37 protein-coding genes (1 of these 37 only partly in view) are annotated in these 40,441 nt (G+C 63.0%); 16 read left to right on the top strand and 21 right to left on the bottom strand.

Going from position 1 to position 40,441, the window contains the following annotated elements:
• The first annotated feature begins 472 nt into the window (after window positions 1-472).
• The 5 genes from ACE3P0_RS06245 to ACE3P0_RS06225 all read left to right on the top strand — a co-directional run bounded on the left by ACE3P0_RS06245 (window position 473) and on the right by ACE3P0_RS06225 (window position 5,539).
• Window positions 473-676: a helix-turn-helix domain-containing protein gene (locus tag ACE3P0_RS06245; protein ID WP_374400957.1), complete on the top strand. Its 204-nt coding sequence runs from the start codon at window positions 473-475 to the stop codon at window positions 674-676.
• Between the two features lie 393 nt (window positions 677-1,069).
• Complete coding sequence (locus ACE3P0_RS06240) at window positions 1,070-2,749, top strand: ABC-F family ATP-binding cassette domain-containing protein (protein ID WP_374400955.1); 1,680 nt, start codon at window positions 1,070-1,072, stop codon at window positions 2,747-2,749.
• Window positions 2,750-2,965: 216 nt separating this feature from the next.
• Window positions 2,966-3,424 (top strand): ProQ/FINO family protein, encoded by a 459-nt coding sequence (locus ACE3P0_RS06235; RefSeq protein ID WP_374400953.1) that lies wholly within the window; start codon window positions 2,966-2,968, stop codon window positions 3,422-3,424.
• 407 nt (window positions 3,425-3,831) lie between these two features.
• The gene (locus ACE3P0_RS06230) at window positions 3,832-5,085 is read left to right on the top strand and encodes a nitronate monooxygenase (protein WP_374400951.1); all 1,254 of its coding nucleotides are present in this window, start codon (window positions 3,832-3,834) and stop codon (window positions 5,083-5,085) included.
• Window positions 5,086-5,146: 61 nt separating this feature from the next.
• Window positions 5,147-5,539, top strand: coding sequence for a hypothetical protein (locus ACE3P0_RS06225; protein WP_374400949.1), 393 nt, complete (start codon window positions 5,147-5,149; stop codon window positions 5,537-5,539).
• A 65-nt stretch (window positions 5,540-5,604) separates the two neighbouring features.
• Here ACE3P0_RS06225 and ACE3P0_RS06220 read toward each other — a convergent pair whose 3' ends face one another.
• The 4 genes from ACE3P0_RS06220 to ACE3P0_RS06205 are packed head-to-tail and all read right to left on the bottom strand — an operon-like array spanning window position 5,605 to window position 9,832.
• Complete coding sequence (locus tag ACE3P0_RS06220; protein ID WP_374400947.1) at window positions 5,605-7,413, bottom strand: acyl-CoA dehydrogenase; 1,809 nt, start codon at window positions 7,411-7,413, stop codon at window positions 5,605-5,607.
• Window positions 7,414-7,457: 44 nt separating this feature from the next.
• Window positions 7,458-8,120 (bottom strand): energy-coupling factor ABC transporter permease, encoded by a 663-nt coding sequence (locus tag ACE3P0_RS06215; RefSeq protein WP_374400945.1) that lies wholly within the window; start codon window positions 8,118-8,120, stop codon window positions 7,458-7,460.
• Between the two features lie 18 nt (window positions 8,121-8,138).
• The gene (locus ACE3P0_RS06210) at window positions 8,139-9,071 is read right to left on the bottom strand and encodes an electron transfer flavoprotein subunit alpha/FixB family protein (RefSeq protein WP_374400943.1); all 933 of its coding nucleotides are present in this window, start codon (window positions 9,069-9,071) and stop codon (window positions 8,139-8,141) included.
• Window positions 9,072-9,082: 11 nt separating this feature from the next.
• Window positions 9,083-9,832, bottom strand: coding sequence for an electron transfer flavoprotein subunit beta/FixA family protein (locus tag ACE3P0_RS06205; protein ID WP_374400941.1), 750 nt, complete (start codon window positions 9,830-9,832; stop codon window positions 9,083-9,085).
• A 177-nt stretch (window positions 9,833-10,009) separates the two neighbouring features.
• Here ACE3P0_RS06205 and ACE3P0_RS06200 point away from each other — a divergent pair, with 177 nt between their 5' ends.
• Window positions 10,010-10,615, top strand: coding sequence for a TetR/AcrR family transcriptional regulator (locus tag ACE3P0_RS06200; protein ID WP_374400939.1), 606 nt, complete (start codon window positions 10,010-10,012; stop codon window positions 10,613-10,615).
• On the opposite strand, the gene ACE3P0_RS06195 is transcribed toward ACE3P0_RS06200, so the two are convergent.
• From ACE3P0_RS06195 to ppx, 8 genes are read right to left on the bottom strand one after another with little or no spacing between them, the layout of a single operon-like run.
• Complete coding sequence (locus ACE3P0_RS06195; RefSeq protein ID WP_374400937.1) at window positions 10,602-11,384, bottom strand: TatD family hydrolase; 783 nt, start codon at window positions 11,382-11,384, stop codon at window positions 10,602-10,604. The genes ACE3P0_RS06200 and ACE3P0_RS06195 overlap by 14 nt on opposite strands.
• A 7-nt stretch (window positions 11,385-11,391) precedes the next feature.
• On the bottom strand, window positions 11,392-12,180 hold the full coding sequence (locus ACE3P0_RS06190; RefSeq protein ID WP_374400935.1) for an enoyl-CoA hydratase: 789 nt from the start codon (window positions 12,178-12,180) through the stop codon (window positions 11,392-11,394).
• Window positions 12,181-12,231: 51 nt separating this feature from the next.
• Entirely contained in the window at window positions 12,232-13,881 is a 1,650-nt protein-coding gene (locus tag ACE3P0_RS06185; RefSeq protein WP_374400933.1) for an acyl-CoA synthetase, read from the bottom strand.
• 51 nt (window positions 13,882-13,932) lie between these two features.
• The gene (locus tag ACE3P0_RS06180) at window positions 13,933-14,535 is read right to left on the bottom strand and encodes a hypothetical protein (protein WP_374400931.1); all 603 of its coding nucleotides are present in this window, start codon (window positions 14,533-14,535) and stop codon (window positions 13,933-13,935) included.
• On the bottom strand, window positions 14,532-15,476 hold the full coding sequence (locus ACE3P0_RS06175) for an MlaD family protein (protein WP_374400929.1): 945 nt from the start codon (window positions 15,474-15,476) through the stop codon (window positions 14,532-14,534). The genes ACE3P0_RS06180 and ACE3P0_RS06175 overlap by 4 nt, the downstream gene beginning before the upstream one ends.
• A complete protein-coding gene (locus ACE3P0_RS06170) occupies window positions 15,476-16,255 on the bottom strand; it encodes an ABC transporter ATP-binding protein (protein ID WP_374400927.1) in 780 nt (259 codons plus the stop codon). The genes ACE3P0_RS06175 and ACE3P0_RS06170 overlap by 1 nt, the downstream gene beginning before the upstream one ends.
• Window positions 16,252-17,367: an MlaE family ABC transporter permease gene (locus ACE3P0_RS06165; protein WP_374400925.1), complete on the bottom strand. Its 1,116-nt coding sequence runs from the start codon at window positions 17,365-17,367 to the stop codon at window positions 16,252-16,254. The genes ACE3P0_RS06170 and ACE3P0_RS06165 overlap by 4 nt, the downstream gene beginning before the upstream one ends.
• Window positions 17,360-18,868 carry an exopolyphosphatase gene (ppx, locus tag ACE3P0_RS06160; RefSeq protein WP_374400923.1) on the bottom strand — a complete coding sequence of 503 codons (1,509 nt, stop codon included), beginning with the start codon at window positions 18,866-18,868 and terminating at the stop codon, window positions 17,360-17,362. The genes ACE3P0_RS06165 and ppx overlap by 8 nt, the downstream gene beginning before the upstream one ends.
• A gap of 158 nt (window positions 18,869-19,026) precedes the next feature.
• On the opposite strand from ppx, the gene ppk1 reads away from it, so the two are divergent.
• Entirely contained in the window at window positions 19,027-21,141 is a 2,115-nt protein-coding gene (gene ppk1, locus ACE3P0_RS06155; RefSeq protein ID WP_374400921.1) for a polyphosphate kinase 1, read from the top strand.
• Between the two features lie 15 nt (window positions 21,142-21,156).
• Here the strand turns inward: ppk1 and ACE3P0_RS06150 are convergent, their stop codons facing one another.
• Window positions 21,157-23,358, bottom strand: a complete 2,202-nt coding sequence (locus ACE3P0_RS06150) for a bifunctional (p)ppGpp synthetase/guanosine-3',5'-bis(diphosphate) 3'-pyrophosphohydrolase (RefSeq protein WP_374400919.1) — start codon at window positions 23,356-23,358, stop codon at window positions 21,157-21,159.
• Window positions 23,359-23,457: 99 nt separating this feature from the next.
• On the opposite strand from ACE3P0_RS06150, the gene ACE3P0_RS06145 reads away from it, so the two are divergent.
• Window positions 23,458-24,177 (top strand): zinc-dependent peptidase, encoded by a 720-nt coding sequence (locus ACE3P0_RS06145; RefSeq protein WP_374400917.1) that lies wholly within the window; start codon window positions 23,458-23,460, stop codon window positions 24,175-24,177.
• Window positions 24,178-24,218: 41 nt separating this feature from the next.
• On the opposite strand, the gene malQ is transcribed toward ACE3P0_RS06145, so the two are convergent.
• The 5 genes from malQ to ACE3P0_RS06120 form a co-directional block, all read right to left on the bottom strand.
• A complete protein-coding gene (gene malQ, locus ACE3P0_RS06140) occupies window positions 24,219-25,763 on the bottom strand; it encodes a 4-alpha-glucanotransferase (protein WP_374400915.1) in 1,545 nt (514 codons plus the stop codon).
• Window positions 25,764-25,814: 51 nt separating this feature from the next.
• Window positions 25,815-27,899, bottom strand: a complete 2,085-nt coding sequence (gene glgX / locus ACE3P0_RS06135) for a glycogen debranching protein GlgX (protein WP_374400913.1) — start codon at window positions 27,897-27,899, stop codon at window positions 25,815-25,817.
• On the bottom strand, window positions 27,899-28,381 hold the full coding sequence (locus ACE3P0_RS06130; protein ID WP_374400911.1) for an alpha amylase C-terminal domain-containing protein: 483 nt from the start codon (window positions 28,379-28,381) through the stop codon (window positions 27,899-27,901). The genes glgX and ACE3P0_RS06130 overlap by 1 nt, the downstream gene beginning before the upstream one ends.
• A 66-nt stretch (window positions 28,382-28,447) precedes the next feature.
• Window positions 28,448-30,082, bottom strand: a complete 1,635-nt coding sequence (gene glgB / locus ACE3P0_RS06125; protein ID WP_374400909.1) for a 1,4-alpha-glucan branching enzyme — start codon at window positions 30,080-30,082, stop codon at window positions 28,448-28,450.
• Window position 30,083: 1 nt separating this feature from the next.
• Window positions 30,084-32,525, bottom strand: coding sequence for a glycogen/starch/alpha-glucan phosphorylase (locus ACE3P0_RS06120; protein WP_374400907.1), 2,442 nt, complete (start codon window positions 32,523-32,525; stop codon window positions 30,084-30,086).
• Between the two features lie 401 nt (window positions 32,526-32,926).
• Between ACE3P0_RS06120 and ACE3P0_RS06115 the strand changes: the two genes are divergently transcribed.
• Window positions 32,927-33,340, top strand: a complete 414-nt coding sequence (locus tag ACE3P0_RS06115) for a host attachment protein (RefSeq protein ID WP_374400905.1) — start codon at window positions 32,927-32,929, stop codon at window positions 33,338-33,340.
• Between the two features lie 319 nt (window positions 33,341-33,659).
• Here the strand turns inward: ACE3P0_RS06115 and ACE3P0_RS06110 are convergent, their stop codons facing one another.
• Genes ACE3P0_RS06110 through ispD form a run of 3 tightly spaced genes read right to left on the bottom strand, consistent with a single transcriptional unit; the run spans window position 33,660 to window position 35,084 of the window.
• Entirely contained in the window at window positions 33,660-33,896 is a 237-nt protein-coding gene (locus ACE3P0_RS06110; RefSeq protein WP_374400903.1) for a 2'-5' RNA ligase family protein, read from the bottom strand.
• On the bottom strand, window positions 33,886-34,374 hold the full coding sequence (gene ispF / locus ACE3P0_RS06105; RefSeq protein ID WP_374400901.1) for a 2-C-methyl-D-erythritol 2,4-cyclodiphosphate synthase: 489 nt from the start codon (window positions 34,372-34,374) through the stop codon (window positions 33,886-33,888). The genes ACE3P0_RS06110 and ispF overlap by 11 nt, the downstream gene beginning before the upstream one ends.
• The gene (gene ispD, locus ACE3P0_RS06100; protein ID WP_374400900.1) at window positions 34,371-35,084 is read right to left on the bottom strand and encodes a 2-C-methyl-D-erythritol 4-phosphate cytidylyltransferase; all 714 of its coding nucleotides are present in this window, start codon (window positions 35,082-35,084) and stop codon (window positions 34,371-34,373) included. Before ispD ends, ispF begins: the two co-directional genes overlap by 4 nt.
• Before the next feature lie 72 nt (window positions 35,085-35,156).
• On the opposite strand from ispD, the gene ACE3P0_RS06095 reads away from it, so the two are divergent.
• The 7 genes from ACE3P0_RS06095 to mfd form a co-directional block, all read left to right on the top strand.
• Window positions 35,157-36,422: an MgtC/SapB family protein gene (locus ACE3P0_RS06095; RefSeq protein ID WP_374400899.1), complete on the top strand. Its 1,266-nt coding sequence runs from the start codon at window positions 35,157-35,159 to the stop codon at window positions 36,420-36,422.
• A 63-nt stretch (window positions 36,423-36,485) separates the two neighbouring features.
• Window positions 36,486-37,301, top strand: a complete 816-nt coding sequence (gene amrB / locus ACE3P0_RS06090; RefSeq protein ID WP_374400897.1) for an AmmeMemoRadiSam system protein B — start codon at window positions 36,486-36,488, stop codon at window positions 37,299-37,301.
• On the top strand, window positions 37,291-37,836 hold the full coding sequence (gene amrA / locus ACE3P0_RS06085; protein WP_374400896.1) for an AmmeMemoRadiSam system protein A: 546 nt from the start codon (window positions 37,291-37,293) through the stop codon (window positions 37,834-37,836). Before amrB ends, amrA begins: the two co-directional genes overlap by 11 nt.
• Window positions 37,829-38,929 carry an AmmeMemoRadiSam system radical SAM enzyme gene (gene amrS, locus ACE3P0_RS06080; protein ID WP_374400965.1) on the top strand — a complete coding sequence of 367 codons (1,101 nt, stop codon included), beginning with the start codon at window positions 37,829-37,831 and terminating at the stop codon, window positions 38,927-38,929. Before amrA ends, amrS begins: the two co-directional genes overlap by 8 nt.
• Before the next feature lie 56 nt (window positions 38,930-38,985).
• A complete protein-coding gene (locus ACE3P0_RS06075; RefSeq protein WP_374400894.1) occupies window positions 38,986-39,666 on the top strand; it encodes a hypothetical protein in 681 nt (226 codons plus the stop codon).
• 78 nt (window positions 39,667-39,744) lie between these two features.
• A complete protein-coding gene (locus ACE3P0_RS06070) occupies window positions 39,745-40,311 on the top strand; it encodes a putative metalloprotease CJM1_0395 family protein (protein ID WP_374400892.1) in 567 nt (188 codons plus the stop codon).
• A gap of 82 nt (window positions 40,312-40,393) precedes the next feature.
• Window positions 40,394-40,441: the 5' end (the start) of a transcription-repair coupling factor gene (gene mfd / locus ACE3P0_RS06065; protein ID WP_374400890.1), read on the top strand. It continues 3,387 nt past the right edge of the window; only the first 48 of its 3,435 coding nucleotides appear in the window; it begins with the start codon at window positions 40,394-40,396; its stop codon lies beyond the right edge, outside the window.

Below are 40,441 nucleotides of genomic sequence, written 5' to 3'. Positions count from 1 at the left end.
TGAAAACGATCGGAATACGTTCGGAAAACCTTAAACTCAACCCCGGCTGATCGGTCCCCGATCAGCACCAGCCCCCGGCTCACTTTTCAGTCGGCACTGCGGCTCAGTCTAAAGTCGGCGCGGACAGCGCACCGTCAGCGGGTCAAGTGACGTAGCGCAGGCCGCAGCCGGGTCGCCAAGCGCAGCTGGCGGCCCGGACCGGGCGAGCAACGCCGCTTGACGCGCGCCAGGTGCGCGAACGCTCAGGGCTGCTGTTGGGGGTGGTTTCTCACCCCCAACGGCTGCCACACGGCGAGTGCGGGGCTTGGGGCGGAGCCCCAAGGTCTTCGAGTCCGGTCCTATGTAACACCCGGACTACGCGCAACGGGTTGCGCGTACTGCGGTTGAACTTCCGCCCTACTGCTGCTTGGGCTTGCTTTCCAATACTGTTTCGCTAAACTGTTTCCACAACTGTTTCGTCAGAAGAAACAATATGGCAGCGCTGATCATCGAAGGTTTTCGTACGATGTCGGTCGCAGAAGCGGCTGAGCAGTTGGGTATTTCGCCACAGGCAGTTCGTCGCCTTTTGCGGTCTGGATTGCTCCATGGTTTTCGTCTGAATCAGCGTGAGTGGCGCGTCATGAAACCGCTCACTCGGGTCGAAGGTCGTCGTGGTCCGAAGCCCGAAAAGCGTTGATTTTCGTGACGCGTCACGGAAATTCAGTTTTCTTTGCAGCTTAACGTCACCCGCAATACCCGACAAAAATAGTCGGGGATTATGCGGTTTTAGGGTATTGAATTTCGGGACGTCCTTAGCGTTGATATCCTTTTGACGTGTCTCGATGACCGAGGCGCGCTGCAACGCTTCCTCGACCGCGTCTGGGTCTGCCGCCGCGTCGACAACGCCTGCCGTTGGCATACGCATTTTCCACCGCCCGCCGCCTGACCGCTCGCCACACCGCCGCGGTGCTGGCGCTGCGGGCGGCCGAATCGGCAAGCTCATCAGCGCCCGAGCCACATCGCAACGAAAAAAGCGCGGCGCGTTAAGCGCGGACGGCTATCATGCCGGTCCTCTTCGAAGTAGTCCCTCATGATTTCCGTTCGTAATGTCACGCTGCGTCGCGGCGTCAAGGTCGTGCTCGACCGCGCATCCGTCACCTTCACCCCCGGCGAAAAAATCGGGCTTGTAGGCCGCAACGGTGCCGGAAAGTCCTCCTTCTTCGGCCTGCTGAACGGCACGCTGCACGAGGACAGTGGCGAGTTCTCGATTCCCACCGCCTGGCGCATGGCGCAGGTGGCGCAGGACATGCCGGAGACCGAGCAGAGCGCGACCGACTTCGTGATCGAAGGCGACACCGTGCTGCTGGCCGCGCAGGCCGAGGTGGCTGCCGCCGAGGCCAGCGACGACGGCATGCGCATGGCGCACGCCTACATGGACCTGCACGACGCCGGCGCGCACGACGCCGCCGCCCGCGCGCAGGCGCTAATCCTCGGTCTGGGCTTTTCCGCCGCGCAGCTCGCCGAGCCGGTGAACAGTTTCTCGGGCGGCTGGCGCATGCGGCTGCAGCTGGCGCGCGCGCTGATGTGCCCGTCTGACCTGCTGCTACTCGACGAACCGACCAACCACCTCGACCTCGATGCGCTGGTGTGGCTGGAAGCCTGGCTCAAGCGCTACCAGGGCACGATGGTGGTGATCAGCCACGACCGCGAATTCCTCGACGCGGTCACACAAGTGACGGTGCACGTCGATAACGCCAAGCTCGTGCGCTACGGCGGCAACTACAGCAAGTTCGAAGATATGCGCGCCGAGCAGATGGTGCTGCAGCAGGCCGCCATGGCCAAGCAGGCCGACAAGATCGCCCACCTGCAGAAGTTCATCGACCGCTTCAAGGCCAAGGCCAGTAAGGCCAAGCAGGCGCAGAGCCGGGTCAAGGCGCTCGAACGCATGGAGAAGATTGCGCCGGTGCTGGCCGACGCCGAGTTCAGCTTCGAGTTCAAGGAGCCGCTCAACGTCCCCAACCCGATGCTGTCGATGCTCGACGCGAGCTTCGGTTACCCGCCGCCGGACGACGCGCCCGCCGGCACACCGCCGACCGTGATCGTGCGCAACATCAACCGCTCGGTGCTCGCCGGGCAGCGCATCGGCATCCTCGGCGCCAACGGCCAGGGCAAATCCACGCTGGTGAAGACCGTGGCGCACGCGCTCGCGCCCATCGCGGGCGAGATCAGCGAAGGCAAGGGCCTGAACATCGGCTACTTCGCCCAGCAGGAGCTCGACGTGCTCGATCCTGCGGCGTCGCCGTTGCTGCACATGACCCGCCTCGCCAAGAACACCCCGGCGCACCTGCGCGGGCCGGGCCAGAGCGGCACCGAACAATCGCTGCGCACTTTCCTCGGCACCTTCAACTTCAGCGGCGACATGGTGCATCAGGCCGTCGGCACCATGAGCGGGGGCGAGAAGGCGCGGCTGGTGCTGTGCATGATCGTGTGGCAGCGCCCTAATCTGCTGCTGCTCGACGAGCCAACCAACCACCTCGACCTTGCCACGCGCGAGGCACTCGGCGTCGCACTCAACGAGTTCGAGGGCACAGTGATGCTGGTCAGCCACGACCGCGCGTTGCTGCGCGCCGTGTGCGACGAGTTCTGGCTGGTCACGCGCGGCGGTGTCGAACCGTTCGACGGCGATCTGGACGACTACCAGCAGTTCCTCTTGGACGAAGCGCGACGCATGCGCGAGCTCGCTGCCGCAGCGCTGAAGAAGAGCAGCTGACAGGCGCACGCGTGGGAGAGACCGAGGCCGCGCGCTATCCGAAGTTGGTGCTGAGCGGATCGGTCCGATTAACATCTCAGCTGGCGTACGGAGGTCACGCGTCTTGCGTGGCCTCTCATTCAATTCAGTGCGCCGCACATTTTCGGCGTAACTCCAACTACAAACCCCAATTTCATCAGGTCCGCCGCGTTGTTTAGGCGCAGACCAAGGTACCGAGTGATACTCTGCCGCAGTCTTAACGTACCTGGTTCTGGAATGACTTCTACGCTCCAAGCAATTTCACCGCGCGAGCTGCTAAAGATCCTCTCCGCGAAGTATTCCGTTTTTCGCGAATGGCAGCCGCTCGCGATCGGCATCGACAAGCAGCTCATCGCGCAGCATCCGGAGTTCGCAGCAAAGCACATCCGCACCGCGCTGTTGATTCACACTCGGGCCTTGCCTTACTTTCGCAACATGGCCAAGGCGACAGCCCGCTTTGGGCTTGACGGTGCTGAGGCTGGCGAAGTGACCGAGCAGCAGCGTGCTCATGCCACCGAGCAGATCAAGGAAATCCAGCGCAAGCGCAATGAAGCACGCCGTGCCGCTGAAGAAGCTGAAAAGGCACGCAAGGCCGAAGAGCTCCGCCAGCAGAAGCTTCAGATGCTGGTGTCAAAGTTCAAGGGCAATCCGGACTGACTGCGTCGCATCCTGTTGCCGCAGGCCAATGCGGACCGACCACGTAAACCGGTCGAACGCCAGGCGGTTCTCGCCCCGGATTCAGCATGTGCGGCGGCAATTCGGCCCGTTTCGGCGGCACACCAGCTTCCGCAGTGTACGTTTGGCGACCTCGAAACCCTGCTTCAGCAGCTTGGTGCGGGTATGTCGCTGCTCCGATAACATTGCGGCTTGGCGCTGCGCGTGACACTGCGCCCGTATGGTGCCGAAATCACTCACCGCAAAGGTCCAGGCGCACTGTTTCAGAGTGCTGTCGCGGCCGTGTCGCAGCTGATCGGTACAATCTCGTCGGTTTCCCACAGAGAGTTGCTCGATACGGGCAAAAATGCGAGTGCGATGCCGCACCTGGAATTGAATAAAGGATGGTCATGAAGTGCGTGGATGATTTTCGTCTGAAGTTTGGTCAGCGCGAGGTCGTGCCGATCATTATCGGTGGCATGGGTGTCGACATTTCGTCGGCGGAACTTGCGCTCGAGGCTGCGCGTTTGGGGGGCATCGGCCACATCTCAGACGCGATGGTCCAGACTGTTTCGGATCGCCGCTTCAAGACGAAATTCACGCGCGACAAGCTGCAGCAGTACAAGTACAACGTCGCCAACTCGGATAAATCCGATGTCCAGTTCAACCTCGCGCAGCTCGCGGAAGCCACGCGCCTGCATGTTGGATCGACGATGGAGGCCAAGCGCGGCGACGGCATGATCTTCATCAACTGCATGGAGAAGCTGACGATGAACGCGGCGCGCGACACCTTGCGCGTGCGCCTGGCGTCAGCGCTGGATGCTGGGATCGACGGCATCACGCTCTCCGCAGGGCTGCACCTCGGGTCATTTGCGTTGATCGAGGATCACCCGCGTTTCCGCGATGCCAAGCTCGGCATCATCGTGTCGTCGCTGCGCGCGCTGCAGCTTTTCCTGCGCAAGAATGCGCGCCTGAACCGGGCACCCGACTACATCGTGGTCGAAGGCCCGCTCGCAGGCGGCCATCTGGGCTTCGGCCTGACTGATTGGCAGAACTACGATCTGGCAACCATCGTTGCGGAGATCATCGCCTGGCTGCACAAGGAACAACTCGATATTCCGGTAATCCCGGCGGGCGGCATCTTCACTGGATCGGATGCAGTCGGATTCCTTGAGAACGGCGCCGCCGCGGTACAAGTGGCGACGCGCTTTACAGTAACCGATGAGTGTGGGCTGCCCGACAAGGTCCGTCAGGAGTACTTCCGCGCGAGCGAGTCGGACGTTGAGGTCAACGGCGTATCGCCAACCGGCTACCCGATGCGTATGCTGAAGAACAGCCCAGCCATCGGCGACGGCATTCGCCCGAACTGCGAAGCCTACGGCTATCTGCTGGACGGGGCCGGCTCCTGCGCCTACATCACCTCGTACAACCGTGAGGTGGCTGCCAATCCGGGCGCCCGCCAGATCAAGGTGATGGACAAGACCTGTCTGTGCACCCAGATGCACAACTTCGACTGCTGGACCTGCGGCCACTATGTGTACCGCCTGAAGGACACGACCAACCGCCTCGCCGATGGCAGTTACCAGTCCTTGTCCGCCGAGCATGTGTTCAAGGACTATCAGTTCAGCAAGGACAACAAGGTCGCCCTGCCCGCTCTGGCCTGATTCTCCGCGGGCGACTTGCGGGGCGATCGCCCCGCTGAGTAAATTTCCGCCTTGAACTTCCGTGCGCGTCGTGCCGTTATTGGATATCCGGTTCGACGTGCGCACGGAGGCGAACATGACACCTGGTGATGCGGTTCGGCATTCCTTCTGCCAGTTGCTGTACCGTTACTTCTGGCCCTTCCAGTATTTTCGCGACGTCACGCGCGGCTCCCACCTCGAACAAGCGCAGAACTATCGTTTCAATCGCGCGATGCGTCGCTATCTGCCCGGCTTTGCGGTGAAGTGGTGCTGCCTGTCGGTGCTATGGTTCGGCGCCGGCGCAGTTTGCGAAACCGCGCTGTCATTCGTCGTGCCCGCAGCGTGCTGCTACCTCACTGCGACGGGTTCGTTCATGGTCGTCGTGCAGGTTGCCGTCGCATGGGTCTGGTTATCGCATTTTCCAGAACGATTCTGAACCGGCACCTGAAACAAAAAGGGCGCCGGGATCGCCGGCGCCCTTGCTGACTACGTCGCTCCGGATCAGAACAACGCTTCGTCGAGGGCCAGCGCTCCGACTGCACCGCAGCAGACGGTATGCGACAGCCCGTTGCACTGGGGCATCACGTGGTCCGCAAAGAATCGTGCGGTGACGATCTTCGCGCCGTAGAAGGCGGCGTCGCCCTCGCCCGCAGCTAGCTTGCGCTGCGCGATCAGCGCTGCCCGCGCCATCTGCCAGCCGCCGCAAACGATGCCCATCAGCTTGAGCATCGGCACCGCCGCCACATGCGCTGCCTTGATGTCGCTGCCGAAGGTGGCGAGCACATATTCAACCGCCCGTTCGGCCGCGGCAACGCTGTCGGCCAGCGCTTTGCGGATCACGGCAACATGTTCCCCTTGCACGCCGGCTTCGGCCTCTGCCAACTGGCTATCCAGCCTGTGCATCATGCCGAGCACCGCCTTGACGGTGAGGCCGCCTTCCCGCGCCATCTTGCGGCCGATCAGGTCGTTGGCCTGGATGCCGGTCGTGCCTTCGTAGATCGCCGAGATTCGTGCGTCACGCAGATACTGCGCTGCACCGGTTTCCTCGATGTAGCCCATGCCGCCGTGCACCTGCACGCCGAGTGACGCCATCTCGATACCGGTTTCAGTGCACCACCCCTTGACGATCGGGATCATGAAATCGGCGAACGCCTGCGCCTTGGCGCGCTCGGCGGCGTCGGCGTGGCAGTGCGCGGTATCGAGCGCGGCCGCCGTCACGTAGGCGATGGCGCGCATTGCTTCCACGTGAGATCTCATCGTCATCAGCATGCGGCGGATGTCCGGATGCTTGATGATTGCGACCTTGCTGCCGCCCTTTACGCCCAGTTCGGTGCCCTGGGTCCGCTCACGGGCGTACTGCACCGCCTTCTGATAGGCGCGTTCGCTGATCGCGAGACCTTCCAGGCCGACAGAGAAACGGGCCTCGTTCATCATGATGAACATGTACTCGAGGCCGCGGTTCGCTTCGCCGACGAGGTAACCGACCGCACCACCCTTGTCGCCGTAGGACATCACGCAGGTCGGACTACCGTGGATGCCCAGCTTGTGTTCGATCGACACGCAATGCACGTCGTTGCGGGCGCCCAGCGAGCCGTCGTCGTTCACCATGAACTTCGGCACCACGAACAGCGAAATGCCTTTCACCCCTTCTGGCGCGTCCGGCAAGCGGGCGAGCACCAGGTGGATGATGTTCTCGGTCATGTCGTGTTCACCGTAGGTGATGAAGATCTTCTGACCGGAAATCAGGTAGCTGCCATCGGCTTGCGGCACGGCCTTGGAGCGCACCGCCGCGAGGTCGGAACCCGCTTGCGGCTCGGTGAGGTTCATCGTGCCGGTCCACACGCCGGCAACCATCTTTTCGAGGAACTTCGCCTTCAGCTCATCCGAGCCCCGCAGCACAAGCGCTTCAATAGCGCCTTGCGTCAGCATCGGGCCGAGCGAGAACGCGAGGTTCGCCGACTTGAACATTTCGGATACCGGCGTCGAAGCGAGCTTGGGCAGACCCTGGCCACCAAATTCAACCGGGCAGCCAATTGCGGTCCAGCCGCCCTCGGCGAACTGCTGGTAGGCATCTTTCCAGCCCGGCGCAGTGGCAACGGTGCCGGCATCCCACTTGGCACCATTACGGTCGCCTACGACGTTGAGCGGTGCAAGCACCCCTGCGGCAAACTTGCCGCCCTCTTCCATGATGGCGTCGACCAGATCCGGCGTTGCCTCTTCGCAACCCGGCATGCTGGAGAGTTCCCCCAAGCCGGCAAGCTCGTTGAGAACAAACTGCATATCGCGGATCGGTGCAGTGTACTGGCTCATAAATCACTCCCCCCAAAAGACACCGCGGCGAACTGCCGCGCAGATCACTTATTCAACAGATAGCGGCGATCATCGAAGCTCGCGACCCAGCCGGGGCAGAACACCACCAGCAGGGTTGCCGCCATGCCGCTCAGCCACGCCTCGGCGAAGCCCAGCAGCAGGAAGTACGGCAGATAGTCTTCGAGGATCGGCTGGATCTCAGCGCCCCCCAGCGCCTGGATCAGACTTGCACCCGCCCCTACAGCCACCATGCAGGCGGCAGACACCGCGCACGCGTTGGCGAAGATGAAAACAAACAGATGATTCGGTAGCCGGGACTGCAGCACGCGATCAGCCCAATGGCTCAACCACGCCGGCAACACCCCTAGCAGCACGAAATTGAACGGCCACGCGGCAAGTTCGGTCGAGGTACCCAAGGCCGCCGCAAAGCTGCCGATCGCAATCGCAAACATTGCGCGCGCGCGACCGAAGGTCAGCACCGCGACCGTCACACCGAGCAAATGCAGCCGGAAGCCAGGCGCCAGGTTGGCCTTGAGGCTCCACAGCAGCATCAACATGACCGAAGCACCAAGCAGGCGGCCAAGTACGGGCCCCTCGATCAGGACCCGCCAACCAACAAGGGGCGCTTCGTAGAGCAGAGCGGCGATGGCAAGCAGCGCGCCGCCCCACGCAAAACCGCCAGGGAGGGTGTCGAGGCTGAAGTCCACCGCCCCTCCCCGCCCTGCTTAATTGATGGCCGCCGTGAGCTGGGGTACCAGCTCGAAGAGGTCACCCACCAGACCGTAGTCCGCCACTTGGAAAATCGGCGCATCCGGGTCCTTGTTGATTGCAACGATCACCTTGGAATCCTTCATGCCCGCCAGATGCTGGATCGCGCCCGAGATACCGATGGCGAGGTAGAGCTGCGGCGCGACAACCTTGCCGGTCTGGCCGACCTGGTAGTCGTTCGGCACATAGCCGGCATCCACCGCTGCGCGAGACGCACCCATGGCCGCACCAAGCTTGTCGGCCAGCGGTTCCAGCACAGCATGGTAGTTCTCGCCGCTACCCAGGCCACGGCCACCGGAAACGATGATCTTTGCGGCGCCGAGCTCAGGCCGCGCGCTAACGGTCAGCTCGCGCCCGACAAGCTTCGCGACACCAAGGTCCGCACCCGCTGCGATGGCTTCAACCGGCGCTGAAGCGCCGGCCGCGGCCGCGTCAAACGCCGCAGTACGCACCGTGATCACCTTGGTCGCATCGCTGCTTTGCACCGTCGCCAAGGCATTACCGGCGTAAATCGGGCGTACGAAGGTGTCGGCCGATTCCACTGCGATGATGTCGGAGATCTGCGCTACATCGAGCAGTGCTGCGACGCGCGGCATGAAGTTTTTGCCGAATGTCGTAGCCGGGGCCAACACATGGCTGCGACCGGCTGCCTGTGCCACGACCAGCGCGGCGAGGTTCTCGGCGAGCTGATCCGCATAGTGCGGCGCATCGGCCAGCAGCACCTTCGTCACACCCGCGACTTGGGAAGCGGCTTGCGCAGCGGCGCCGGCATTGTGCCCGGCCACCAGCACATGAATATCGCCACCGATGGCCGCCGCCGCGGTGATCGTGTTGAGCGTGGAAGCCTTGAGCGTGGCGTTGTCGTGCTCTGCAATTACCAGGATCGTCATGCTCGGACTCCTTACAGTACCTTGGCTTCGTTCTTCAGCTTGGCGACCAGTTCCTGCACATCGGCCACCTTCACACCACTCGCGCGCTTCGGCGGCTCGACCACCTTCAGCGTTTTCAGGCGGGGCGCTGCATCGACGCCCAGATCAGCCGGCTTCAGCGTATCGAGCGGCTTCTTCTTTGCCTTCATGATGTTCGGCAGCGTGGCGTAGCGCGGCTCGTTCAAGCGCAGGTCCGTCGTCACGATTGCCGGCAGCACAATTTCAACGGTCTCCAGACCGCCGTCGATTTCCCGCATCACCACTGCGCGGCCATCGGTGATCTGCACTTTCGATGCGAAGGTGGCTTGCGGCCAGCCAAGCAGCGCGGCGAGCATCTGCCCGACCTGGTTCGCATCGTCATCGATCGCCTGTTTGCCCAGGATGACCAGCTGCGGCTGTTCGCGCTCAACAACGGCCTTGAGGAGTTTGGCAACCGCGAGGGGTTGGAGTTCGACGTCACTTTCGACGAGAATCGCGCGGTCGACACCAATCGCCATCGCCGTGCGCAGGGTTTCCTGGCTCGCGGTGGTACCGCACGACACGGCCACGGTTTCGGTTGCGATGCCACCTTCGCGCAAGCGAACGGCTTCCTCGACTGCAATCTCGTCGAACGGGTTCATCGACATCTTGACGTTGGCGAGTTCAACGCCGGTACCGTCGGACTTGACGCGGACCTTGACGTTGTAATCAACGACTCGCTTCACCGGAACAAGGATCTTCAACTCAATCTCCTTCAATCGGATGCGGGATTGGCGCCAGCGGCGCAAAGCACGTCATTATCGCGCCTCCCGGCCAGAACATTGACAGTGTCGGTCTTGGGCCGGACAATCACCCATACGTTCGCGTATGGTTAGCCATACGGTAACGTATGGACTTTCCCCCTGTCAATCGCGAAAGCAATGGAAAAGACACCCCCGAAATCGCGCGCTTCGGCCGCCACCCGCCCGCCCCTCGACCGCAAGGCGTGGATCCAAGCCGCCACCGACGCGCTCGCAGAAGAAGGCCTTGCCGGCTTGCGTGTTGAAGTGCTCGCAAAACGCTGCGGCGTAACGAAGGGCAGCTTTTATTGGCACTTCCGCGACCGTCAGGAACTGCTCGACGAGGTGCTGAACCTCTGGAAGGACGGCCGTATCCGCGACGTCAGCAAACAGGCACGCGGAGAACCGGGCAAGCCTTTGGAGCAGCTTGTACGCGTGATCGACGTTTATTCCTCGTCACGCAACCGCCGCGGTATCCAGATCGAGCTGGCTGTGCGCGACTGGGCGCGGCGTGATCCGAAGGCCGCAAAGGTGGTTGAAGAAGTCGATCAGTGGCGCCTGAAGAGCGCCAAGGATCTGTTCATCGCGTCAGGCATGGGCGCACAGGAAGCGGCGAGCCGTTCGCTGTTGCTGTACGCCTACTCGTTCGGCCTCAGCCTGATGATCTACGAGCATTTCGATGGCGATGTCGGCGCGCTGCGCGCCCAGATCGCCGACTTCATCGCGCGCGGCGCTACGCCTGCCTGAGGTAGCGCTCAAGGCCGGGCAATGCTTCACATGCGTTACGCCCGGTCTGATTGATGATCTTTTCGATCGGTTCATTGCGCAGTTCCGCCAGAACTGCGGCGTAGCGCGCCAACTCTGCAGGCAGCGAAGGCCCTTGGGGGCACCACGCCGGCGGAATGTCCGGTCCATCCGTTTCCAGCACGATAGCTTCCAGCGGCAGTGACGCAGCCAAGGCGCGGATGCGGCTGGAACCGCTGTAGGTCATCGCCCCGCCAAAGCCGAGCTTGAAGCCGAGCTTGATGAAGGTGTCGGCCTGCTGGCGGCTGCCGTTGAAGGCGTGCGCAATCCCGCCTCGAACGCGGGTTCGGCGCAGATGCTTGAGCACGTCGTCCTGCGCGCGGCGAACATGCAACAACACCGGCAAGTTGAACTCGGCGGCCAGGGCGAGCTGCCGCGCCAGAACGATTTGCTGGCGCTCTCGATCCAGCCCTTCGACGAAGTAGTCGAGCCCGATTTCACCGACGGCAATCGGCCGCCGCTCTTCGAGCTGAACGCGCAACTGATCAAAGGCACCGTCGCCAACGCGATCGATGTAGAGCGGGTGAAAGCCGTAGGCTGGTGCGACATCCGCGCACGACGCTGCGAGTTCCGCCACTGCAGCGAAATTGTGGGGTTCAACCGCCGGCATTACGAAGGCTGCGACGCCGGCGACGCGGGCCGACTGCATCACCTCGCGCCGCGTCGAAGTGTATTCCGCGGCGTCGAGGTGAATATGGGTGTCGATCAGCACCGCGCGATCAACGCCCCCGCCAAACGGGAGGCCGTTTGGCGATGAAGGCGTCGATGCCCTCGGCGGCGTCCTCGGCCATCATGTTGCAGGCCATTGTTTCGGCCGCGATCTGATAGGCCGCCTCGATGCCCATTTCGAGCTGGCGGTAGAAGAAGCGCTTGCCGACGGCGATTGCATGAGGACTCTTCGCGCAGATCGATTCCGCGATGCGCGCAATCTCGCGATCCAGCGCGTCGGCGGGCACTGCGCGGTTGATCAGCCCGGCCTGGGTTGCCGCCGCAGCATCGATGAAGTCTCCCGTAACCAGCATCTCGAAGGCGCGTTTGCGGCCAACGTTGCGTGCAAGCCCCACGGCTGGGGTACTGCAGAACAGACCGACGTTGATACCGGACACCGCAAAACGCGCGCTGTCCGCAGCAACCGCCAGATCGCACATCGACACAAGTTGGCAGCCAGCGGCGGTCGCAATGCCGTGAACCCGCGCGATGACAGGCTGCGGCAGCGCCAGCAGGCTGGTCATCAGCTTGCCGCAGCGGGAGAACAGCGCCTGCTGAAAGCCCATCGCGGGGTTGGCGCGCATCTCTTTCAGATCGTGTCCGGCGCAGAACGCCTTGCCCGCGGCGGCGAGCACGACCACGCGGATCGTCGGGTCGCCGGCAAGGGCTTTCAACGCGTCCGACAATGCGTCGATCATCGCCAACGAGAGCGCGTTGTATTGCGCCGGGCGGTTCAGCGTCAGCGTTGCAACGCCGGCGGCGTCACTGCGCAGCACATAGGGTTCGGCTTCAGCGCTCATTGAGAGGCCCCCCACATCTTGCGGCGCCACGGGTTGATGGGGTCAGTTTCATCATTCGATCGCGTCCGTAGATTTGGCCCGCTGGCGTAACAGGTACTTCTGGATCTTGCCGGTCGAGGTCTTCGGCAGCGTGCCGAAGATGATTCGCTTGGGCGCCTTGAAGCGCGCCATCCGCTCGCGACAGAACTCGATCAGCGTCGCTTCGTCCACCCGTTCGTCCTCGCGCAGTTCCACGAAGGCGCACGGCACCTCGCCCCACTTCTCGTCAGGCACCGCCACAACGGCAGCGGCCATCACCGCCGGGTGCTTGTAGAGCACATCTTCGACTTCGATCGACGAGATGTTCTCGCCGCCGGAGATGATGATGTCCTTCGAGCGATCCTTGATCTTCACGTAGCCATCAGGCTGCATCACGGCGAGGTCGCCGGTGTGGTACCAGCCGCCGTGGAAAGCCTCTTCGGTGGCGTGCGGGTTGCGCAGGTAGCCTTTCATGACGAGGTTGCCGCGGAACATGATTTCGCCCATCGTTTCGCCGTCGCGCGGCACCGGCTGCATCGTCAAGGGATCGATCACCTCGATCGCCTCCTGCGCGTGGTAGCGCACGCCCTGGCGGCCGTTGAGCCGCACCTGATCCTCCAGCGGGAGCGCAGCCCACTCGGCGTGCTTGGCGCATACCGACGCAGGCCCGTAGGTCTCGGTCAGGCCATAGACGTGAGTGATGTCGAAGCCGATCCGCGCCATACCTTCGATGACGGCAGCAGGCGGCGGCGCCGCGGCGACCAGACCGGCCACCGGGTGATCGATTCCGTCGCGCCAGCTGGCCGGCGCGTTCGCGAGCATCGAATGAACGATCGGCGCGCCGCAGTAGTGCGTAACGCCTTCGTCGCGAATCGCATCAAAGATCAGGCGTGCATCTACACGCCGCAGGCAGACATTGGTGCCGCAATTGGCTGCCATCGTCCACGCGAAACACCATCCGTTGCAATGGAACATCGGCAACGTCCAGAGGTACACCGATTGCGGCGGCATGCCCCAGGAGACAATATTCGACATGGCGTTCAGGTAGGCGCCACGGTGGTGGTACACGACCCCCTTCGGATTACCGGTCGTGCCCGAGGTGTAGTTCAGCGAAATCGCGTCCCACTCGTCGTCCGGATAGATCAGCGGCTCACTCGCCGCGCCTTCGCCGAGCAGGGTTTCGTAGTCGATGCTGCCGATCGCTTCACCGATGCCTTGATATTCGCTGTCGAGCACATCGATCACGAGCATGTCAGGGCGATTCGCGAGCTTAACGGCTTCACGCACCGTGGCGGAGTACTCGCGGTCCGTCAGCAACACCCGCGCCTCGGCGTGGTTCAGGATGAACGCGATCGCCTCGGCGTCGAGGCGGGTGTTGATGGTGTTGAGTACCGCGCCAGCACCCGGCACGCCGAAGTGGCATTCATACATCTCTGGCGTGTTGTTCAACACCACAGCCACTGTGTCGCTCTTGCCGACCCCCCTGCGCCGCAGCGCCGATGCCAGCTTGCGTGCGCGCAACTGGGTTTGTGCCCAGGTGTAGCGACGCTTGCCGTGCACCACCGCTGCGCGATCCGGATAGATCGATGCGGCGCGTTCAAGAAAGGTCAGCGGCGTGAGCGCAACGTAGTTCGCCGCGCATTGGTCGAGCCCATTGGCGTATGGGCTGCCTGGTCGTTCCATGATTTCCCCCCGGATCTGATCGCTCCTCCCCCGAGACGCGATCGTGATTGACTATCCTGCCGTGCAGCGCCTCGCATCCTGTGTTGCAAGCCAGCGAGCCGCTTGCTTGCCGACCATCTCGCTCGCGCCCCGCAGGGCTTGAGCCCCCCCGCTGGCATCGGCAGTCGGCGCAGTCTGGCGCGCTTCAAACGCAGTTTGCGCAAGCACTTCGTCGGCGCGCTCTCCGATCAGCAGGAAGCTGCCTGCCACATAGGCCGCACTGCTGCCATCGCGCGCAAAGACCTGCACGAATTCGTCCAAACGTACCGTCAGCTTGCAGCGTGACGGCTGCGTCGGGCCGCTCAACATGCGCGACACAACCCCTTCGAGCAACTGCGCCGGGGTTGCCGACCAGCGACTATCTGCATAGTTGAGACGCCGCGTCGTTTGATCCTCGGCATAGCGATACTGCATCGCGAGGCTGCCCAGCGCAGCGTTGCCCAGCACTTCAATGCGACGCAGCGGCAACGGGCTTGGTGCAATCCCCGCAGCGACCGGCAAACCGAGGTCATGAACCGTCGCGGGCCCCGTCTCGGCCGGGAGCGACGAGCACGCGGCCAGGAAGAACGCAGCAAATAGGAAGCCGAGGAAGGTACGCATGGTCTGGATCTTCATGGTCTTGCAGGTGGGCTGTAGCCGCGTTCGCCGGGGCCCGGTGTCGGATGCGGACGGCCGAACACGATGGACTGAGGATTGCGCTCCAGTGTGTTGATCAGGGCGGACAACTCGCCACTGGTACGGCGCAGGTCGTCCAGTGTCTGACCCAACTGGCCGCCACCATCGGCAATCAGCCGGGTCTGCACGTCGCTGCCAAGCGCCTCCCAGCGCGAGGTCAGGTTCTGCAGCCCGCTCAACGTGGTTCGCAAGGTTGCCATCGTCTGTGGCAACTCGCCTGTCGTACGTTCAAGGTTGCCGAGCGTGCGGTCGAGTTTGTCGGAATCGAAACGTGCCACGACGTTGTCGGCGTGCTCCACGAGCTGCGGCACCTTGGCGAGCGCCTCGTCGAGGTGCTTCGTCGTCGCCGCGATGTTGGCGAGGCTCTGCTTGAGGTTGCCGCGGTTGGTATCGTCCAGCACCAGGGTCAGGCGGTCTGCGACGTCGCGGATACGGTTGAGCGCGTTGATGGCCGCTTCCACCGTGTTCGTGTTCGAGGGATCGAGCGCGATCCGTGGCAACTCACCGGGCGCCGCTTCGAGGGGGCGGGGGTCGCTGCCATCATCTTCAAGCTGCACATAGATGAAGCCGGTAAGCCCCTGCGTGGCAAGGCGCGCGCGAGTCGCGTGCGAGAGCTGCAGGTTTGCATCGAGCCGTAGACGAATCAGGATGCGGCGCGGCGTGGATGGGTCGAGATCAATATCGGTGACACGCCCAGCGCGAATGCCACGAAAGCGGACTGCCGCCTGTTCGTTGAGGCTGCCGACGCTGCCGTCGGTATAGAGATAGACGTCGTAGGTGCGTTCGGTGCGGCCAGCAAACCACCAGAAGGCCGTCGCCGTAGCGAGCCCCAGGATGATCGTGAATACCCCCACCGCCAGCGCGTAGGCGCGGTTTTCCATCAGTAAGTACCCTTGCCGCGGCGCAAGGCATGCATGCTGCGCTCGCTGAGGAAGAAGCGTTGGATGAACGGGTGATCGACCTGCACCACCTCGTCCAGCGATCCGGTGGCGAGTATACGTCCCTCAGCGAGTACGGCCAGCCGGTTGGCCAGCGCGGCGAGCGTATCCAGATCGTGCGTGACGAAAACCACCGTCAGGTTGAGCGCCTGATGCAGGGTGCGAATCAGGGTCACGAAGGCAGCTGAGCGATCCGGGTCGAGACCGGCGGTGGGCTCGTCGAGCAGCAGCAGTTCGGGGTCCAGCGCCAAGGCACGCGCCAGCGCGATCCGCTTGATCATGCCGCCTGAGAGCTCGGCAGGCATGCGCCATGCGGCGTCGCGGTCGATCTCGACCATTCCGAGCTTGGTAAAGACGAGATCGCGAATTTCGGCTTCCGGCAGGCAGCGCATCTCGCGCAGCGGGAAGGCAATGTTGTCGAACACGTTGAGCGCCGAGAACAGTGCGCCGTGCTGGAACAGCATGCCAAAACGGCGCCGCCGCGCAGCCAGTTCGTCGCGATTGCCGTCGTGCAAGGATTCGCCGAACAGCTTGATCTCGCCTTCGGTGGGTGGCAGCAGGCCGACGATCTGCCGAAGCATTGTGGTCTTGCCGCTGCCCGATCCACCCACCAGCGCCAGCAGTTCGCCACGCTGGACGGTGAGATCGACACCGCGCAGCACCCAGTGGCGGCCGAATCGCGTGCCGATCCCGCAGAGTTCAACAGGTGGTGCGCCGTTCATCCGCGCCCCAGCCCTACGTTGCGCGTCGCGAGGGCAAATACTGCATCAAGCAGGATCACCAGCGTAATCGCTGCAACCACCGAGCGGGTGGTATTGCCCGAGAGGCTTTCGGTGTTCGGCTCCACCCTGAGGCCGAAATGGCAAGCGACGAGTGCGATGGTCACGCCGAAAGCCACCCCTTTGCAGATCGCGATCCACAGGTTGGGCAGCGGCACTGCGCGCGGCAGGTTTGCAATGAAGAACTGGAAATCCAGGCCGAGCTCGAAATAGGCCGCAATCATGCCGCCGGCCAGCGCGATGGCGCATGTCCAGGCAACCAGCAGCGGCATCGCGATACCCAACGCCACAACCTTCGGGAATACCAGACGCAAATGACGCGGCACGCCCATCGTTGCCAGCGCGTCAATTTCCTCTGTGACGCGCATCGTGCCGAGCTGGGCCGTCATCGCCGACCCGGAGCGCCCCGCCACCAACACTGCCACGAGCACCGGCCCGAGTTCGCGGATCACGCCGATGCCCAGCACATCGACGATGAACGCCTCTGCGCCGAAGCGCTTGAGTTGCAGCGCGAACAGGTAGCTGAGCACTACGCCGATGAGGAAGGCCACCAGCGCGGTCACCGGCATCGCGCGTACCCCGGCCTTGTGCAGATTCGCCGAGATTTCAAGCCACGGAATGCGCCGCGGCGTGCGCAAGACATAGAGACATTCGATGACCAGCTGACCCAGCAGCGCAACGAAGCACGCGATGTGCGAGGCGAGGGTCAGCGTCAGTACGCCGGAGGCCGTCACCCACGCAAGCGGATCGCGTTTGGGTCGTGCGGCCGGCGCTTCGGCGACGTGCTTTTGGAGGCGCTGGAACAGCGCCTGGTACTCGGGTGGAATCGTTGACTTATCGGGAATGGAGCGCCCCCACGCGCGCCACAACAGCAACGCACCATAGGTATCCAGCGCGACCACCTCATGCAGATTCCACAGCGCATCGCGCGGCACTTTTGCGATGGCCGCGCGAAGCCCCTGCGGCGCCCGCGCAAGTGTTGCGAGCGTCCAGCACCCAGCGAGCCGAACGCTTTGGTCGGTTTGGGTGAGTGTCGGTTTGGCGCGCTCAGGCATCGCGCTTCCCGCTTTGCGTTCGCCCTACCCGCAGCCGAACCGGCATGCCGCAGGCCTCCCATTGCACCCCCTCTTCCTCCAGCAGGGCTGCGGTCAGCGGGCGGTCTTGCAGGTCGGCAGCAGACGCGGACAATTGGAATCCCTTGCGTGACGCGGTGACGACGAGCTCGGGGGCCGGCACCAAATCGCGCGTGCGATGCAGGATGAAGGCCACCCGCAAACACAGCATCAGCATCCAGTCGGTCTCGGTCGGCCCGAGCGGCAGCACACGCTCCAGCTTGCCACGGTGTCCCAGCGCAAGGCAGGCAAGCCGTGCCTGATCCTTGCGCGAGAAACCCGGCATGTCGGCATTGGCGAGAATGTAGGCGCTATGCTTGTGGTAGCTAGAATGGGCGACTGAAAGACCGACTTCGTGCAGGCGGGCGGCCCAGTTCAGGAAACGGCGGTCGATGTGATCCGGATCCGCGGCCGCGGGCATGGCCTGAACGAGCAGTTTGCAGGCTGTGTCGGCAACGCGTAGCGCCTGGGCAGCATCGACCTCGTGGCGCCGCATGAAGGTTTCGACCGTGGCGTCGCGTAGGTCGTGATGGGTATAGCGCCCGATCAGATCATGCAAAACCCCCTGCCGCAGCGCGCCATCGCAGAAGGTGATCCGGTCGAGATCCAGAGCCTCGATCGCGGCAGACATGATCGCGAACCCGCCCGGCAGCACCGGCAGGCGGTCGGCCCGAACACCCGCCAGCGACAGGCGATTCACGTTGCCGGCCTTGATCAGCTCGGCACGCAGCTTCGCGATGCCGTCGCGGGTAATGCCACCCTCGGAGAAGTGATTCAGTTCGAGGATCTCCGCGATCGCCTTCGCGCTACCGCTGGAGGCGATTGCGAACTCCCAGCCCACTTCGCGATAGGTACGGGTAATCGTTTCCAGCTCTCGCATCGCGGCGATCTCCGCAGCGCGCAGGCCGGCCTTGTCAATACGGCCCTCCGGGAAGAAGCGCAGGCTGTAACTGACACAGCCCATGTAGAGCGATTCCAGAACGATGGGCTGCAAGCCACGGCCGATGATGAACTCGGTAGAACCGCCGCCGATGTCGAACACCAGTTGCTTGCGCCCCGGATCGGGCAAGGTGTGCACCACCCCAAGGTAGATCAGGCGTGCTTCTTCACGACCAGAGATCACCTCGATCGGAAAGCCCAAGGCCTTCTCGGCCTGTTCCAGAAAGCTTGTGGCGTTCTTGGCAACGCGCAGCGTATTGGTTGCGACCGCACGCACCTCCTCGGGCTGAAAGCCACGAAGGCGCTCGCCAAATTTGCGCAGAGCCGTCAGGCCGCGCGCCTGCGAGGCGATATCGAGCTGCTTGTCGGCAGACAAGCCGGCAGCGAGGCGCACTGGTTCCTTGAGGTTATCGAGCGCAAAGATCTGGTCGCCGACCACGCGGCCAACAATCAGGCGAAAGCTGTTTGAGCCCAGGTCGACTGCGGCGATAAGCTCGTGTTTCATGTTGTATGCCACCAAGGCGTGTGGAGCTGGCGGCCGATTCTAGCCCGGATGCCCGCCGCCCAGCGTGCGCGCTGCGGATTCGCTTACACATCGCCCCATGTCAACGAACCGTAACGGAAATGTCACACAATAGTGAATCGCTCAGAACGGACCGTGAAATGACTCGTACGCCCTGGCAACGCCAACACCCTGCCGAGCATTACCTGAATCGTGAGCTTTCTTTGCTGGCTTTCCAGCGCCGCGTACTGGCGCAGGCCGCAGACCCTACCGTGCCACTGCTGGAACGGCTGAAGTTCCTCTGCATCGTGTCGAGCAACCTCGACGAGTTCTTCGAGATCCGCGTGGCGGGTGTGCGTGCCCAGAACGCGTTGGGCGCGAACTCGAACGCACCAGACGCGATCCAGCCCAACGAGCTCTATCCGCGTATCTGCCGCGAGGTGCACGGCATCATTGCCGAGCAGTACTCGCAGTTGAACGACACGATCCTGCCGGCGCTTGCCACCGAGGGTATCCGCTTCCTGCGCCGCAGTGTCTGGACGCCCGAACAGCAGGCCTGGATTCGCGATTACTTCTACCGCGAAGTGATGCCGGTCCTGACGCCGATCGGCCTCGACCCCGCGCACCCCTTCCCCCGCGTCCTCAACAAGAGCCTGAACTTCGCAGTGGAGCTTGAAGGTCGCGATGCCTTCGGACGCGTTTCGAATGCCGCGATCGTGCAAGCACCACGTGCCCTGCCCCGCGTCATCCACCTTCCGCCCGAGCTGGGCGGCAGCCCGCACACCTTCGTTTTCCTCTCGTCGATTCTGCACGCCCACGTCGGTGCGCTGTTCGAGGGCATGACGGTGCTCGGTTGCTACCAGTTCCGGGTCACCCGCAACAGCGACCTGCTTTTCGACGAAGAGGACGTCAAGGATCTGCGTGCCGCACTGCAAGGCGAGTTGCAGCACCGTCATTTCGGTGACGAGGTACGCCTTGAGGTGGCAGACAACTGCTCCGACGCCATGGCGGACTTCCTGCTGCAACAGTTCGATCTGGGCCGCCAGGAGCTCTATCAGGTGCCAGGCATCGTCAACCTCGTCCGGTTGATGCAGGTGCCCGACTGGGTCGACCGGCCAGACCTGAAGTTCCGCCCGTTCAAGCCGGTAGTACCGAAAGATCTCGATTCGCGGTGCGACATTTTTGCCGCGATCCGCAAGCGCGACCATCTGCTGCATCACCCGTTCCAGAGCTTTGCGCCCGTCATCGATCTGCTGCGCAACGCGGCCGACGATCCCCAAGTGCTGGCGATCAAGATGACCGTGTATCGCACCGGCACCGACTCGGTTCTGATGGAACACCTGATCCGCGCGGCACGCAAAGGCAAGGAAGTGACGGTAGTCGTCGAACTGCTCGCGCGCTTCGACGAGGAAGCCAACATCAGCTGGGCCTCGCGGCTTGAGGAAGCCGGTGCCCACGTGGTGTATGGCGTGGTGGGCTACAAGACCCACGCCAAGATGTTGATGGTGGTCCGCCGCGAGGATACGGACAGCGGTGGCGGTGGCGTGCTGCGGCGCTACGTGCATCTCGGTACGGGTAACTACCACCCGCGCACCACGCGGTTCTATACCGACTTCGGGCTGTTCACCGCCAATGAAGACATCGGTGCCGACGTGAGCGATATCTTCAAGCAGCTCACCGGCCTTGGACACCCGCGGGCACTTCGGCATCTGTGGCAAGCACCGTTCACGCTACAACCGAGCGTCGTCGCGGCAATCCGCAACGAAGCCGAGATCGCGCGCGCGGGCGGCAAGGGGCGCATCATCGCGAAACTCAATGCCCTGCTGGAAGCCGAGACGATCGAAGCGCTCTACGACGCGAGCGCCGCGGGTGTCGAAATTGATCTGATCGTTCGTGGTCCCTGCGCGCTGCGCCCACAAGTGCCGGGCCTGTCCGACAACATTCGGGTGCGTTCGGTAGTCGGGCGCTTCCTGGAACACACGCGGGTGCTTTACTTCGCTGCCAATGGCGAGGATCGCGTCTATCTGTCGAGTGCTGACTGGATGGAGCGCAACTTCTTCCGCCGAATCGAAACAGCGTTCCCGATTCTCGACCCCAAGCTCAAGCGGCGCGTGATCAAGGAGGGGCTCAAGCCCTACCTTGGAGACAACTGTCAGGCTTGGGACCTGTCCGGCGATGACGGCAGCTATCGCCGCAAGCAGGGGCGTACGATCCGTCGCTCCGCGCAGGAGATCCTGCTATCGGAACTTGTCGGCGGTACCAGCGCCGGCAATTGAACACAAGGCGCGCCGCTATGCGCGGCGCGCACGCTCCACGCCTTCGACTTCCCCGATCAGGGTCAGCGCACGCTGACTCTGGCTTGCATTGCGCACTTCAATCGTGAAACGCATGAAGGCGCGCCCGCCCTTGGACATGGTGTTCACCGCGATCACGTTGAGCTTCTCGCGGGAGAGGATCTCCGATATGTCGCGCAGCAGGCCCTGGCGGTCATGTGCGTCCACGGCGATGTCGATCGGGTAAACGTCGCTGACCTGTGCCGCCGTATCCGATTCGCCCCAGGCCGCCTCGACCACGCGCTCGGGGTGTTTAAAGGCCACATGCCGGAAATCGCGACAATCCGAGCGATGAATCGATACACCCTTGCCGCGCGTGACGAAGCCGGAAATTGCGTCGGGCGGGGCCGGCTTGCAGCACCGGCTCAAGGTTGTCAGCAAACGCCCAACCCCCACGACCAGAATCTTGTCATCGCGACCACGCCCGCGACTCCGCCCGATCACCACATCCGGCGCAGGCTCGGCGGGGCTTACATCACCATGCAGTGCGATCTGGATCTGCCGAGTGCCGACGTCGCCGCGGCCAACCGCGATCAGGAAGGCATCGGTTGTCTTGAAGCCAAGCCGTGAGGCGAGATCGTCAAGGCTGGAATGCGCCTGCCCTTCGCGCTGCAATTCCTTCAGCGCGATGGTGCGGCCCTGCGAGAGGGTCTCGGCCTCTTCCTGCAAGGTGAACCAGCGGCGCACCTTGGAGCGGGCGTTCGATGTCGCCAGATAGCCCAGTTGAGGATTGAGCCAGTCACGCGACGGGCCGCCCTGCTTCGCCGCGATAATGTCGACGACCTGGCCGTTATCAAGCGCCGTATTCAGCGACACCATCTGACCGTTGATCTTGGCACCGCGGCAACGATGCCCCAGATCGGAATGCACCCGGTACGCAAAGTCGATGGGGGTGGCGCCGCTTGGCAAGTCGACCACCCGGCCCTGCGGTGTCATCACATAGATCGTGTCATCGAGCGATGCGTTCTTGTAGTGCGACTCCCATTGCGCGGAATCGCTGATTTCGTCGCGCCAGGACAAAAGCTGTCGCAACAGCGCGATCTTCTCGTCGTACTCGCCTGTCTCGCGAGCCCCCTCCTTGTAGCGCCAATGGGCGGCTACGCCGAGCTCGGCGTGACGGTGCATCTCCATCGTGCGAATCTGCACTTCAAGCGCACGCCCATCGGCGGCACGTACCGCAGTGTGCAGGCTCTGGTAGTTGTTGCCCTTGGGCTTCGAGATGTAATCGTCGTACTCGCCCGGTATCGGCTGCCAGATCGTATGGACGATACCCAGCGCGGTGTAACAGTCGCGCACATCTCGCACCAGCACACGCAATGCGCGCACGTCATAGACCTGGGAGAAATCCAGGTGCTTGGCGCGCATCTTGTTGTAGATCGAGTAGATGTGCTTCGGCCGCCCGTACACGTCAGCCTGTACGCCCGCCGCAGCAAGGTCATCCTTGAGCCGCTTGATTGAGGTTTCGATGAAGGCTTCGCGTTCGACGCGGCGCTCGTCGAGCATCTTCGCGATGCGTTTGTAGGTCTGCGGCTCAAGAAAGCGGAACGACAGATCCTCCAGCTCCCATTTGAGCTGCCAGACACCGAGCCGGTTCGCGAGCGGCGCGTAAAGATCCATGCTCTCGCGCGCGAGTTCTTCCTTCGAGTCCGATTCGTGCTCGGTCAGGTAGCGCAGCGTCTGCGTCCGGCTGGCCAGACGAAGCAGTACGACGCGGATGTCCTCGACCATGGCGAGCACCATCTTGCGCAACACTTCGGTCTGCGCGCGCACGTCGGTCGCGGCCGACTGCGCGGCCTTACGGGTGATCAGGCGCAAGCCGTTCAGGCGTGCCATGCCATCGGTGAGCCGCGCGACGTTGCGCCCGAAGCGCCGCTCCACTTCCTCGCTCGGCTCGTCGACATACTCGACCACGGCAAACAGCAGGGCTGCCAGTCGGGTATCCAGATCGAGTTTCAGAGCGACCGCAATCAGCGCCATGCCCAGCGCATGTCGCAAGGTCGGCTCGCCGGTCCGCAGCGTGTGTTCGCCATACAGCGGCACGATCCAGTCCAGCGCAGCCTGCAAGGGCGCCAGCGCTTCGCCGCCGAGCCCCTCCGCGAGCGCAGCGGCGCTCGGTACAGAGGAATCGGAGCTATCGAGAGAATGGGCAACTTGAACCATGCCAGCATTATTCCACAAGCCCCGGATCGCGCTCTCCAACGCCTGCCCAGCTAGACTTGCGCCATGAGATGGCTCAAACGTTTATGGTCGTCCTCGCCGATGGATCGCCCGCGCAGCGAGGACGTGCTTGCCGAGGCCGAGGCTGCCCTGCCCTTCCTCCGCTACCTGACGCCGGAAAACAGGGTACGCCTACGGCAGATGGCAACGACATTCCTTGCACGGAAAGAATTCGCCGGCGCAGCCGGGCTGGAGATCACAGCCTTCATGCAGGCCTCGATTGCGCTGCAGGCCTGCCTGCCGGTTCTGGAGCTCGGGCTTGAGGCTTACGACGGCTGGGTTGGTATCGTTGTTTACCCCGGCGAATTCGTGATTCCACGCAGCGAGATCGACGAGCACGGCGTCCTCCACGAATACACCGAGGATGCACTCGGCGAAGCCTGGGATGGTGGCCCGGTGGTGCTGGCGTGGCTCGACAACCCGGACGAATACGACGGCGCGAACGTCGTCGTGCATGAGTTCGCCCATAAGCTCGACATGCTCAACGGCGACGCGGATGGGCTTCCGCCGCTACATGCAGGCATGTCGGTTGAAGCCTGGGGCGCCGCATTGGGTGAAGCCTATGAGGACTTCTGCGAGCGAGTAGATGCCGGTGAGGACACTGAAATAGACCCCTACGCTTCCGAGCATCCGGCCGAATTCTTTGCCGTCATCAGCGAGGTGTTCTTCGTTGAACCGGCGCTCCTGAACGCAACTTACCCTGATGTTTACCTGCAACTCGCGCAGTTCTACCGACAGGATCCGCTTCGCCCCGCTGCATGAAAAAAGGGCCCGAAGGCCCCTTCTTAATCCACCCGTACCGATCAGGGCAAAGGCTTGTCAGCCGGCCACTCAGACATACGCGGAAGCTTGTCCGCACCGGTGCGGGACGACAACGCGCAGAGTTCGGCGAGACGACGCGCCGGCTCAGGGCCAACGTAGTCCCACTTGAAGCGCCAGGTCCAGCAACCAACCTGCCCCGGCGTGTTCATGCGGTGGTAGCCATCCAGACCCAGCACATCCTGGAACTGATACACCGCCATACGCGCTACGGACATCGCGGCGGCACGGATCATCGTCCAATGGATGTCATGGCCATCGGTCGAAAGGTAGTGGCGTGCAAAGTCGCGCTCACGCTCGGTACAGGTCGCCCACCAGCCGCGGATGGTGTCGTTGTCATGCGTGCCGGTGTACACAACGGTGTTCGGCACATAGTTGTGCGGCAGGAAGTTGTGATCCGGGCCTGCAGCGAACGCGAACTCCAGGATGCGCATGCCGGGCAGCGCGAAGCTGTCACGCAGATCTTCGACGTCCGGCGTAATCACGCCCAGGTCTTCGGCGATGATCGGCAGTTTGCCCAGCGCCTTCTCGATTGCCGCAAACAGTGCCTTGCCGGGGCCTGGCACCCAACGACCATGAATCGCCGTCGGTTCCGACGCCGGAATCTCCCAGTACCCAGCGAAGCCACGGAAGTGGTCGATTCGGACGACGTCTGCGAGCGCGAGTTGGCGCTTGATCCGCTCGATCCACCACGCATAGCCGTCCTTGTCCATCGCAGCCCAGTCGTACAACGGGTTGCCCCAGCGCTGACCGGTTGCGGAGAAGAAATCGGGCGGCACGCCGGCGATAACGGTCGGCCACTTGTTCTCGTCGAGGTAGTAGAGATCCGGGCGCGCCCAGCAGTCAGCGCTGTGGTGCGCCACGAAGATCGGCATATCGCCGATCAGCTGAACGCCACGCTCGTTGGCATAGGCTTTGACCGACTTCCATTGGCGATCGAAGCACCACTGCACGAACTGCCAGAAGGTGATCGACTCAGCCAGATCCTTGCGGGCCTTGGCGAGTGCCTTGGGCTCACGTTTTGCGACGCCTTTGTCCCAATCGGGCCACAGCTTGCCGGCAAAGCGCTCGTCGAGCGCCATGAACAGCGCGTAATCGTCGAGCCAGCTGGCTTCGGCCTTGCAGAACGCCTCGAAGCCCGCTTTATCCGCTTCAGATGCCTTGGCTGCAAAACCGGCCGCTGCCTGGCGCAGCTTCTCATTGCGGAACGGCACGACCTTCGCGTAGTTCACACGCTCATCGCTGAAACCTACGCGCTCTGCATCAGAAATCGGCGCAAGCCAACCCTTTGCGACGAGCTCTTCGAGGTCAACCATCAGCGGGTTGCCAGCGAACGCGGACACACTCATGTAGGGCGAATCGGCGGGGCCGATCGGCATCAGCGGCAGCACCTGCCACAGCGTCTGGCCGGCACCGACCAGCCAATCCACAAAGTGATAGGCCGCTTGACCGAGGTCGCCACAGCCGTTCGGGCCGGGAAGCGACGTCGGGTGCAGCAAAATGCCGCTGGTGCGTCTATCAAAGACCATCTGCGAGTCCTTTCTTTATTGTCGTGATGTATCTAGCGGGCCGTTCGGCGTTCAGGGGGCGCCAACCGGCAATGAGAAAAGCGCGGCCACGGCGCGATGCGCCAGCGTGTAACGCGTTGTGCAGCTTGCGGGCTGGAAGGGTTCGTCAAGATCCGTATCGAACACGCGCTGCCACGGCCCGGAGGGCAACTCGAACTGAACCGCCTGCACGTCACCATTCAGCAGCAACGCGAGGCGTGGTCCACGAGTGCCTGGCGACGGCGTGAAGATCGCGCTGAAGCTGTGCTCGTGACTCTGGTTCCAGTCCTCGGCGGTCATCACACCGCCGTGCGGGTTGTACCAGACGAGGTCGTAAGGCGCGTGCGCCGCGTCCATGCGGCCGCCCCACATTGCGTTGGGCATCGCCCCGTGCACGCCACGCAGGCGAATCAGCAAGGCAACAAATTCGCAGAGCTTCTCGTCGAACTGCGACCAGTCCAGCCACGAGATCTCGTTGTCCTGGCAGTACGCATTGTTGTTGCCGCCCTGCGAACGACCGAATTCGTCGCCCGCGAGCAGCATCGGCGTACCACGGGAAAGCAGCAAGGTCGCCAGCAGCGCGCGCTTGAGACGCCGCCGCTCCATCAAGACGGCCGGCTTGGTGGTCGGGCCCTCTTCGCCACAGTTGGTGCTGAGGTTGTGGGAATGCCCGTCGCGGTTGTCTTCGCCGTTCGCCTCGTTGTGCTTTTCCTTGTAGGAAACAAGGTCTTCGAGGCTGAAGCCGTCGTGCGCGGTGATGAAGTTGACGCTACACAGCGGCGCCCGATGGGAGCCCTGGAAGATGTCGCTCGAAGCCATGATGCGGCGCGCATACTCGCCGCGGCTGCGGTTGTGCTGCAACCAGAAACCGCGAGCGGTATCGCGAAACTTGTCGTTCCACTCCATCCACGCGGTCGGAAACTGACCCAACCGATAGCCGTCGTGCCCAAGATCCCAAGGCTCTGCGATGCGCTTGACCGTGGACAGCACCGGATCTTGCTCGAAGGCCACAAAGAACGCCGCATCTGGGTCGAAGCCATGCGCACGTCGGCCGACGGCTGGAGCCAGATCGAAACGGAACCCATCAACACCGAAGTTGTTCACCCAGTAGCGCAGCGAATCCAGAACCATCTGCGTCACGCGCGGGTGCGCAACGTTCACCGTGTTGCCGCAACCGGTGAGGTTCTCGCAGTGCGACGGATCGTTCGGTTGCAGCCGGTAGTAGCTTTGATGATCGATGCCGCGGTAGCAAAGCGTCGGACCAGTCTCACCCGCTTCGGCGGTGTGGTTGTAGACCACGTCGATCACGACCTCCAGCCCGGCGGCGTGCAGCGTGTCGACCATCTCCCGGAACTCCGCCTCGGGCGACGAAGTGGTGCGCGACCAGTAACGCGGCTCCACCGCGAAATACGCCAGTGGGTTGTAGTTCCAGTAGTTCGTCATCCCTCGCGCAACAACGTGTTGCTCCGGGATGCCGAACTGAACCGGCAGCAGTTCGATCGTCGTTACACCGAGCTTCTGCATGTGCTCGATCACTGCGGGATGACACACGCCCAGGTAAGTGCCGCGCAGTTCATCGGGCACCTTGGGATGCAACATCGTGAGGCCTTTGACGTGGGCCTCGTAGATCACGGTCTGCTCGGGCGGTACGCGTGGACGAATGTCCCCGGTCGAAGGCAGATCGAGCACCACCCTCGCCTTCAGCGCCGAGCGGCCATTGTCCGTAGTGCTGAACGAACGATGGCCGTCCGGATGGCGCATCTCAAAACCGAAATGCTCGTTCTTCCAGCGAAACTCACCGACGATCTCGCGCGCGTACGGATCGAGCACCAGCTTGTTCGGATTGAAGCGGTGACCACGCTCCGGCTCATACGGGCCGTGAACGCGATAGCCGTACACCAACCCCGGCCCTACCGATTCAAGATAACCGTGCCAGACGTCGCCCGTCCGTGCCGGCATGGGAAAACGCGTGATCTCGGTCGTGCCGTCGTGATTGAAGATGCAAAGCTCGACGCGCGTTGCATTGGCTGAAAAGAGGGCGAAGTTTACGCCCTCGTTGTCAGCTGTTGCGCCCAGCGGCCAGGCGCGTCCGTTTGCGAGTCGGGAAGGGAGATGCATCAGGGCGTGTATTCAAAAACAACCGAAGCCAAAGGCGGCAGCGTCACGACGATGGAATGAGCATGACCACCCCAAGGGATCGGTTCCGCCACGATCGGCCCACTGCCATTGCCGAGATTGGAACCACCGTAGAGCTCGGAATCCGTATTGAGCACCTCGCGATAGCTACCTGCCCGCGGTACGCCGATCCGGTAACCGTTGCGCGGCTCGGGCGTGAAGTTGCAGGCGGTAACTGCCATCGCATCGTCGTCACGGCCAAAGCGCGCAAACACCAGCGTTGACCAGTCGGCGTTGTGCATGTCGAGCCAACTGAAACCTTCACGTTCGCAATCGCGTTGATGCAATGCCGGCAAGCGCTTGTAGAGCGCATTGAGGTCCTTGATCAGCTGCTGCACACCGCGATGAAGCGGATGTTCCAGCAGGTGCCAATCAAGGCTGCGATCATGATTCCACTCGCGCCCTTGAGCGAACTCGCCACCCATGAACAGCAATTTCTTGCCTGGATGGCTCCACATGAAACCGTAGTAGGCACGCAGGTTCGCGAACTTCTACCACGCGTCACCCGGCATCTTGTCGAGCAGCGAGCCCTTGCCGTGCACCACCTCGTCGTGCGAGAGCGGCAGCATGAAGTTCTCATCGAACGCATAGACGAGGCCGAAGGTCAGCTGATCGTGGTGGTAGCGACGATGAATCGGCGCACGCTTCATGTATTCAAGCGTGTCGTGCATCCAGCCCATGTTCCACTTGTAGTGGAAGCCCAGTCCGCCAGCGTACGTCGGGCGTGACACGGCCGGCCATGCAGTGGACTCTTCGGCCGCCATGATCGCACCGGGGCAATGCTCACCGACCACTTCGTTGGTACGGCGGAGGAACCCGATAGCTTCGAGATTCTCGCGGCCTCCGTACACGTTCGGCACCCACTCGCCGGCTTTACGCGAGTAGTCCCGATAGAGCATCGACGCAACCGCGTCGACACGCAGACCATCCGTGCCCCAACGCTCGATCCAGTACAAGGCATTGCCGACCAGATAGTTGCGGACTTCGGTGCGGCCGTAGTTGAAGATCAGCGTGTTCCAGTCAGGGTGGTAGCCCTCGCGCGGATCAGCATGTTCGTAAAGATTTGATCCATCAAAACGGCCAAGCCCGTGCGAATCGGTCGGGAAATGTCCGGGCACCCAGTCGAGCAGCACGCCAAGACCAGCCGCATGGGCAGCTTCGATAAAACGCCCAAAGCCGTCCGGCGTGCCGAAGCGCGCCGTGGGTGCATACATACCGACAGGCTGGTAGCCCCAAGAACCATCGAACGGATGCTCGGAAATCGGCATCAGTTCGAGATGCGTAAAGCCGAGATCCCGCGCGTAGGGGATCAGATCCTCGGCCAGTTCGTCCCAATTCAGGAAACGGTCGCCGTCTTCCGGCACACGTTTCCAGGAACCGAGGTGAACCTCGTACACGCTGATCGGCGCATCCAGCGCGTTGGCTTCTTTGCGGCCGTCTGGCAAAGCCCGGCGCGCAGGCAAGTTGGCCACCACGCTCGCGGTGCGCGGACGCAACTCGGAGCCGAAACCGCACGGATCCGCCTTGCTCAATATCTCGCCGTTCTGGGCACGCAGTTCAAACTTGTAAAGCGTCCCCACGCCGAGCCCCGGCAGGAAGATTTCCCATACGCCGCACTCACGGCGTAAGCGCATCGGGTTGCGCCGCCCGTCCCACTGGTTGAAGTCACCAACAATGGAGACGCGTTGCGCATTGGGAGCCCACACGGCGAAAGCGGTGCCGGAGACCCCTTCGATCACTTTCGGGTGCGCGCCCAGCACCTCAAAGGGCCTCAGGTGCGTTCCTTCAGCCAGCAGCCACGCGTCCGTCTCGCCGAGAATGGGCGGGAAACGGTACGGGTCGTCGAGATCTGTGACCGCGCCGTTGTGCCAGGTCACCCTGTAGCGATACGCGAAGACTTCCCGCTTGCGCGGAATGATGCCCTCGTAGAAACCGTCCGCGTGCAGGCAGTCGAGCGCAACCACGTCGCGCCCGTCTGCCGCATCTACGCAAACGACTTCCGTTGCGCCAGGAAAAAACGCTGACAGTCGCAAGCGACCGTCAGCGTCCGTGTGCATACCAAGCACGGCAAATGGATCACCGTGCCTGGCTTCGAGCAGTGCCGCGATGTCGTCGGCTGTCAGCATGTCAGCGAGCCTTTATGCCCCAGATGTTTTTGCAGTATTCGCCAATCGTACGGTCTGACGAGAACATCCCCATGCCGCTGATGTTGTGGACCACCTTGGTCAGCCAGTTGGCGCGATCGCGGTAAGCGGCGTCAACTTGACGGTGGGTCTCAACGTAGGCTGCGAAATCGGCAAGCAGGAAGTACTGGTCGCGGCCGAGCAGCGTTTCGACGATTGCCTGATAACGGTTCGGCTCTTCCGGGGTGAAGTAGCCGCTGGCGATCATGTCTAGCACTGCTTTCAGATCGGCGTTCCCCTCGTACCACGCACGCGGATTGTAGCCCTCTTGCGACAGCTTCTCGACTTCTTCGGTGCGCAGACCAAAGATGAAGATGTTGTCCAGACCGACGTTCTCGGCGATTTCGATGTTGGCGCCGTCCCAGGTGCCGACAGTCAGCGCCCCGTTCAGGGCGAACTTCATGTTGCCGGTACCCGAAGCTTCCGTACCCGCGGTCGAGATCTGCTCGGAAATGTCCGCTGCCGGGAAGATCTTCTCTGCCACGGAGACACGATAGTCAGGCAGGAAGACAACCTTCAGGCGATCCTTGATGCGCGGATCGTTGTTGACGGTGCGGGCAACGTCATGGATCAGGCGAATGATCAGCTTCGCCATCTTGTAGGCCGAGGCGGCCTTGCCGGCGAAGACGTGAACACGCGGCTGCCAATCAGCATCCGGGTTCGCGATCATTTCGCGATAGCGCTGAATCACATGCAGCACGTTCAGCAGCTGGCGCTTGTATTCGTGGATACGCTTGACCTGAATGTCGAACAGCGCATTCGGATCGACCACGATGCCGGTCTCGCGCTTGATGTAAGCGGCCAGGCGTTCCTTGTTTGCGAGCTTGACCTTCGCGACTTCGGCGCAGAACGCTTCGTCATCCGCATACTTCTTCAGCTTGCTCAGCTGATCAAGGTCGATCTGCCACTGACCGCGCAGCTTCTTGCTGATCAGCTTGGTGAGGCCGGGGTTGCACTGGCCCAGCCAGCGACGCGGCGTCACACCGTTGGTCACGTTGGTGAAGCGATCCGGATAGATCTTCGCGAAGTCGGCGAAAATCGTCTGCACCATCAGATCCGAGTGCAGCTTGGCGACGCCGTTGACCTTGGTCGAAGCGACGATCGACAGGTTGCCCATGCGGACACGCTTTTCGCCATCTTCAGCGATCAGCGAAACGCGGCTCAGCAGCGCGGTGTCGCCAGGGAAGCGAGCAGCAACCATCGAGAGGAAGCGGCGGTTGATCTCGTAAATGATGTCGAGGTGACGCGGCAGCAGGTACTGCATGATGCCGACCGGCCAGGTCTCGATCGCTTCCGGCATCAGCGTGTGGTTGGTGTAGGAGATGATGCGCGAGGTCTGATACCAGGCATCGTCCCAAGTCAGATCATGCTCATCCATCAGCAAGCGCATCAGCTCAGGCACAGCCAGGGCCGGGTGCGTATCGTTCAGCTGGATGGCCGCCTTTTCGTACAGGTTGTCGAGGCTGCTGTAGGCGCGGATGTGGCGCGCAACGATGTCCTGCAGCGACGCGGTGACGAAGAAAAATTCCTGGCGCAGACGCAGCTCGCGACCTTGCGGGGTGCTGTCATCCGGATACAGCACCCACGAGATGTTCTCGGCCTTGCTGCGGGTTTCGGCAGCGCGGGCGTAGTCGCCACGGGTGTGTGCGGACAGATCCAGCTCTTCCAGCGCGGTGGCCTTCCAAAGACGCAGCGTGGACACGCGCTCGGTGCCATGGCCCGGGATCACCATATCGTAGGCGCGCGCCATGATGCGCTCGGACGGCGTCCAAACTGGACGGCCATTCACGTACTCCACCCAACCGCCAAACGGCACGATGTAGTGAATGTCGCGACGCGGGAATTCCCAAGGATTGCCGTTTGCGAGCCAGTTATCCGGCGTTTCGACCTGCTTGCCGTCCTGGATACGCTGCGTGAACATGCCGAACTCGTACCGGATGCCGTAGCCGAACGACGGCACACCCAACGTTGCGAGCGAGTCAAGGAAGCAGGCCGCCAGACGACCCAGACCGCCGTTGCCGAGTGCGGCATCCGGTTCGGTCTCGAGCACGTCGGCCGCCTCGAGCTTCATCTTCTTCATTTCGGAAGCGAAGTCCTTGTCGAGGTTCAGTGCGGCGAGCGCGTTGCTCATTGCGCGACCGATCAGGAATTCGGCGGAGAGGTAATACGCACGACGCGCGCCAACGGCGTTGTCGTCATGCTGGGTCTGCAGCCAGCGAGCAGCCAGACCTTCACGGGCGGTCAGCGCGGTTGCGCGCATCCAGTCCGTCGGGGTTGCCGTCGCCTGGGTGGCGCCGACTTCATTCTTGAGATGACGCTCGACCGAGACGTCGAAGGTGACATCGATACCGCCCTGATCGAGAGGTTCGGAGCCCATCTTGTTCATCACTGCTCCTTGAAAGGACAACAGGCCAGGAATTCGGGGGGACATGGGTTTGACTCCTTTGCGCTTGCTGCGCATTTGTCTGCCAAACCGCTCCGGTGCTGCGTGTATCCATACATAGCACATTTGCCGGTCGCCAAACTGTCAGTCAGCTGCGACCAGGCACTTAGCCGGGGCGGTAACGTGGTGCGGAAGTTACCGGGGTGCCTTCCACCCTTCTTGACCTACATTGCTTGATAAGCGCTGTTTATCGCGCTGCATTGCAGCAAATTTGCATTGTTCTTGACCAGATTTCGCCATGAGGCCAGCGGTCGCCCGCTGAGCACCTTTTCCTCCTTCAAACAAGCGTCTAGTCTGAAATTTCGTGCCATTCGGCACGAGGCAAACGCATGAGGAGGATGGATATGTCGATTACTTGGGTGCTCGTCGCCAACGCCCGTTCCGCCGCGCTTTACGAGAATCAGGGGCCTAACAAGGGGTTGACCCTGGTCAAACAGATCGAGCCGGAGACCGATGGCCTGGTCGAGGACCTGTCGATTGGCGGCATGGACCGAAGTGCGTGGCATGGCCCAGGAGACCTTCGACGAAACCGCGCGCGTGGGTTTGCACATCGTCTGGCGGGCGAACTAAGGAGTGGACGCAATCACAACCGCTTCTCGCGCGCCGTGCTCGTCGCGCCGCCGACCTTCATGGGCCTGCTGAATGCGGAGCTCGATTCGCCAACCGAGATGAAGGTCAGCGGGCGCCTTGAGAAGGACTACACCAAGAACACGCCGGCCGATCTTTGCGGAAAGCTGGGCGATTGTCTGTGTCCCTGAGATAAGCCCTCACTCCCCTCCCCCGGCGAGCGGCCAACGCGCAATCACCTCATAGCGCGAACTGCTCGCCTCTTTTTTTGCCGATCGGGCCAGCACGAATTCACCGCATCGCCAGGCCGCAGCTGCAAGCGGCGGCAACGGGGCTGGGGTGCGGGCGTTACGCAACAGCGTGATGTGGGGCATCGTCATGCCAGACAAAAGCCCGAGCCCCGCCGATACCAGTCCGCTGTGCAATCGCGCTGCGATCTGCATAAGCGCTGGCGGGGCGGCGGACGCGCCCGCCCAGACGATACGGTTGTGCGGCCAGTACTCAAGCCGATCAAAGCAGAGATCGAATGGGGGGGCTGCACAGCCCATCCGCGACGGCCATGGTGCGGGACAGCGCTGCGTCGTCTTGTTCGCCGAGGAAGACCAGCGTGCAATGCAGGGAGTCGGTCGGCATCGCGCGGCCGCCACAGTTACGTGCGGCCGCATCGCGCGCGTTGGCGAGCGCGCCGGCCGCCGACGCACTCGGCCAGAGTGCAAAGAAGTAGCGAGGCGGCCGTTCAGGCGCCATTGCGGATTAGCAGCGCGACCGCTTCCGCCGCAATCCCTTCGCCACGCCCGGTGAAGCCAAGGCGCTCGGTTGTCTTGCCTTTCAGGTTAACCGCATCCGGCGCTACGCCGAGGTCAGCAGCAATGTTGGCAACCATGGCGGGCACATGCGGAAGAATCTTCGGCGCCTGCGCGATCACGGTGGCGTCGAGGTTGCCGATACGCCAGCCGGCAGCATGAACCGATGCCACCGCGGCACGTAGCAACACCCTGCTGTCTGCCCCCGCGAAACGCTCGTCCGTATCGGGAAAATGGCGCCCGATATCGCCAAGGCCAGCCGCACCAAGCACGGCGTCGGTAATGGCATGCAGCAGCACGTCAGCATCGGAGTGGCCGAGCAGGCCGCGATCAAACGGAATATCAACACCGCCAATGATGAGTTTGCGACCGGGCACGAGCGCGTGCACATCGAAACCTTGGCCAACGCGGAAAGGGATCATTTTGTGGACTCCGCAGCGCTGCCGAGCAGGCGCGCCGCCATTGCAAGATCGTCGGGAAAGGTGACTTTGAAATTGGTTGCATCCGAGGCGATCAACCTCGGGCTAAGCCCGCAGGCCTCGATCGCGCCCGCCTCGTCTGTGACTTCGGGGTGCGCCGCGAGCGCATCGCGCAGCATCGCAAGGCGGAACATCTGAGGCGTTTGCGCCTGCCACATGCCGGCACGTGGAATCGTCTGCGCGACACGGCCGTCATCGCCAGCACGCTTGAGGGTGTCGGCGACCGGCACGGCGAGCAAGCCACCGACCGGATCATCCGCCAGCGTTTCGATCATCCTGGCGACGAGACGGGGCGACACACAGGCCCGCGCAGCATCATGCACCAGCATCCAGGTCTGCGCGTCCGCGTGCAGAGCTACTTCCTGCAAGGCATTTGCGACGCTCTCGGCACGTGTCGCGCCCCCGCAGTGCAGCACCGTGATGCGGGAATCAGCGGGCCATTTGTAGCGCGGCCAGTGGATGTCGTCAGGCGCAAGAACGACCCAGATACGGCTCAGGGACTCGACTGCCAGCAAAGCATCCAGCGTGTGCCGGATCACCGGCCGGCCGAGCAGATCAATGTATTGCTTCGGGAGCTCGCTACCCATACGCGAACCACTGCCGGCGGCAGGAATCAGCGCGTGGAAGCACGGGTTGGTATTGATGAGGGTCATCGGCGAATTCTAGCTTGGCGTGCGCTGGCATCGTCGCCGCCGTATGCTGCGCATCAGAGGGAGGAGCACGTCATGGATTTCACCCAGACGCCCGTACTGGCCAGCTTGCAGCCCCTGATCGTGAGCGGCGGGATCGGTTTTCTGATCGGCTTGGAGCGCGAGCGGAATACTTCTGCCCAAGCGGGCGTTCGTACCTTCACGCTGGTTGCGCTGCTTGGCGCGCTGTCTGCGCTGGTGGCTCAGCAGCTTGCAAGTCCTTGGCTGATTGGCGCGAGCCTTCTGTCCGTTGCGGTGATGATCATCGCCGCCCATCTTCGTCATCCCAACCCGGCGGACTCGGGTACGACCTCCGTCGTGGCGCTACTCGCGTGCTACTTGCTCGGCGTACTGGTGTGGCTTGGGCAAACGCCGCTGGCGGTGATCCTCGCGGTGCTGATCACCGCCCTGCTCTACTTCAAGACCGAGCTGTCGGGCATCGCCAGCAAGCTGACGCACGCCGAGTGGATCTCGATGCTGCAGTTCGCCACCTTGAGTCTCGTGGTGCTGCCGGTGCTGCCCGACAAGGGATTCGGCCCCTACGGCGCGCTCAACCCCCACCAGATCTGGTGGATGGTGGTGCTGATTTCGGGTGTCAGCCTAGCCGGCTATGCGGGTTTGCGCCTCTTCGGCGACCGCTATGGAACCCTGCTGCTGGGCTTTGCCGGTGGGCTCGTCTCTTCAACCGCAACAACGCTGATCTTTGCACGGCATGCGCGCGGTGATGCGCGCTTTGCGAGCACCGCCGGGCGGGTGATCCTGATCGCGAATCTGGTCATGCTGGTACGGCTGAGCCTGTTCGCCGCTGTTGTTGCGCCGGCAGCCTTGTCGCCCGTTGCGCTGCTGATGGCCGCGGGCCTGGTGCCGGGCATGTTCTATCTGCTCAGCGCCTGGGGTACCGCGGCAAGCCCTGGCAGCTTGCCGCTGCCCCAAACGCGCAACCCGACCGAAGTACGCGTTGCGATCGGCTTTGCGGCGCTGTACGGCGGCGTGCTGCTGATCTCGACCTGGTTGACCGAGAGCGTGGGCACCCGCGGGCTGTACGCGGTGGCGCTGGCTTCGGGTCTGACCGACGTCGATGCGATCTCGCTGTCGAGCCTGCAACTTCAGGCCGCGGGAAAACTGGCGCCGAATGCTGCAGCCACGGCAATCGCGCTGGCCGCCCTTGCCAACCTCATCTTCAAGACGAGTACGGCGTTGGTGGTTGGCGGACGGGAATTGGCGCGGCCAGTCGCGATCGGCATGGGTCTCGTAGGCGGCGGCATGACGCTCGCGTTGGCGCTGATGCACACAGCGCAGTAGCGCGCGGTCCGCTTCCTATAATTGAAGCGCAAGGGCCGCCCTCCGGCCCACTCGGGAGTCGTCATGGCGTCAGCGAGCATCCGCCCCCCCGCGGTCGCAGGATTCTTCTACCCTGGTGATCCGCGAGAGCTCGACGCCATGCTGGAGCAGTTGTTCGCCCGCAACAGTGCGCCGCAGCCGGGCAGCTGCCCCAAGGCGCTGATCGTGCCGCACGCGGGCTATATGTACTCTGGGCGCACCGCGGCGCACGCCTTCGCCAGCCTCAAGCCCTGGGCGGGCCAGATCTCGCGTGTGGTGATCCTCGGGCCGACCCACCGCGTGCCTTTGCATGGCATCGCACTGCCGGCGTGCGACGCGTTCGCTACCCCATTCGGTGTTGTACCGGTGGATCAGGACGCGCTGGCCAGTATCCGGGCGATGCCGGGCGTATGCGTGTATGACGCGGCGCACGCCGCCGAGCACAGCCTGGAGGTCCAGCTACCGTTCCTTCAAGCAGTGCTGGAACATTTCAAGCTCGTACCACTCGCCGTCGGCAAGGCGGACGCGCAAACCGTAGCGAGTGTTGTCGAGCAACTCTGGGGTGGGCCGGAGACGCTGTTCGTACTCAGCACCGACCTTTCTCACTACCACGGCTATCGCGAAGCGCAGGAGCTGGACCGCGACACCGTGCGCCGCATTCTGGATCTGGAATCGGACATCGAGCCAGAACAGGCCTGCGGTGCCTATCCGCTCAACGGCCTGCTGCAGACCGCGGCCCACCACACCATGCGGACCCAGCTGCTCGATCAATGCAGCTCGGGCGACACCGCAGGTGACCGCGCGCGCGTAGTCGGTTACTGCGCGGTCGCGCTGTTTGAAGGGGAACGAAATGCTCACTGAAAACGGACCGCTGCTGGTTGCCCATGCGCGCCATGCCATCGCAAGCCGGCTTGGTGTTCAGAGCGCCCAACCTGCCGATGTGCCGGCCCTGCATCAACCGGGCGCGGCGTTTGTGACTCTGACCCATTTCGGTCGCTTGCGCGGCTGCATCGGTTCGCTGACCGCGCAGCGCCCACTCGGCGACGACATTGCTGCGAACGCGGCTGCCGCAGCCTTCCGTGACCCGCGCTTTCCGCCGGTCGGGGCCTCGGAATGGCCGGATCTGCAGGTCGAGGTATCCGTACTCGGCGCCACCGAATGGCGCATCTGTGCGACGGAAGCGGATGCCGTAGCGTGGATTCGCCCCGGTGTCGATGGCGTGATCCTCGAATATGGCGCTCACCGGGCGACCTTCCTGCCGCAGGTGTGGGAATCGCTGCCGGAGCCTTCACAGTTCCTCACCGAGCTTCGGCGCAAGGCCGGCATGCGGCTGGAGCATTGGCCCGAGACAATGCACGTCGGCCGCTATCAGGTCGAGAAATTCCATGATGCGTGAAGCGCCCGGCGTGCCAGCTGACTACCCGGCCCGCTGGTGGCACTGGCTCGACGACGGCCGCATTCAGTGCGATCTGTGCCCGCGTGAATGCAAGCTACACGCAGATCAGCGCGGCGCCTGCTTCGTCCGCGAACGCCGTGGTGACGCGATGCTGCTATCGACTTACGGGCGCAGTTCCGGCTTCTGCATCGACCCGATCGAGAAGAAACCGCTCAACCATTTCTACCCGGGCAGCAGCGTGCTGTCGTTCGGCACAGCCGGCTGCAACCTCGCCTGCAAGTTTTGCCAGAACTGGGATATCTCGAAGTCGCGCGACATGGATAGGCTGATGGACGCCGCCGCGCCCGAGCAGATCGCCCAAGCAGCGCGTCACTACGGCGCCGCGAGCGTGGCCTTCACCTACAACGACCCGGTGATATTCGCCGAGTACGCAATCGATACCGCCACCGCCTGCCGTGCCAGGGGCGTGCACACCGTTGCCGTGACGGCCGGCTACATATCGCCCGCTGCGCGGGCCGAGTTCTACGCCGGCATCGATGCCGCCAATGTCGACCTGAAAGCTTTCAGCGACGATTTTTATGTACGCCTGACCGGTGCGCATCTCGCACCAGTGCTGGACACCCTCGTCTGGCTGCACCACGAATCGAAGGTGTGGGTCGAAATCACCGCGCTGTTGATTCCTGGCGCGAACGACAGCCCGAGCGAAATCAAGGACATGGCGGCCTGGATCCAGCGTGAGTTGGGGCCTGACGTACCGCTTCATTTCACGGCCTTTCACCCCGATTTCAAGCTCACCGACAAACCGCCAACACCGCCCGCCACGCTGACAATGGCGCGCCGCATTGCCCGCGATGCCGGGCTGCACCACGTCTATACCGGCAACGTTCACGACAGTGAGGGCGGAACGACCTATTGTTCCGCCTGTGGCGTGCCGTTAATCGTTCGTGACTGGTACAACATCCATCTGTACCAACTCGACGAACACGGCTGCTGTAATGCCTGCGGCGCCCGACTGGCGGGGCATTTCGGCAAGTTTGAAAAACCGTTCGGTGCGCGACGCATCCCGGTCCACCTGGGCGCCTCCCCAGGCTGAGGTCCGGTGCCGGCAAAGCGTGCGCCGTTGGCAATAAAGGAAGGTTTGCGGCATCCATGTCCGGCTTCATCCACCGCACCACTGAACTGAGCATCCCCGCCAGAAGCGCGTGGCTGACGGCGCTGCTGTCACATATTCCGGACGCGAAGGCGCTGCTGATCTGCTTTGCTGCGGCGCCGATCGCGCGAACGGACAGCCGCGAGTTCGTGTTTTCGGAAGTCTTTCGCAAGGCCGGCTACGCCACGCTGCTAGTCGACGGGCTCACGGCCTACGAAGAAAAACGCGATCCGGATGCGCGATTCGATGTGCCGAAACTCACCGAGCGCCTGAGCCAGGTGATCGAGTGGGCGCAGCACCAACCCCAGCTCGGGCGACTCGGGCTTGCAATCAGCGCAAACGGCACATGCGGCGCCGCCGCGATCAAGGCTGCGGCCGCGACTGACCCGCAGCCCTTTGCGCTGGTCTGCCGAGCAGGTCGAATGGATTTGGCTGGTGCAGCGCCGCTTCGCCGCAATCGCGTGCCTTTGCTCGCCATCGCGGGCGGCACCGAAGACCCAACCCGCGAACCCGCTGCGCACGCCTACCAGTTGCTCGAAAGCGAGAAGTCCTGGCTGGAAATCGAGCGCGCAAGCGAGCGTTTCATCGAGCCCGGCACGCTTGACGAAGCCGCGCGCGCCTCGATGCAGTGGGTGGAGCGCTGGCGCCCCGCCACACTCGACCTGGCCAGCAACGGCTAGCTGCCAAGGCACCACAAGCGGAGTCGTACCCTCGCCATCCGCGACGCCACGTTCTAGGCTGAGAGCTGGAGGCCCGGAATGATCGGCGGAGTGGATGCCAGTTTCGTCGCGCGTACCTTTGCGTCCGCCACGACGCAGGGGGCTTCTCGCGCGCAAAACGCGGCATCCGGCACCAGCGGCGAGCTGAGCGAAGAGCAGAAGAAGCAGGTCGAGAAGCTCAAAAAGCGCGACCAGGAAGTCCGAGCGCACGAGCAGGCGCATGTTTCGGCCGGCGGCAACCTGATCCGCGGCGGCGTCAATTTCAAGTACGAAACCGGACCAGACGGCCAGCGTTATGCCGTGGGCGGCGATGTGTCGATCGACGTCTCCGAAGCGCGCACGCCACAGGAGACGGTGCGCAAGGCCGAGCAGATCCGCAACGCGGCCATGGCACCCGCCGACCCCTCGCCGCAGGACTACAGCGTCGCAGCGCAGGCTGGGCGACTGGGCACGAAGGCGCAGGGCGAGATCGCACAGGCGGCCCAGCAAGCGCAAGACAAATCCGCTGGGGTCAGCAGCGCTTCGGCCAGTGCCATCAAGGCCTACAAGGCGGCGGAAGAAGCCTTTTCGGCGATCACGGGCAGCCTGATCGCCGCACGAGCCTGAACGCGCGTCAGCAATCCGGCCGAGGCGTTATCCAACGGGGCGGCGCGTATAATTCCGCGCCTCGCTCATACGCCCCGCCCCCATGACCCAGCCGCTCCCGCTTCGCCTGCAGGCGATCGACGCCAGCCCT

Source organism: Niveibacterium sp., assembly GCF_041909475.1.
In the GTDB taxonomy this organism is placed as follows: Bacteria; Pseudomonadota; Gammaproteobacteria; order Burkholderiales; family Rhodocyclaceae; genus Niveibacterium.
The sequence above is the reverse complement of the archived record's forward strand: the minus strand, read 5'-3'. Positions and strand labels throughout refer to the sequence as shown.

Excerpts from the sequence above, each read along its gene's own strand:
- amrA (WP_374400896.1), top strand. The coding sequence starts at position 37,291 with ATGCTCACTGAAAACGGACCGCTGCTGGTTGCCCATGCGCGCCATGCC.
- ACE3P0_RS06070 (WP_374400892.1), top strand. The coding sequence starts at position 39,745 with ATGATCGGCGGAGTGGATGCCAGTTTCGTCGCGCGTACCTTTGCGTCC.
- ACE3P0_RS06145 (WP_374400917.1), top strand. The coding sequence starts at position 23,458 with ATGGATCGCCCGCGCAGCGAGGACGTGCTTGCCGAGGCCGAGGCTGCC.
- ACE3P0_RS06170 (WP_374400927.1), bottom strand. The coding sequence starts at position 16,255 with ATGAACGGCGCACCACCTGTTGAACTCTGCGGGATCGGCACGCGATTC.
- ACE3P0_RS06190 (WP_374400935.1), bottom strand. The coding sequence starts at position 12,180 with ATGAGCGCTGAAGCCGAACCCTATGTGCTGCGCAGTGACGCCGCCGGC.
- ACE3P0_RS06230 (WP_374400951.1), top strand. The coding sequence starts at position 3,832 with ATGAAGTGCGTGGATGATTTTCGTCTGAAGTTTGGTCAGCGCGAGGTC.
- ACE3P0_RS06130 (WP_374400911.1), bottom strand. The coding sequence starts at position 28,381 with ATGGGTGGCGAGTTCGCTCAAGGGCGCGAGTGGAATCATGATCGCAGC.
- ACE3P0_RS06220 (WP_374400947.1), bottom strand. The coding sequence starts at position 7,413 with ATGAGCCAGTACACTGCACCGATCCGCGATATGCAGTTTGTTCTCAAC.
- amrS (WP_374400965.1), top strand. The coding sequence starts at position 37,829 with ATGCGTGAAGCGCCCGGCGTGCCAGCTGACTACCCGGCCCGCTGGTGG.
- ACE3P0_RS06245 (WP_374400957.1), top strand. The coding sequence starts at position 473 with ATGGCAGCGCTGATCATCGAAGGTTTTCGTACGATGTCGGTCGCAGAA.
- ispF (WP_374400901.1), bottom strand. The coding sequence starts at position 34,374 with ATGATCCCTTTCCGCGTTGGCCAAGGTTTCGATGTGCACGCGCTCGTG.
- ACE3P0_RS06200 (WP_374400939.1), top strand. The coding sequence starts at position 10,010 with ATGGAAAAGACACCCCCGAAATCGCGCGCTTCGGCCGCCACCCGCCCG.
- ppk1 (WP_374400921.1), top strand. The coding sequence starts at position 19,027 with ATGACTCGTACGCCCTGGCAACGCCAACACCCTGCCGAGCATTACCTG.
- ACE3P0_RS06120 (WP_374400907.1), bottom strand. The coding sequence starts at position 32,525 with ATGAACAAGATGGGCTCCGAACCTCTCGATCAGGGCGGTATCGATGTC.
- ppx (WP_374400923.1), bottom strand. The coding sequence starts at position 18,868 with ATGAAACACGAGCTTATCGCCGCAGTCGACCTGGGCTCAAACAGCTTT.
- ACE3P0_RS06175 (WP_374400929.1), bottom strand. The coding sequence starts at position 15,476 with ATGGAAAACCGCGCCTACGCGCTGGCGGTGGGGGTATTCACGATCATC.
- ACE3P0_RS06095 (WP_374400899.1), top strand. The coding sequence starts at position 35,157 with ATGGATTTCACCCAGACGCCCGTACTGGCCAGCTTGCAGCCCCTGATC.
- ACE3P0_RS06115 (WP_374400905.1), top strand. The coding sequence starts at position 32,927 with ATGTCGATTACTTGGGTGCTCGTCGCCAACGCCCGTTCCGCCGCGCTT.
- ACE3P0_RS06075 (WP_374400894.1), top strand. The coding sequence starts at position 38,986 with ATGTCCGGCTTCATCCACCGCACCACTGAACTGAGCATCCCCGCCAGA.
- glgX (WP_374400913.1), bottom strand. The coding sequence starts at position 27,899 with ATGCATCTCCCTTCCCGACTCGCAAACGGACGCGCCTGGCCGCTGGGC.
- ispD (WP_374400900.1), bottom strand. The coding sequence starts at position 35,084 with ATGACCCTCATCAATACCAACCCGTGCTTCCACGCGCTGATTCCTGCC.
- ACE3P0_RS06240 (WP_374400955.1), top strand. The coding sequence starts at position 1,070 with ATGATTTCCGTTCGTAATGTCACGCTGCGTCGCGGCGTCAAGGTCGTG.
- malQ (WP_374400915.1), bottom strand. The coding sequence starts at position 25,763 with ATGGTCTTTGATAGACGCACCAGCGGCATTTTGCTGCACCCGACGTCG.
- glgB (WP_374400909.1), bottom strand. The coding sequence starts at position 30,082 with ATGCTGACAGCCGACGACATCGCGGCACTGCTCGAAGCCAGGCACGGT.
- amrB (WP_374400897.1), top strand. The coding sequence starts at position 36,486 with ATGGCGTCAGCGAGCATCCGCCCCCCCGCGGTCGCAGGATTCTTCTAC.
- ACE3P0_RS06110 (WP_374400903.1), bottom strand. The coding sequence starts at position 33,896 with ATGGCGCCTGAACGGCCGCCTCGCTACTTCTTTGCACTCTGGCCGAGT.
- ACE3P0_RS06165 (WP_374400925.1), bottom strand. The coding sequence starts at position 17,367 with ATGCCTGAGCGCGCCAAACCGACACTCACCCAAACCGACCAAAGCGTT.
- ACE3P0_RS06150 (WP_374400919.1), bottom strand. The coding sequence starts at position 23,358 with ATGGTTCAAGTTGCCCATTCTCTCGATAGCTCCGATTCCTCTGTACCG.
- ACE3P0_RS06210 (WP_374400943.1), bottom strand. The coding sequence starts at position 9,071 with ATGACGATCCTGGTAATTGCAGAGCACGACAACGCCACGCTCAAGGCT.
- ACE3P0_RS06185 (WP_374400933.1), bottom strand. The coding sequence starts at position 13,881 with ATGGAACGACCAGGCAGCCCATACGCCAATGGGCTCGACCAATGCGCG.
- ACE3P0_RS06180 (WP_374400931.1), bottom strand. The coding sequence starts at position 14,535 with ATGAAGATCCAGACCATGCGTACCTTCCTCGGCTTCCTATTTGCTGCG.